Source organism: Actinomadura sp. KC216, from assembly GCF_004348535.1.
Taxonomy (GTDB): Bacteria; Actinomycetota; Actinomycetes; order Streptosporangiales; family Streptosporangiaceae; genus Spirillospora.
Window position 1 is genome coordinate 1 of record NZ_SMJX01000030.1, and the last position, 44,806, is coordinate 44,806.

The 44,806-nt window shown below is 71.8% G+C and carries 41 protein-coding genes and 1 pseudogene; 18 read left to right on the forward strand and 24 right to left on the reverse strand.

The window, feature by feature from the left end:
- Together E1264_RS07895 and E1264_RS07900 are read right to left on the reverse strand one after the other, a co-directional pair.
- Positions 1-333: pseudogene (locus tag E1264_RS07895) on the reverse strand (MerR family transcriptional regulator); the annotation flags it as partial.
- Positions 334-335: 2 nt separating this feature from the next.
- Complete coding sequence (locus E1264_RS07900; protein WP_132171127.1) at positions 336-731, reverse strand: STAS domain-containing protein; 396 nt, start codon at positions 729-731, stop codon at positions 336-338.
- A 197-nt stretch (positions 732-928) separates the two neighbouring features.
- Between E1264_RS07900 and E1264_RS45175 the strand changes: the two genes are divergently transcribed.
- Both E1264_RS45175 and E1264_RS43205 read left to right on the forward strand, forming a co-directional pair.
- Complete coding sequence (locus E1264_RS45175) at positions 929-1,087, forward strand: hypothetical protein (protein ID WP_243710814.1); 159 nt, start codon at positions 929-931, stop codon at positions 1,085-1,087.
- A 661-nt stretch (positions 1,088-1,748) separates the two neighbouring features.
- The gene (locus E1264_RS43205; RefSeq protein ID WP_165964064.1) at positions 1,749-1,901 is read left to right on the forward strand and encodes a hypothetical protein; all 153 of its coding nucleotides are present in this window, start codon (positions 1,749-1,751) and stop codon (positions 1,899-1,901) included.
- A 393-nt stretch (positions 1,902-2,294) separates the two neighbouring features.
- On the opposite strand, the gene E1264_RS07910 is transcribed toward E1264_RS43205, so the two are convergent.
- The 13 genes from E1264_RS07910 to E1264_RS07970 all read right to left on the reverse strand — a co-directional run bounded on the left by E1264_RS07910 (position 2,295) and on the right by E1264_RS07970 (position 15,818).
- Positions 2,295-3,638 (reverse strand): alpha/beta fold hydrolase, encoded by a 1,344-nt coding sequence (locus E1264_RS07910; RefSeq protein WP_132171129.1) that lies wholly within the window; start codon positions 3,636-3,638, stop codon positions 2,295-2,297.
- Between the two features lie 2 nt (positions 3,639-3,640).
- Entirely contained in the window at positions 3,641-3,994 is a 354-nt protein-coding gene (locus E1264_RS07915; RefSeq protein ID WP_207935783.1) for a metalloregulator ArsR/SmtB family transcription factor, read from the reverse strand.
- 561 nt (positions 3,995-4,555) lie between these two features.
- Entirely contained in the window at positions 4,556-6,088 is a 1,533-nt protein-coding gene (locus tag E1264_RS07920; RefSeq protein ID WP_132171133.1) for an ABC transporter substrate-binding protein, read from the reverse strand.
- The gene (locus tag E1264_RS07925; protein ID WP_132171135.1) at positions 6,085-6,900 is read right to left on the reverse strand and encodes an ATP-binding cassette domain-containing protein; all 816 of its coding nucleotides are present in this window, start codon (positions 6,898-6,900) and stop codon (positions 6,085-6,087) included. Before E1264_RS07925 ends, E1264_RS07920 begins: the two co-directional genes overlap by 4 nt.
- Before the next feature lie 3 nt (positions 6,901-6,903).
- On the reverse strand, positions 6,904-8,799 hold the full coding sequence (locus E1264_RS07930) for a dipeptide/oligopeptide/nickel ABC transporter permease/ATP-binding protein (protein WP_132171137.1): 1,896 nt from the start codon (positions 8,797-8,799) through the stop codon (positions 6,904-6,906).
- Complete coding sequence (locus tag E1264_RS07935) at positions 8,769-9,716, reverse strand: ABC transporter permease (protein WP_132171139.1); 948 nt, start codon at positions 9,714-9,716, stop codon at positions 8,769-8,771. Before E1264_RS07935 ends, E1264_RS07930 begins: the two co-directional genes overlap by 31 nt.
- A complete protein-coding gene (locus E1264_RS07940) occupies positions 9,716-11,209 on the reverse strand; it encodes a CocE/NonD family hydrolase (protein WP_132171141.1) in 1,494 nt (497 codons plus the stop codon). Before E1264_RS07940 ends, E1264_RS07935 begins: the two co-directional genes overlap by 1 nt.
- A 125-nt stretch (positions 11,210-11,334) precedes the next feature.
- Positions 11,335-11,868: a flavin reductase family protein gene (locus E1264_RS07945; protein WP_132171143.1), complete on the reverse strand. Its 534-nt coding sequence runs from the start codon at positions 11,866-11,868 to the stop codon at positions 11,335-11,337.
- A gap of 13 nt (positions 11,869-11,881) precedes the next feature.
- The gene (locus E1264_RS07950) at positions 11,882-12,226 is read right to left on the reverse strand and encodes a cupin domain-containing protein (RefSeq protein WP_132171145.1); all 345 of its coding nucleotides are present in this window, start codon (positions 12,224-12,226) and stop codon (positions 11,882-11,884) included.
- A 28-nt stretch (positions 12,227-12,254) separates the two neighbouring features.
- A complete protein-coding gene (locus tag E1264_RS07955; protein ID WP_132171197.1) occupies positions 12,255-13,703 on the reverse strand; it encodes a 4-hydroxyphenylacetate 3-hydroxylase N-terminal domain-containing protein in 1,449 nt (482 codons plus the stop codon).
- Complete coding sequence (locus E1264_RS07960) at positions 13,703-14,356, reverse strand: DUF2848 family protein (protein ID WP_207935784.1); 654 nt, start codon at positions 14,354-14,356, stop codon at positions 13,703-13,705. Before E1264_RS07960 ends, E1264_RS07955 begins: the two co-directional genes overlap by 1 nt.
- On the reverse strand, positions 14,353-15,156 hold the full coding sequence (locus E1264_RS07965; protein WP_132171147.1) for a nitrilase-related carbon-nitrogen hydrolase: 804 nt from the start codon (positions 15,154-15,156) through the stop codon (positions 14,353-14,355). The genes E1264_RS07960 and E1264_RS07965 overlap by 4 nt, the downstream gene beginning before the upstream one ends.
- Entirely contained in the window at positions 15,153-15,818 is a 666-nt protein-coding gene (locus E1264_RS07970; RefSeq protein WP_132171149.1) for a GntR family transcriptional regulator, read from the reverse strand. Before E1264_RS07970 ends, E1264_RS07965 begins: the two co-directional genes overlap by 4 nt.
- A 538-nt stretch (positions 15,819-16,356) precedes the next feature.
- Here E1264_RS07970 and uppS point away from each other — a divergent pair.
- Positions 16,357-17,352 carry a polyprenyl diphosphate synthase gene (uppS, locus tag E1264_RS07975; protein ID WP_132171151.1) on the forward strand — a complete coding sequence of 332 codons (996 nt, stop codon included), beginning with the start codon at positions 16,357-16,359 and terminating at the stop codon, positions 17,350-17,352.
- Entirely contained in the window at positions 17,331-18,356 is a 1,026-nt protein-coding gene (locus E1264_RS07980) for a squalene/phytoene synthase family protein (protein ID WP_132171153.1), read from the forward strand. The genes uppS and E1264_RS07980 overlap by 22 nt, the downstream gene beginning before the upstream one ends.
- A 499-nt stretch (positions 18,357-18,855) precedes the next feature.
- On the opposite strand, the gene E1264_RS07985 is transcribed toward E1264_RS07980, so the two are convergent.
- Positions 18,856-19,416 carry a hypothetical protein gene (locus E1264_RS07985; RefSeq protein WP_243710815.1) on the reverse strand — a complete coding sequence of 187 codons (561 nt, stop codon included), beginning with the start codon at positions 19,414-19,416 and terminating at the stop codon, positions 18,856-18,858.
- A 245-nt stretch (positions 19,417-19,661) separates the two neighbouring features.
- Here E1264_RS07985 and E1264_RS07990 point away from each other — a divergent pair, with 245 nt between their 5' ends.
- The 3 genes from E1264_RS07990 to E1264_RS08000 all read left to right on the forward strand — a co-directional run bounded on the left by E1264_RS07990 (position 19,662) and on the right by E1264_RS08000 (position 24,044).
- Entirely contained in the window at positions 19,662-20,564 is a 903-nt protein-coding gene (locus E1264_RS07990) for a DUF4232 domain-containing protein (protein WP_132171155.1), read from the forward strand.
- 505 nt (positions 20,565-21,069) lie between these two features.
- Entirely contained in the window at positions 21,070-21,711 is a 642-nt protein-coding gene (locus E1264_RS07995; RefSeq protein WP_132171157.1) for a DUF4360 domain-containing protein, read from the forward strand.
- Positions 21,712-21,896: 185 nt separating this feature from the next.
- Complete coding sequence (locus tag E1264_RS08000) at positions 21,897-24,044, forward strand: AAA family ATPase (protein WP_132171159.1); 2,148 nt, start codon at positions 21,897-21,899, stop codon at positions 24,042-24,044.
- Here E1264_RS08000 and E1264_RS08005 read toward each other — a convergent pair.
- Complete coding sequence (locus E1264_RS08005; RefSeq protein WP_132171161.1) at positions 24,017-25,111, reverse strand: isoaspartyl peptidase/L-asparaginase; 1,095 nt, start codon at positions 25,109-25,111, stop codon at positions 24,017-24,019. The genes E1264_RS08000 and E1264_RS08005 overlap by 28 nt on opposite strands.
- Before the next feature lie 164 nt (positions 25,112-25,275).
- Between E1264_RS08005 and E1264_RS08010 the strand changes: the two genes are divergently transcribed.
- Both E1264_RS08010 and E1264_RS08015 read left to right on the forward strand, forming a co-directional pair.
- Positions 25,276-25,932 (forward strand): TetR family transcriptional regulator, encoded by a 657-nt coding sequence (locus tag E1264_RS08010; RefSeq protein WP_132171163.1) that lies wholly within the window; start codon positions 25,276-25,278, stop codon positions 25,930-25,932.
- Complete coding sequence (locus E1264_RS08015) at positions 25,929-26,372, forward strand: phosphomannose isomerase type II C-terminal cupin domain (RefSeq protein ID WP_243710816.1); 444 nt, start codon at positions 25,929-25,931, stop codon at positions 26,370-26,372. The genes E1264_RS08010 and E1264_RS08015 overlap by 4 nt, the downstream gene beginning before the upstream one ends.
- 117 nt (positions 26,373-26,489) lie before the next feature.
- On the opposite strand, the gene E1264_RS08020 is transcribed toward E1264_RS08015, so the two are convergent.
- From E1264_RS08020 to E1264_RS08035, 4 genes are all read right to left on the reverse strand, one after another.
- Positions 26,490-29,288 carry a family 20 glycosylhydrolase gene (locus E1264_RS08020; protein ID WP_132171165.1) on the reverse strand — a complete coding sequence of 933 codons (2,799 nt, stop codon included), beginning with the start codon at positions 29,286-29,288 and terminating at the stop codon, positions 26,490-26,492.
- A 328-nt stretch (positions 29,289-29,616) separates the two neighbouring features.
- Positions 29,617-31,227 carry a sodium:solute symporter family protein gene (locus tag E1264_RS08025; protein ID WP_132171167.1) on the reverse strand — a complete coding sequence of 537 codons (1,611 nt, stop codon included), beginning with the start codon at positions 31,225-31,227 and terminating at the stop codon, positions 29,617-29,619.
- Positions 31,228-31,230: 3 nt separating this feature from the next.
- Positions 31,231-31,521: a DUF3311 domain-containing protein gene (locus E1264_RS08030; RefSeq protein WP_132171169.1), complete on the reverse strand. Its 291-nt coding sequence runs from the start codon at positions 31,519-31,521 to the stop codon at positions 31,231-31,233.
- A gap of 204 nt (positions 31,522-31,725) precedes the next feature.
- Positions 31,726-32,283, reverse strand: coding sequence for a VOC family protein (locus E1264_RS08035; protein ID WP_132171171.1), 558 nt, complete (start codon positions 32,281-32,283; stop codon positions 31,726-31,728).
- A 203-nt stretch (positions 32,284-32,486) separates the two neighbouring features.
- Here E1264_RS08035 and E1264_RS08040 point away from each other — a divergent pair, with 203 nt between their 5' ends.
- The 5 genes from E1264_RS08040 (at position 32,487) to E1264_RS08055 (ending at position 37,242) form a co-directional block, all read left to right on the forward strand.
- Positions 32,487-34,643, forward strand: coding sequence for an anthranilate synthase component I (locus E1264_RS08040; protein ID WP_132171173.1), 2,157 nt, complete (start codon positions 32,487-32,489; stop codon positions 34,641-34,643).
- 252 nt (positions 34,644-34,895) lie between these two features.
- Positions 34,896-35,042: a GPGG-motif small membrane protein gene (locus E1264_RS43210; protein WP_165964065.1), complete on the forward strand. Its 147-nt coding sequence runs from the start codon at positions 34,896-34,898 to the stop codon at positions 35,040-35,042.
- Between the two features lie 80 nt (positions 35,043-35,122).
- Positions 35,123-36,058: an SDR family oxidoreductase gene (locus tag E1264_RS08045; protein ID WP_132171175.1), complete on the forward strand. Its 936-nt coding sequence runs from the start codon at positions 35,123-35,125 to the stop codon at positions 36,056-36,058.
- A 69-nt stretch (positions 36,059-36,127) separates the two neighbouring features.
- The gene (locus tag E1264_RS08050; RefSeq protein WP_132171177.1) at positions 36,128-36,532 is read left to right on the forward strand and encodes a ChaB family protein; all 405 of its coding nucleotides are present in this window, start codon (positions 36,128-36,130) and stop codon (positions 36,530-36,532) included.
- A 29-nt stretch (positions 36,533-36,561) separates the two neighbouring features.
- Positions 36,562-37,242 carry a hypothetical protein gene (locus tag E1264_RS08055; RefSeq protein WP_132171179.1) on the forward strand — a complete coding sequence of 227 codons (681 nt, stop codon included), beginning with the start codon at positions 36,562-36,564 and terminating at the stop codon, positions 37,240-37,242.
- Between the two features lie 45 nt (positions 37,243-37,287).
- Here the strand turns inward: E1264_RS08055 and E1264_RS08060 are convergent, their stop codons facing one another.
- Positions 37,288-38,259, reverse strand: a complete 972-nt coding sequence (locus E1264_RS08060) for a YafY family protein (protein ID WP_132171181.1) — start codon at positions 38,257-38,259, stop codon at positions 37,288-37,290.
- Positions 38,260-38,367: 108 nt separating this feature from the next.
- Between E1264_RS08060 and add the strand changes: the two genes are divergently transcribed.
- On the forward strand, positions 38,368-39,402 hold the full coding sequence (add, locus tag E1264_RS08065; RefSeq protein ID WP_132171183.1) for an adenosine deaminase: 1,035 nt from the start codon (positions 38,368-38,370) through the stop codon (positions 39,400-39,402).
- Here the strand turns inward: add and E1264_RS08070 are convergent.
- Positions 39,399-40,634 (reverse strand): DUF1266 domain-containing protein, encoded by a 1,236-nt coding sequence (locus E1264_RS08070; protein ID WP_132171185.1) that lies wholly within the window; start codon positions 40,632-40,634, stop codon positions 39,399-39,401. The two genes, add and E1264_RS08070, sit on opposite strands and share 4 nt — an antisense overlap.
- Before the next feature lie 140 nt (positions 40,635-40,774).
- Between E1264_RS08070 and thyX the strand changes: the two genes are divergently transcribed.
- The 3 genes from thyX (at position 40,775) to E1264_RS08085 (ending at position 43,202) form a co-directional block, all read left to right on the forward strand.
- Positions 40,775-41,572, forward strand: coding sequence for an FAD-dependent thymidylate synthase (gene thyX / locus E1264_RS08075; protein WP_132171187.1), 798 nt, complete (start codon positions 40,775-40,777; stop codon positions 41,570-41,572).
- A gap of 34 nt (positions 41,573-41,606) precedes the next feature.
- On the forward strand, positions 41,607-42,329 hold the full coding sequence (locus E1264_RS08080; protein ID WP_132171189.1) for a dienelactone hydrolase family protein: 723 nt from the start codon (positions 41,607-41,609) through the stop codon (positions 42,327-42,329).
- 72 nt (positions 42,330-42,401) lie between these two features.
- The gene (locus E1264_RS08085; RefSeq protein ID WP_132171191.1) at positions 42,402-43,202 is read left to right on the forward strand and encodes a helix-turn-helix transcriptional regulator; all 801 of its coding nucleotides are present in this window, start codon (positions 42,402-42,404) and stop codon (positions 43,200-43,202) included.
- On the opposite strand, the gene E1264_RS08090 is transcribed toward E1264_RS08085, so the two are convergent.
- A complete protein-coding gene (locus tag E1264_RS08090; RefSeq protein ID WP_132171193.1) occupies positions 43,117-44,391 on the reverse strand; it encodes a globin domain-containing protein in 1,275 nt (424 codons plus the stop codon). The genes E1264_RS08085 and E1264_RS08090 overlap by 86 nt on opposite strands.
- Positions 44,392-44,806: the final 415 nt, after the last annotated feature.

Sequence of the window (44,806 nt, forward strand, 5' to 3'; positions counted from 1 at the left end):
GGTGGGTCGCGGGGCTGCTGGGGTTGGGCGTTGATGCGTTGCGCTCGGCGAGCTGGACTTCCAGGATGATGATGCGGCAGGCGGCATCCAGAGCGGTGCCTTGGTTGACCAGATCCCGGGCGCGTTGGGCCAGCGCAGCTGGTAGCGGGAGTAGCGGCGATGGCCGCCGGCCGAGCGTTGCGGGACGAACAGCCTGGCGGTGTCCAGGCTGCGCAGGAACGCGGGGTTGACGCCAAGGATGTCGGCGGCGCGGCCCATGCTGTATGCGGCGTAGTCCTCGTCGTCCAGCTTGTCGTTCAGGCTGTTGCCGAGCTTGTTGCCGTTGACGGCCATTTTCAGGGTCGGGTGTGGCTTGCTTGGTGGACTGTGATCGCCAGATCGGCCGTGGAGTAGATCGGCAGGACGCGCGTAAGCCCGGTGGTCCGCAGCGTCTCGCGGATGCGTGGGATGACCGCCGCCAGGACCAGGGTGCGGTTGGGCTGGCTGCCGGGATGGCCGTCGCCAGTGCCGTGTACAAGTCGGTGCGCTGCGGTCAGCACGCTCAGCCCGCTGGAATCGATGAAGCTCAGCCGGGCGAAGTCCAGCACCAGGTGGTCGGCGCCCTCGCCGAGCACGGCGGCCAGGCGTTCACGCAACTGCGGGGCGGTGGCGACGTCCAGCTCGCCGTTCAAGGTCACGATGGCCAGATCCATGTGGTCCGGATGGAACCGGCTTTCCACGATCAGAGCCATGACGGCGAACGAGGCTAATCGGGCCGCGTGAGGGCGTGTCTGAGGGTGGGGCTGAGGGCGATGTGCTGATCCAGGCCGGTGCGCTCCAAGATGCGACGGCACACTCCCGAAGGCCGGGAGACGACCAGGCTCCTGCGGCGAATGCGGACGGACCTCCAGACGGTGATCACGGCACCCAGACCGGAGGAGCCACAGAAGTGGACCTGGGCCAGATCCAGGATCACCCGGGAAGGGCAGGCCGGGTCGGCGATCAGGGCCTGGACGTGGTCGCGCAGCCGGTCGGCGCCGCGATGGTCGATCTCGCCGTCCAAGTAGACGATTACGGCGTGGCCGCGCTGTTCGGTCCGGATACCTAGCAGGTCGGCAGGAGCCGGGGCGGCAGCGGCCGCGGCCGACCGGGTCAGCCTGGGAGAACCAACCGTCAACACAATCTGTCACCTCCGCAGATGAGACGACGTGCTTACCCGCAGGAAGAGGTTCATAACTCGCTGGCCGGATACGGTCGAGTGTGACGGTAATGCACTGGGCACACTTCCGTCGTCCTGTTTCCGGCCACCTGCTGCTTGTTCGGGTCCGCTCACGCATTCACCGGAATGTGCGCGCTCGGACTTGGCGCAGTGGGGTCGTCGCCGCAGGTTGGCCGGGAAACTGGCGCCCGCGTTCAACGTCTCCGAAGGCGCGTCCATCGGTACGGCGTCAGGCATGTTCCAGCAGGTCAGCAGGGAGACATCCAAGGCTGCGGCTACTAGATATAGCCATCGAATCTCAGCGGTGGATTCCAAGAGTCATGTTTATCGCTCGCCGAACCGGGCATATGTGGGCAAAACTCTATTAGTATCCACTGCGTTCAAGGACCGTCAGTACCATCTGCGGTCAAGGCCAAGTTGCCGTTTTTTCAGCCTGCGGCAGGCTGGTATGTCATACCGCTGCGCATAGCCGCTGTCACACCTATCCTCGCCGCCCTGGCAGCGTTCTCCTAATACACACTGCAGGCGACGCTCAGTTCCGTTCACGACAATGGCCAAGCTGGCGGGAACATGGCCTTGCTCATGCGGCTGGGAGCGCCCGCTGCGGCTGACCTTGCTTGGCGGACTGGTGTCGCCGGCGATCGAGACGGCACGAGGTCTGCTGGTCACAGGCCGCGCCTTCGACATCGAGGATGTCGCCTGATCAGACGCAAACCTCTCGCCTGATCCGCGGAAGCAATTGATCCACCGGCGCTTGCGCTCATGATCTACGCGCTCCAGGGGTCGCGCGACGAAGTGCTCCATGCCGCCTCCAGCTTCGTGCCGGCCAGCCTCGCCTTCACCGGGGTGCCACGTGACCGCAACGAACGCGCGGCGCTGATGGCCCTGGCCCGCCAGCGACCTCTTCGACTGGGAACGTCCTTGGCCCCCATGCCACCCACGGCAATCCGCCAGGAACCGAGCGTCAACAGGCGGCGCCGAAGCTTTCACATCCCGCTCCACCGGTTCCGCGCCTAGGAGGAGGTCGATCGCCTCTTCGACGTCTGAGCCATCTCCGCCCCATGAGGTCGTGAGGGGGCAGGGATGGCAGTCGTCGTCAGCCGAGCAGGAAGGCGCGTGCTTGTTCGGCGACCGGTTCCGGTGCCATCCAGAACGCGGAGTGGTCTTGGTCGGGCAGGGTCAGCACGGTGGCGTTCGGTAGGAGTGTGGCCAGCGCGTTGGCGCTTTGGCGGATGAAGGCCTCGCCGTTGCCGCCGACGGCCACCGCGACCGGCGCGTCGATCGACCAGCGGTCGGTGGGCAGTGGTTTGCCGTCCTGGAGCCCGCGCATTATCCGGCCGTCGTAGGTGTAGGTGTGGGCGTATTTGGCCATGGCGTCCCAGGAAGGGTCCTGCTTCATCGCGGGAATGTACTCGGCGGGGACACCGATCATCTCGGTCATGAAGTACTCGACGGCCTCGCTGCGCTTGCCCGCCGCGATCAGCGCTTCCTGGTGTTCGAGGTAGTCGGCGGGCGCCGGAGCGCGGGAGTCATCAACGATGAAGGGCGGCTCGTACAGGTAGAGCCCGGTCACCTTGCCGCCCAGCGCGCTGGCGGCGTCGAGGGCGAGACCGCAGCCCCCCGATCCGCTGGTCAGGGCCGCGGAGCCGCCTGCGACGTCGATCAGTGCCGCGATGTCGTCGATCTCGCGTGCCGGGTCGTAGGGCTGGGGGTCGCCGCTGGCGCCGCGCCCGCGGCGGTCGAAGCTGATGACGGTGAAGTGTTCGGACAGCGCCCGCGCGACGCCCGAGACGCCGGTGTGGTCCTCGGCGACGTTGCTGATCACGATGATCGCGGGGCCCGAACCGGTCTTCTGGTAGGCGATGGTGGTGCCGTCGGCGGAGGTGACGGTGCGAAGGTCGGACATGATCGTCTCTCTTTCGGGTGAAGGTGTGTCGGTGTGCGGGGCGTCCAGCAGGTCGCCGAGCCGGTCGAGGGCTTCGGCGTAGCCTTCGGCCATCTGGAGCTCGACTGCCCGCTGTAGCGCCTGGCCGTCGGGGAATCCGGCCGTGACCTCGACGGTGCAGCCGGTGCCGGCCGGTGCGAAGGTGACCGCGGTGGGGAAGGTGCCCGTGCCGTCGGGTCGCCACGCCTGGTCGGCGAACTCGTCGTCGTAGCGCAGCTCGGTGCGGGCGACGACCGCCTTGTAGGTGGCGATGCTGCGGACCGGGGCGGCCGAGCCGTCCACCGGCGCGATCTGGAACCGCCAGCGTCCGCCTGGGCGCACGTCCATCTCGTACACGGTCGCGGCCCAGCCCTGCGGGCCCCACCAGCGGGTGATCGCCTTGGGATCGGTCCAGGCCCACCACGCGCGCTCGACGCCGGCGGCGTAGGTGCGGCTGATATGGATGGTGTTGCTCGACTTGTCGATCACAATGCCGTCCGCGGTGCCTTCGGGCATGTTCAACCTCCTTGCGGGTTCGCCGTGTCGGATGCGCAGGCGTCGTCGTCTTCGAGGAAGGCGCCGAGGCGGTCCATCCGCTCCGACCACAGGGCGGCGAATCCCTGCGTCCAGTCGCTCAGCTCGCGCATCGCTTCGGGGTGCAGCCGGTAGATCCGCTGCTGGGCCCGTTTGGTCACCTCGACGACGCCCGCCTGGGCGAGCAGCCGCAGATGCCGGGACACCTGCGGCTGGCCCAACCCCAGCGCGTCGACGATCGCGCCCACCGAATGCGGGCCGTTCCTGAGCAACTCGACGATCCGAAACCGGTTCGGCTCGGAGATCGCCGTCATTCGCTGTTGCACGCTGTTGACCACGCCTCGAAGATACATGAGCACATATATATGTGCAAGTGTATATAGCGAGGTTGTGGGCCCTGCCGTTGGACGCGGTCATGTGGGGTTCGCGCATGGTCCCGGCCTGCGTGGCGGGCGGGACGTGGCGGGCAGGGCGTTGCGGGGGCGCTGGCGCGCGTCGCTGATCTCGGGCCGGGGGACCCGGGCGTCCTGCTGTATGGGCGGGGCGGCCATCTGGAGACCTTCGCGCGCAACCTTCCTGCGCTTCCGTGGCCGGACGCCGAGCGACCGCGATCGGCCTGCTCGGCCATGGGCTCACCGGACGGTCGCCGTCCGATTCCTACACGGGTGCAGGCGTAGGACCGATCACGTCCTCGTCGTCCCGCCCGCGCTCGGCCTGGACGCCGCCGACCTCGTCGCGCCAGTCCCTGGGCGGCCGGGCCGCCGCGCTGGCGGCTTCGCGTGCGCAGGATCGGCGCGACCGCGCCCTAGGCGTCGCGGTCGCCGAAGCCATCGGCGACCGCAACGCACTCCTGCTGCACCGGCACAGCTTCGCTCACCAAACCCAGTTGGGTTGGTTGTTCAGGCGGCGGTGTCTGGTGGGGTCCAGGAGAGGACGTCTATGGCGCCGTTGGTGCCGTAGGAGCCGAGGCCGTTGATGTTCTTGGCGAAGATGTAGTTGTGGACGGTGGTGATGGGCACGAACCAGGCCTGGTCGAGGACGGTCTTGTTCAGGTTCTGGGCGGCGGTCTTCTGGTGGCCGGTGGGGGCGGTGGCGAGACCGGTGAAGGCGCGGGTTATCTCGGGGTTCCGGCTCTGGTAGGGGTTGAGGGGTGAGGCGGCGCCGGCGAAGTTGAACAGGGCGCTGGCGAACATCGGGTTGGCGAGGCGGAACGTGGTGGCCCCGTACTTGTGGGAACCGAGTTCCGCGACGTACTTGTTCAGGTCGTTGCCGACGTTGGTGATGGTGGCGCGGACGCCGACCTTGGCGAGCTGGGCGACGATGGCCTGGGAGACCACGTTGAGGCCGAAGGTCGAAAGGTCGACGATCTTCACTTCGAAGCCGTCCGGGTAGCCGGCGTCGGCGAGCATCTTCTTGGCCTTGGCGGGGTCGTGGGGGTAGGTCTTCTCGAGTGCGGGGTCGTGGCCGTCGGTGCCTTGCGGCGCGAGCTGGCCGGTCGGGTGGTAGCCGGTGCCGAGGGCCTTGGCGAGGGCGTTGCGGTCGATCGCGTGGTTGAGCGCTTGGCGGACCTTCTGCTCGCCGAGGGCGGGGACGGTCCTGCCGTTCCGGTCCAGGAGGTAGAGCGAGATGACGCCGGGGTCTCCGCTGAGGACGGTGGCGCCCATGCCCTTGGCCTGGGTGCTGAGGGTCGCGGTGGCGTTCAGGTCGACGTCGATCTGACCGCTGTTGAGGGCCTGGAGGGCGGAGTTCGGGTCGCTGATGACCTTGATGACGACCTTGTCCCAGCGCTGGGCGGACGGATCGTGGTAGTTCGGGTTCTTCACCAGGGTGTAGTGGTCGCCGGCGACGGTGGCGGAGGTGTCGAGGGTGTAGGGCCCGGCGCCGAACGTCCTGGTGGTGAGCTGCCCGGGGTTCTTCAGCCCGGCGGGGCTGATGACGTCGCCCCAGTTGACGAGCTGGCTGAACACGTAGGGGAGCATCGGGTTGGGGGAGGACAGGTCGACGCGGACGGTCCGCCCGCCGGTCGCCTTCGCGCCGGTGATGCCGGTGAGGAACGGGCTCATCGAGCCGGGGGTCTTCAGGTAGTAGTTGATGGTGGCGGCGACGGCGGCGGGGTCGACGGTCGTGCCGTCGGCGAACTTCACGCCGGGGCGGAGGGTCAGCTCGAACCTTGTGTTGCCCGTGCCGACGTACTTCCACGAGGTGGCGAGCGCCGGAGCGAAGGTCCCGTCGGACTTCGCGCGGATCAGGGGCTCGTACGTCAGCCAGTGCACGATGCCCTGGGCTCCGGAGCCGTTCTGGCCGGGGTTGAGGCTTTCGGGCGGTGCGGGCAGCGCGACGGTGAGGGTGCGGTCGGTGGGGGAGCCGCCGGCCGCTGAGCATGCGGTGAGGCCGAGGGCGGCGATGGTCAGTGCCGTGACAACGCGCTTCATGGCGCGGTCCTCTCAGGGGTCCGTAGTTCCCGCCGCAGCCTTCTGCGGCGGGCCTGTTCCTGCGGGTCGGCGACCGGTGCGGCGGCCAGCAGCGCCCGCGTGTAGGGGTGGGCGGGGTTCCCGCAGATCTCGGTGACCTCGCCGGTCTCGACCAGGCGTCCTCGGCGGAGCACGGCGACGCGGTCGGCGAGGTGGCGGACGACGGCGAGGTCGTGGGTGATGAACAGGTAGGCCAGGTCGTGGCCGGCCTTGAGGTCGGTGAGCAGGTTGAGCACCTGGGCCTGGACGGACAGGTCCAGGGCGCTGACCGCCTCGTCGCAGATGATGAGCCGGGGTTCGGGCATCAGCGCGCGTGCGATGGCGATGCGCTGGAGTTGCCCGCCGGAGAACTGGCCCGGGTAGCGGGCGGCGGCCGATCCGTCCAGGCCGACCGCTTCGAGCTTCTCCGTGACCCGGCCCGCGTCGTGCTTGCCGGGGAGCGTCTCGGCGACGGTCTGCCCGATCGTCCTGCCGGGGTTGAACGACAGGTACGGGTTCTGGAAGACGACCTGGACGTGCCGGGCGAGTTCGCGGCGCGACAGCAGGCCGATGTCGCGGCCGTCCAGCCGGATCGAGCCTTCGCTGACCGGTACCAGCCGCAGGATGGCCTTGCCGAGCGTCGTCTTGCCGGATCCGGACTCGCCGACCAGGCCGACGGTCTCGCCGGCGCGGATGTCGAGCGACACCTCCGTCAGCGCGGGTGCGGGACGCGGCCGCCGCCGTCCGGCGTAGCGGACGCTGACGTCGCTCACCTCGATGAGTGGTTCGGGCATCGGTCAGCCTCCGGGTGTGGGGTGCAGGCACCGGTAGGCGGCGGCGCCGTCCGGGGTGAGCGGCACCGGCGCCGCGGCGCAGTCGGCGCCGGCCCGGAGGCAGCGGGACGCGAAACGGCAGCCGTCCGGCCGGTGTCCCGGTGCGGGGACGGAGCCGGGCAGGACGGGCAGGTGCCGTCCGGGGGTCCCGGCGGTGGGGTCGGCGGACAGGAGCGCGCCGGTGTAGGGGTGGCGCGGGCCGGTGAAGATCCGGTCGACGGTGGTCTGCTCGACGACCTGGCCCGCGTACATGACCACGGCGCGGTCGCAGGAGTCGGCGACGACGCCCCAGTCGTGGGTCACCAGGACGAGCCCCATCGCGGTGTGCTCGCGCAGGTCGCGCAGCAGGTCGAGGATCTCGGCCTGGACGGTGACGTCCAGGGCCGTGGTCGGTTCGTCCGCGATGAGCAGGGCGGGTTCGCCCGCCAGCGCGCGGGCGATCGAGACGCGCTGCGCCATTCCGCCGGACAGTTCGTGCGGGTACTGGCGCATGACCGTGCCGGTGCGCGGCAGCCGTACCCGCTCCAGCAGTTCGGCGGCCTTCTGCCGGGCGGCGCGGCGGCTGAGGCCGGTGTGGTGCCGGACGACCTCGGTGAGCTGGGCACCGACGGTGAACAGGGGGTCGAGGCCGGCGACCGGATCCTGCCCGATATAGGCGATGGCGCTCCCGCGCAGCCGCGCCATCTCGCGCTCGGTCAGGGCGAGGAGGTCCCGTCCGTCGAAGCGCAGGGCGGAGGCGGTGACGGTCCCGCCCGCGGGCAGCAGCCGCATCAGCCCGGACACCGCCATGGTCTTGCCGCAGCCGGATTCGCCGACGAGCCCCACGGCCTCGCCCGGGTGGACGTCGAAGCTCACGTCGTCGACGATCGTCACGCTTCCGGCGGTGTCGCGGAGCCGCACCGACAGGTCCCGCACCGACAGCAGGGCGTTCCCGTCCGGCCGCGGGGTGTCCGCCTGTCCCGCCTGCCTTCCCGTGGAGACGCGGGTCCGCATCCGCCGCCACGACAGCGGTTCGGCGGACGCGCGGTCGTCGGCGGCGTCCCGGACGGCGTCGCCGAGGACGCCGAGCGCGAGCGCGGTCAGCACGATCACGCCGCCGGTCGGCACCAGCATCCAGGTCTGGCGGAAGATCGCCTGGGACGCTTCGGCGATGAGCCCGCCCCAGCTCGGCCGCGGCGGTTGTACGCCGAGGCCGAGGTAGCCGAGGGACGTCTCGATCAGCAGCGCGGCGCCGGCGATCAGCGAGGTGATCGAGATCGCGGGGCCGGAGACGCGGGGCAGCACGTGGCGCCACAGGATCCGCGGGGCGGACAGGCCGGCGACGCGCGCGGCGACGACGTACGGCTCGTCCCGGACGTCCCGGGTCCCGGCCCGGACGACGCGGGTGAGACCGGCCGAGGTGAGGAACCCCAGCGTCACCATCGCGGCCGACTCGTTGTGGCTGAAGATCGCCAGGATGGCCAGCAGGATCACCACGGACGGCACCGACAGCAGCAGGTCGCAGAACCGCATGACGACCCGGTCCGCGAGCCCCGGGCCGTACCCGGCGACGAGCCCGAACAGCACGCCGAGGACGGCGTACACGGCGACCGCCTCGGCCACCACGAGCAGGCTGACCCGGCCGCCGTGCAGGATGCGGCTGAGCAGGTCGCGTCCGAGCTGGTCGGTGCCGAGCCAGTGGTCCGGCGTGGGCCCGCTGTAGACGGCGGTCAGGTCCTGTTCCTGCGGGTCGTAAGGCGCGACCAGGCCGGCCAGGGCGCAGGCGAGGACGATCAGCACGAGCCACCCGGCGGACAGGTATCCGGCGGGACGGCGCAGCACGCGGGAGATCACGAGGCCACCGCCCTCGGCATCAGCCAACCGGACACGAGGTCGGTGAGCAGGTTCACCACCACGACCAGGACCGTGAAGTACAGGACGACCCCCTGAAGGACGGGAAGGTCGTGCTGCGCCGTCGCGGACACGGCGAGCGGGCCCAGGCCGGGCAGCGCGAACAGCTGCTCGACGACGATGGAGCCGCCGAGCATCCCGATCAGCACGACGCCGAAGACGTTGACGACGGGCAGCGCCGCGTTCTTCGCCGCGTGCCTGAAGATGATCGACCGGGCGGGCAGGCCGTTGGCGCGGAGGGCGCGGATGTAGGGGCGGCCGAGGACGTCCACCATCGCGCCCCGGACCTGCTTGGCGATCATCGCGATCCCGCCCACCGCCAGGCACACGGCCGGGAGGACCAGGGACCGCGCCCAGTCGGCCGGTGACTGGGCGAAGGGCACGTATCCGGTGACCGGGAACAGGCCGAGACTCACCGCGAACACGACCACGAGCACCAGGCCGAACCAGGGCTGCGGGACGCTCATCCCGATGACGGACGCGCCGTCCAGGATCCGCCCGGTGGCGCCGCCGCGCAGCGCGCCGGCCATGCCGACGGCGACGCCCGCGACGGCTATCACGAGGGCGGCCCCGGCGAGCAGGCAGAGGCTCACGCCCAGCCGCGCGTTCAGCGCGGACGCCACCGGCTCCCCGGTGAACAGCGAGTTCCCGAGGTCGCCGCGGACCGCGTGCGCCAGCCACGTCCAGTACTGCTCGGCGAGCGGCCGGTCGAGCCCGAGCTGCTCCCTGACCTGCCGGTAGGCGGCGGGGTCGGTGTTGGTGCCGAGGATCGTCCGGGCGGCGTCGCCCGGCGTCAGCCACGACAGCGTGAACGTCAGCGCCGACAGGACGAGCAGGAGCGGGACCGACCAGAGCAGCCGCCCGCCGATCATGCGCAGCACGGCCATCACTCGTCCGGTCCGGCGGGCAGCGAGACGGTCGTGCCCGGCAGCAGGACGGCCTGCGCCGGGGCCGCCGACTCGTCCGCCCGGACGAGGGTGAGCCCGACGCGGAGCCGGTCCCCTTCGGCGAGCCGCAGGTGCACCGGGTAGATCTCCACGTGCAGCGTGACGGGGACACCGGGTTCGACCGGGTCGGCGTGGGTGTGCGCGTGCCAGGGCACGACGATGCCGCCGGCCTCGTCGCGGGCGCTGCGATGGTCGTCGACGGCGCGGTGGGACGCGCGGAGCCGGCCCTCGGTGATCGGGAGGACCTGCCCGTCCGGGCGGACGACCGACAGCCGCGCGTGCGCGTCGAAGTCCTCGCAGCCGTCCGCGCGCACGACCGCCCGCAGCCCGACCGGGCCGAGAAGCCGCGCCGGCGCCTCCGCCGCGGGAAGCTCGAACACCGTGGTCTCGCCCCACATGCGCATCCCGGACTCGGTGACCAGGTCGACCATCGGATCGACGTTCGACGGCGGCGGCATCGGCGTCGCCGACAGCGCCGGCGCGATCGGGACGGGGTGTTCCGCATCGACGGGGCGCCACCGGAACCAGGGGATGTTACCGGCCTCCGGGAAGTCGCCGCGGGTCTCCCAGCCGTCGGTGCCGACGCACGACAGCCGCACGTTGGCGCCTTCGGCGGAGGGGTCGGGGCCTTCGCCCCGCAGCCAGTGGTTCAGCCACCCGGCGAGCTCGTCGCGCTGCTCGTCCGACAGGAACGGATCGTGGCTCCAGGGGCCGACGACGAGCCGTTTGGGGCAGGTGACCTGCTGGAACCCGCGGACGGTGCCGCGCAGGAAGTAGTCGTACCAGCCGCCGAGGAACAGCGCCGGCACCTCGATCGCGGACAGGTCCGGGTTGCTGCGGTGGAACAGTCCGGTGTCGAAGTCCTCGCCGAGGATCTCGCCGTAGAAGTTCTCCAGGCCGCGCCGCCGCGTCTCGGCGCGCTGCGACGCCAGGAACGCGCGGGCGCCCCATGCGGTGTGGGACGGGATGCCGCCGCGCTTCCACATGTCGCGGTAGAAGTCGATGGGCGCGATCCAGGGGGCGATGCAGCGCAGGCTCTCCGGGCGGCGCGCGGCGATGAGGAGCTGGTTGAGGCCCGAGTACGAGCCGCCGATCAGCGCGGTCCGGCCGTCGCAGAACGGCTGCCGGGCCGCCCAGGCGAGCAGCTCCACCCCGTCCTCCACCTCGCGGGGCGCGAGGATCCCGTGGTAGGGGCCGGACGAGCCGCCGATCCCGCGCACGTCCGCGATGAGCACCTCGTACCCCTCGCGGATCGGGACCTGGAGCAGTTCGGCGTGCATGAGGGCTTCCTTGCGGTACGGCGTCATGACGACGACCGCCGGGGCCGGACCGCCGCCGGGGGCCGCGTACCGCAGCACCGACAGGGTCGCCCCGTCGCTCATCGGCACGTCGACGTGCTCCGGGCTCGGTAGCGGGAAGGTGATCGAGGGCATGGTGAACTCCTCGCATGGCCCTGTAACGGGCAGGTGGGGATGGCGCCGGGACCCTTCAGGGCGGGTGGCGCAGGGAATGGTGTGAGGTCAGGTGTCGAGCGGAATGGGCGCGGGGCGGCGGCCGGTCAGAAGAACCAGGACTGCGGCTGGTGGCCGCGTCCGGTGAAATCGCCGAACCGGCCGCCGAGGAAGGCCAGCGGCGGGCCGTCCCGGTCGCACGTGCGCCGCACCGCACCGAACACCACGACGTGGTCGCCCGCCTCCACGCGGCGGTCCACGGTGCATTCGAGGTGCGCGAGCGCGTCCGGGACGACCGGGACGTCGTGCTCGCCGTAGGTCAGCGGCAGCCCGGCGAAGTGGTCCTCGCCGCGTCCGGCGAACCGCAGCGCGATGGGCTCCTGGCGGGCGGCGAGGATCGAGACGGCGAACCGTCCCGACTCGGCGACCGCGACGGCGGTGCGGGCGTGCGCGCCGAAGCAGACCAGCAGCAGCGGAGGCTCCAGCGAGACCGAGGTCAGCGAGTTGACGGTCATCCCGTGCGGGTCGCCGCGCCCGTCGAGCGCGGTGATGACGGCGACCCCGGTGGCGAAGCGCCCCATCACGCGGCGCATCGTCGCCGGATCTGCGGCACGGCCCATCGGACCGGCGAGAGCGGACATGGCGTTCCCCATCTCAGAGGCGGTAGCGGACTTCGAAGGTGAGGCAGCCGTCCTCACTGCGCCACGGCCCGTGCTCCATGCCGGGCGGGCGGCAGGCGTACATCCCCGCGGTGAACGTCTCCCCGAGCCGCAGGTCGGTGATCGATCCTTCGAGGATGTAGACCTCCTCCCAGAAATCGTGCGCCTGGACGCCGTTCGGCGTGGTGTCGGTGCCGGGCTCGAAGCGCAGCATCCGGGTCGCGACGCCGCACGCGGCGTCCGCCGCGAGGATCCGCTCGGTCAGCTGCGGGACGTCCCCCTCGCACGGCGCGAAGCCGATCGTGTCGGCGGGGAAGAACTCGTGTTCGGGCTTGGCCATGTCCTTCCTCCCTTCAGGCGTTGCCGGTTCAGGCGGCGGTGTCGGTGTAGGCGGCGAGGAAGGCGTCCACGTCGGCGATGGCCCTGTCGTAGCCGAAGTTGCGGTACGCGTAGCCCTTCGCGACGAACGGCGCGCCGGCGTAGAACATCTCGTACTGGTGGTGGCGGCCGGCGAACTCCGATCCGATCGCGTCCCAGACGAGCTTGAACAGCTTCACCCGCTCGACGGCCGGGACGCCGGGCGACTGGACGTACCGGTCGATGTCCGCACGCGCCGCCGGGTCGTGCAGGTCGGCGACGCTGGAGGGCAGCTGCAGCACCCCGCCGCCCGCCAGGTCGCGCAGTATGGCCAGCACGCGCGGGTACAGCTCGGCCTGCAACCCCATCGCGCCGTAGACGGCGCGGGCGTCCGGCCGCCACATCCCGTTCGCGTCCGACGCGGCCCGGTACTCGGCCGCGTACACCGCCGACTCGACCAGCGACGCCAGCCCCGCCAGCTCGCCGAGCTTCTCCTGCACGCCCGGGATCCGGCCGACCCCGTTGACGTCGGCGACCTTCCCGGCGAGCCCGGCGATGAAGCGCAGCTTCACCGTGAACCGGATCTGCGCCTGCCAGTTGCCCAGGACGTGCGCGCCTGTCGCGAAGAACTGGCGCCGCAGGCCGTCCACGTCACGGTCGACGAAGACCCGCTCCCAGGGGACGAACACGTCGTCCAGGACGACGAGGGCGTCGGTCTCGTCGTAGCGCGTGGACAGCGGGTAGTCGTAGGGCGCGCCGGCCGTCGCGTACGGGCGGCGGCAGTACAGCTTCAGGCCCTCGGCGGCGACGGGCACGGTGAACCCGACGGCGAAGTCCCGGTCGTCGGGGGTCAGCGGCTTGATGCACGAGATGAAGATCTCGTCGGCGACGGCCGCGCCGGTGGCGAGCATCTGCGCGCCGCGCACCACGATGCCGTCCGGCCGCTCCTCCACGACGCCCGCCTGGACGAACTCGCCCTCCCAGGCGTGCGCCGTCGTCGCCCGCGACACCTGCGGCGGGATGATCGCGTAGGAGACGTAGAGGCTCTCCTCCAGCAGCCGCCGGTGGTAGCCGGTCACGCTGCCCGACAGGTCGCGGCGGTCGGTGACGAACGACTCCGGCGACGAGGCGAACGCCGCCAGGAACGACCCGACGTGGTCCGGGCTGCGGCCGACCCAGCCGTGGGTGTGCCGCGCCCACGTCTCGATCGCGTGCCGCCGGGCGGCCAGGTCGTCGCGGCTGCGCGGGATCGTGAAGACCAGGTTCGCCTCCGCGCCCGTCTCCGGCGCGTGCGCGGTCATCTTGGCGGCCGGGTCGGCGGCCAGGTCGAACAGCTCCGCCATCGTCGCGGCGATCGGCGCGAACGCGGGGTGGGCGGTCACGTCGGCGACGCGCTCGCCGTCCAGGTGGATATGGCGCGCGTCCTTCAACGCGGTGAGGTAGTCGGCTCCCGTGCGCATCACTGCGCCCTCCGTTCGGTCTCGTAGTCACAGGTCAGGGTGGTATCTCCGGCGGTGAGCGAGAGCCGCCACCGGCGGCCGGGCACGAACCCGCCGTTCAGCAGCGGCAGCGTCCCGGCGAAGATCACCAGGTCGCCGTCCAGGTCGCCGAACGCGGCGGCGAGCCGCACCAGCAGATCGGTCGGCGTGCGCAGCTCGGTGAGGGAACCGGACTGGTAGGGGCGCCCGTCGACGCGGCACTCGACGCGGATGCCGTCCCAGGTGTCGTCCGCGGGCAGTTCCACGAACCGGTCGCCGACGGGTTTCGGGCAGGCGGCCTTCGCGGCCGCGACGTCGGTGCGCTCGATGTCGCGGTCGGTGTGGTCGGAGCCGACGCCGAGGTAGTGCCGCCCGGCGTGCCGGACCAGGACCGGCTCCACCTCGCCCGAGGTGTTCCCGCCGGCCACCGTGATCGTGGGGCGGCTGGTCAGCAGCCCCGGGTCGAGGGGGTAGAACGCGGGGACGGTCGCGGGCTCCGGGACGCCGATCGCGGCCAGCTCCTCGATGTGCGCGCGGGTCGCGGCCTCGTCGCGTCCGGTGTAGCCGGCGACGATCAGATGCTCGGGCGCGCAGCGCAGTTCGCCGTCGCCGACCCGCATGGTCAGCTCGCTCACCTCCGGGCCGCCTGCGCGACATGCACGGGACGCCGGTCGCGCAGGACGGGGAACTCCTCCCGGGTCCGCGCCACCACGCCCCGGTCGACCTCGCGGTACAGGATCTCCTCGGCGTCGCCCGCCTCCGCGAGGACCGTCCCCCACGGGTCGACCACACGCGACGCGCCGCCCAGAGCCACATCCCCTTGCACACCGGCCGCGTTGCAGGCCAGGACCAGCACCTGCTGCTCGACCGCGCGGGCCTCGGTGAACAGCCGCCAGTGCGCACGGCGCCGCGCTGGCCACGCGGCCGGGACCGCCACCGCCTCGGCGCCCGCGTCAGTCAGCGCCCGCCAGATCTCCGGGAAGCGCAGGTCGTAGCAGGTGGTGGCGCCCATCGGCCCGAGCGGGGACGCGACCGTGCCGACCGTCTCACCGGGCGTCAGCAGCTCCGCCTCCCGGGACCGGTACCCGAACACATGGATCTTCCGGTACGTGTGGACGACCGTCCCGGACGGGTCGATCAGCACGGCGGTGTTGTGCAGCCGCCCCTCGGCGGACCGTTCCAGAACGCTCCCCAGGTGCAGGAAGCAGCCCAGACCACGGGCCCACTCCCGGCCGGCCTCGACGGTGTCGCCGTCCAGCGGCTCGGCCAGCTCGGCGTACCGGTCGAACGCGAAGTACCCCGGAACCCACAGCTCCGGCAGCAGCACCAGATCGGCGCCGCGGGCGTCCGCGACCATCCGCCCGACCCGCTCCCTGCGCCGCGCGGGCGCTTCGGACCCGGGGCTCGCGACCTGGACGAGCGCGACGCGCGTCATCGCCCGTCCCAATTCGCCACCGAGGGAAGGCGCAGCACGCCGAGCGTCCCGTCCAGGTGCGCCGCGAGGGCCTGCGCCGCGCGCAGCGGGTCACCCGACCGGATCGCCTCGACGATCGCGCCGTGCTCGGCGAGCACGACCCGCGCCCGGTCCTCGGCCGCCGCGATCGCCCGCAGCCCCATCCGGACCTGCCGGTCGCGCAGCGACTCGTAGAACTCCGCCAGCACCGGGTTCCCCGCCGTCCGCACGATCGCGCGGTGGAACGCCCGGTCGTACTCGATGAACGCGACGGGATCGTCCAGCAGCCCCTCCTGGCGGCCGACCAGCTCGGCCAGCTCGGGCGCCAGCTCCTCCGCCAGCGGCGCCGCGCGGCGCACGCACCAGTCCTCGACCAGCTCGCGGGCCTGCATGACCGCCTCGATCTCGGCGTCCGACACCGGCGGGACGAACGCGCCCTTCTTCGGCATGATCTTCAGGAAGCCCTCGGTCTCCAGCCGGAGCAGCGCCTCCCGCACGGGGGTCCGCGACATCCCCGTCGCCTCGCACACCTCCGCCTCGGTGAGGAACGTCCCCTCCTGCCGCGGCAGCGACCCGATATGCCGCTTCAGCCACCTGTACGTGGTGTCCTGCGCACTCTCTCGACGCTCTTGTGTCCGACTCATGGACGTAATGTATACAACACGCCTACATCAAGACAAGAGCCTCTTTCCGCAGCACACACGGCCAAGCACGCCCCGGCGAGCGGTTCAAGTGCCTCGCCCCCGCAGCTCCCTGGCCACCGGCCGCGCCGCCGCGCCCGTAGCGGCGCTTCGGCGCGGACCCACCGCCGGCCGTCGTGTTCGATCTAGTGGAGCACCCTGATTCGCAATTCCGCATATCTCGCGCAGGGTTTCAGTTCCGTATTGTCTTCAATGTTCCTTTTATTAGCCTCCTATTGGTGAGTTTTCAGTAGTAGGCCGGCGAGGTTCACGTGCTCGTATCTATCGGACGTACCGGTCTTGCTGCATCACTGGCTGCAAGTGTCGCCTGCCGGTCGGACAGCGCCAGACGAACAGGGGGACCGAATGGGACGCGCCGCCAGGATGACCTCCGCGGCGCAGGGGACGCCGTGCTCCCGGAGACCGTTGGCGCGGTCACCAGCGGCGGACGGGCACACGCCTCGCATCTTCTCGGACATGACATGTGCAACATGGAGGACCCATGGCCTCATCGCCACCCGTCCGTCACGTCGCCTGCATTATGGACGGCAACGGCCGCTGGGCTCGGAATCGCGGGCTGGACCGGGTGCACGGGCACCTGGCGTCCAAGCCCGCGTTCGAAGCGATCATCAACACCGCCATCGCCGAGAACGTGCAGTGGTTGACGCTGTTCGCCTTTTCCACCGAGAACTGGTCGCGTCCGGCCGAAGAGGTCGCCTTCCTGGTCGACGTCCTGGCCCCTTGGGCGTTGGAAGTGTGGGTGCCGTTCTTGCGCGACAGCGGCGTCCGGGTGCGGGCGCTGGGCGCCACGAACCCCAAGATCAGCACCGGGATCATGGAAAGAATCCGCCGCGCCGAAGAGGCCACCCGCGCCAACGACCGGCTGAATCTGACGGTGGCGTTCGACTATGGCGGACGCGACGACATCGCCCAGGCCGCGCGATCGCTGGCCGCCGCGGACGTGCCGGCCGAGAACATCACCGCCGACCTGCTCGCCCGCAACCTGCAACTGCCGGAACTGCCCGACGTCGACCTGCTGATACGCACCGGAGGCGAGCAGCGGCTGTCCAATTTCCTGCTGTGGCAGTGCGCCTACGCCGAACTGGTGTTCCTGGACGTGCTGTGGCCGGACTTCCGCGCGGGCCATCTGCGCGACGCCCTGAGCCTCTACCAGCAGCGCCAACGCCGCTTCGGCCAGGTCCCCGACGAAGCCGACACCCTCGCCGACCTCTTCGGAGACCCCCGTGCCGTCGCTGACGCGGCGCTCACCGCCGCCGGGGCCGTCGGCGTGGAGGTGCCCACGTCCGCCCTGTCGCTGGCCGTCCCGCCGGGGGCCGTTCCGTTGCCGGGCCTGGCCAGGATGCTCAGCCTGCCCGGTGTGGTGGCCACTCACCTGACCACCGGGCTGCTGAGCAGCGCGTACAGGACGACCCAAGCCGCGGCGGCGCACCTGCGCCATACCCGGGGTGATTCTGCGTGGCCGGGACCGAGGCCATGAACGCCGCCGACCGCGTGCGACGGCCGCCAGGCGGCCCGGCGCCGCGCACGCTCCCGCCGGTTCCGGTCCCGACGCCCTGGCGCCTCACCTTGGCCCTCGCCGGAGTGCCCGGCAGGCTGCGCGCCGACTACACCGCCGCCGCCGGTCTGGTGGCCCGCCGGTTCCTGTTCGGCTACCCGTTCGCACGTCTGCTGACGCCCCCGGCCTGGCAGCCCCACCTCGTCACCGCGATCGCCTTCGGCGCCCTGGCCGACGATCTGGTCGATGCGGGAACGGGACAATACGCCGCGGAGGCGTTCTCCCGCTGGGCGGGACACGTACGCCAAGCCCTGGTCAGCGGGCAGGCAGATCAGCCCGAACTCCGCGCCTTCCTGCACACCGTCGCCGTGCGGAACGTCCCGCACTCGGCGATCCACGCCTACCTGGCCGGGCAGGCCGCCCGGCAACAGGTCGGCGACTACCTCACCGACCAGAACCACGACGACCACATCGACCAGGTCCTCATGCCCAGCGGCCGGATCGCCTACGCCCTGTGCCACCGCCCGGGTGAACGCTTCCCGGCCGAAACGCTGCGGCCCGTCGCCGACGCCACCCAGCGCGCGGACGACCTGTCAGACCTGGCCGTCGACCTGCGCCGCGGCCGTCTCACCATCCCGCGGACCACCTTGCTGCACTACGGCGTACAGCGCGCCGACCTGGCACGCCGCCGCGACACCCCGGCCGTTCGAGCCGTGCTGGCCCACGTCCGCGGCAGGGCCCGTACCGCACTCGCGACCGCCCGCACCGCCCTCGCCGACGCCGACCCAGCCACCCAGCTCCTCGGATGGCCTGCCCTGACCGGCTGTGAACTGGTCCTGGCCGCCGCCGAACGACGGGGCACCGCCGTCCTGAGCCGGCACGGCCTGCTGCGAGGAATCCGCCCATCCCCCCACGGCCTCATCGAGGGCACCCTCCGGACCCTGCACAGCAGCCTGCGCCTGGCCGAATCCGACCACGACCCTTGACCAGCGGCGTCAGGCGAAGGATCCGGGCAGATAAGCCGCTTCCTGACAGGTCCGCGCAACAGCCGCGCGGTGCCCCGGCTCTGGACATTCAACTAGAATCTAACCGAAATCCGGGTATAGCGTTGTCTCGACGGCGCATCTGACCAGGATCGACCGGCGGGCGGCCGTCCTGACGCGCTCAGTCGGGCACGCCCGCGGCGAGCACGGGCGCGAGGGTGAACCCGAGTGTTCGCGGTCGCTCTGGCAAACCGCAGGTGCCCTCACTGGGGTCCACGACACCGTCCTGAAGAGACCGACGCGGCCGCACCCATGCGCGCAGAGTTGCTCAACCGTCGTGTTCCCGCGTTACGACCCCGCCCTGAAAGCCGGGTGGCCAATCGCCACCGGCGTCATCGGAGGAGCAGTCCGCGGATCGTGGCCGACAGGCTCGACATCGGCGGCGCCAGATGGGGCCTGACGGGTACGACCCTGACGTAACGTGCGCGTGGTCCGTTGGTGGTCAGCGCACGGCCGTCCTCTGGGTCAGCGCGGCGGTGATCCGGTCGACGTCGCCGCGTTCCGCGGGCGGCAAGGGCGCGCCCACCGACTCTCTGAGCGCGGTGGCCTCAGCAAGGAGGGCTGTCGCGTCTTCGTAGGCGCCCTCGGCCGCCGCGACTCCGGCCAGCCCCTCTTTGGGCAGGGCGATGGCGCGCGAATCGTCGGCCTCACGCGCCGCTGCAAGCCCCTCCAGGTGCAGTGTCCTGGCTGTGGGGAGGTCGCCGCGCAGTTCGGCGATGAAGCCGAGCTCGGCCAGCAGCAGTGTCACACCGTAGAAGGGGACGCCGTAGTCGGCTTCGAGGCGGCGGTTCCATGCCAGCGACTGCTCGAAATGCCGCGCCGCCGTGTCCAGGTCGCCGGCGCGTCGGGCCACGAGGCCGAGGCCGACCCGGGCGAACTCCTCCGCGAAGCTGTTGGACTGCTCGGTGGCCTGGCGCATCCCCCGCTCATGGAGCTCCCGTGATCCGTCCAGGTCCCGGGTCAGCAGGGCGAGCCGGCCGAGGCTGGAGAGCCGGTAGGACACGTCGGTCCACAGTCCCAGGTCCTCGGCGAAGCGCAGGCCTTCGCGGTGCAGGCGACCGGCGACCGGTCAAGAACCGGTCGCTGACCGCCTCGGGCGCCGCGTCGAGGTCTCCGGCGAGCACCAGGCAGTACCCGGCAACCATGTGGAAACGCCAACCGTTGAGGGCGGGAAAGCGGGCGTGGACCTAAGCCGGTGTTCCAAGCACCGCGGTGCTCGCATCCTCGCGCTTGTGGTGGGATGGCCGGATGCGCGCCGCTACGTTCCCCGCACTGTCCACCGTCCTCGCCTGTGCAGTGTTCATGACGGCGTGCGGCACGAAGGGCGAGCCGGCGGCCGGCGGCGTGAACGCGGCCGCATCCGGCAGCCCGGCTCTTCCCGGTGCCCCTGATGATCTGGCGCAGGACGGGGTGAGGATCACCGGCATGAGCGGCTGGTCCCACCAGGAGACGCCGCCGGTGATCTCCGCCGAGTTCGAGGTCACCAACCACGAGAGCGAACCGTTCACCTACACCATCACCTTTGACGCCCTTTCCACCTCTGGCGCGGTGCTGGAGAACACCAAGCAGACGGTGCCCGCCGTGGGGCCCGGCCAGACCGTCAGGCGCACCGTCCGCCTGAACGGCTCCTCGCCGGACCTGCGCGGCGACAAGGGGCGTGTGCGCATCGCCGAAGTCCGGCGCGTCCCCGCCGCCGAGGCTCCAGCAGAGACCGGCCCTTGCCCGTCTTCCGGAATGCGACTGACGACCGACGCCGGAAACGCCGCCATGGGGCTACGCGTAATAGGACTACGTCTGACCAACTGCGGGACCCGCGCCTACCACCTCAACGGCTTCCCGCTCCTTCAACTTCTGGACGAGGACAGAAAACCCGAACCCACCGTCAAGATCGTCAAGGGTAGCGGCGGCATCGCCACCATGTCCGACTTCGATGCCCCGGCCCGGCCGGTGGTCCTGGCGCCGGGCCAGACGGCCAACAGCGGCCTGATGTGGCGCAACACCACCGACGCGGGCGAGGCGGCGGTCGAGGTCCCCTACGTCAGGGTCAGGGCCAAGCCCGGAGCCCGGCCCGTCATGGTCACTCCGGGACTCGATCTGGGAACCACCGGAAGACTCGCGGTCAGCCCCTGGAAGAAGGGCCCGGCACGCTGACCTGGGCGCCGTCCACCCTCCGGCTGTCCGCTCTCGGCCGTCCATCTCCGGCGTCCATACCGGGTCGTCCAGTCACGCCCGCGACGGGGGCGCCGTCGGCCTCCTCGAACGTGTCCGGGCGGTGCGGCGTTCGGAGGCCGTTGAGCCGGCTCGGCCCGATGGAACGTTCCCGAGTGGAAATTTACTGCGTGTTCGATCGCCGTTGATGAAATGGAACGCTTCAGGCCCGAGTCTCCAATTCTATTCAAGTATAGCGAAGTTAAAGACTGGTGATTGAGATTCGGGGATGCCGTGGCTAAGCTCAAACCGGTTCCTGGCTCCACGCCTATTCGGCGAGTTCAGGGGCGCAAAGAATTGCCGGGCGGTCGCCGGCTTGGCACCCCCGAGAGCATCGAATTCCGGTGAAAAGGAATCGTATGTGCGAGGGCCTCGCGGGTTTTGTTGCGGCCGCCGGTGCGCGTGTCCCTTTAACCCCGTGTCACCCCCACTCAGAAGGAGAACGACCATGCGCAAAGGTCTGACCGCCTCGGCAGCCTGCCTGTCCGCGCTCGCGCTGTCGGTGGCCGCGGCCCCTGCGGCGTCGGCGACGGCGGACGACCCGCCGCCCCCCGGCAAGATCACCATGGAGGTCCTCACGGTGAACGGCTCCGGCTGCCCCGCCGGCACCGCCGCCGTCGCCCCGTCGAGCGACAACACCGCGTTCACCGTCACCTACAGCGACTACACCGCGCAGCGCGGCGGGGACTCCAAGCCCACCGACTTCCGCAAGAACTGCCAGCTCAGCCTGGCCGTGCACGTCCCGCAGGGCTTCACCTACGCGATCGCCAGCGCCGACTACCGCGGCTTCGCGCACCTGGCCGCCGGCGTGACCGGGACCGAGCGCGCGAACTACTACCACCAGGGCATGGCCCAGTCGGCGTCCATCAGCCACACCGTCAAGGGCAAGACCTCCGGCAACTGGCAGTTCACCGACCGGACCCCGGTCGCCGAGCTCGTCTACAAGCCGTGCGGTGAGAACCGCAACTTCAACATCAACACCGAGCTGCGCGTCGAGGGCGGCGACGGCAAGGAGACCAGCTTCATGTCGTTCGACTCCGCCGACGGAAGCGTGCGGACGATCTACCAGTTCGCCTGGAAGAAGTGCTGACCCCAGACGACCGAACCGCGCCCGCGTCCCCCAGGGACGCGGGCGCGGCCCTTTTCACCGCCTCCACCGGGGCGCGCGGCCACCGGCGATCGCGCGTTCGCGGTTGCTCTGTGTGGTGATGCGAATACAATCCAGGATGTCGTTGGTAGCCGGGCTTCCGGCGGGAGCGGACTCGGGAGGCGGCCGTGGCGTCGAACGCGATCCTGGAACGGCAGACGGGGCGGCTTCCCGCGGAGCTCACCAGCTTCATCGGCCGGGACGCGGAGCTGACCCGGCTCCGGCGGCTCATCGACGAGCACCGGCTCGTCACGCTGAGCGGGCCCGCCGGCGTCGGCAAGACCAGGCTCGCGGTCCGCGCCGCGGCCCAGGTGCGGGACGCCTTCGGCGACGGGGTGTACTTCGTCGGGCTCTCGGGCCTCACCGAGCCGTCGCTGCTGGCGCAGGCGATCTGCGACGCGCTCGGCCTGACCGAGCAGGACGGCGACGCGGCCGCCCGGCTCGCCGAGCACCTCGCCGACCGCCGCGTCCTGCTCGTCCTGGACACCTGCGAGCACCTGCTCGACGAGTGCGCCATCCTGGCCGAGGAGCTGCTGCGGACCGCCGCCGGGCTGCACGTCCTCGCGACCAGCCGCCAAGCGCTGGACGTGACGGGCGAGCACACCGTCGTCGTCACGCCGCTCGGCCGTCCTGACCCGGCCGCGGACACCTCTCCGGACGGCGCCGACTGCGATGCGGTCAGGCTGTTCGCCGAGCGCGCCGCCGCGGCCGTCCAGGGCTGGACGCTCACGCACGGCAACCGCGACGCCGCCACCCGGCTGTGCGACCGGCTCGACGGCATCCCGCTGGCGATCGAGCTCGCCGCCGTCCAGCTGCGGGCGTTCTCGCTGGAGCAGGTCCTCGGGCGGCTCGGCACCCACCTCTTCCAGGTCCGCGGCAGGCGCACCACCGTGCGGCGGCACCAGACGCTGCGCGCCGCGGTCGACTGGAGCCACGAGCTCTGCTCGGCCGAGGAGCGGCTGCTGTGGGCGCGGCTCTCGGTGTTCGCCGACGGCTTCGACCTCGACGCCGCCGAGAACGTGTGCGCCGGCGACGGCCTGCCGCCCGAGGCGGTCGTCGGGGCCCTGACGGGCCTGGTCGAGAAGTCGATCGCGCACCGCGCCGACCGCGGCGGCCAGGCCCGCTACCGGATGCTCGACACCCTGCGCGAGTACGGCGCGGAGCGCCTCACCGAGCTGGGCGGGGCCGACCGGCTCCGCCGCCGCTGCTTCGCCTGGTACACCGAGGTGCTCCGCCGCGCCCGCCGGGAACTGGCGGGCGCGTCCCAGGCCCGCTGGCTCGAATGGTTCGACGGCGAGCGCGGCAACATCCGCGCGCTGCTGGGCGAGGGCGTCGCGGCGGCCGAGCCCGGGCAGCTCCGCGACGCGGTGGAGGCACTCGGCCGCCTGTGGGCGCTGCGCGGGACGCTGGGCGAGGGCCGGCAGTGGGTGGACCGGGTCCTGGAGACCCGCGACACCACGGGCCCGGGCTGGTCGGGCTGCCTCGCGGCGGCCGGCCTGGTGATGACCCTCCAGAACGACCTGGACCGGGCCGATGAGCTGCTGGACCGGGCGCTGGCCCAGGGCCGGGCCGACGACGACCGGGCCGGCATCGCGCTCGCCTGCGCGGGCCAGGGCATCAAGGCCCTGTTCACGGGCGATTTCGATCTCGCGCTGCAGCTGCTCACGACGGCCGACGGCCGGTACCGCGGCTCCGGCGCCGACGACGTGCTCCTCCTGCTCGTCGACGTCTTCCGCGGCGTGGCGCACCTGTTCAAGGGCGACTTCGCCGCGTCCGCCGAGCACGCCGACCGCGCGGTCCGCGCCGGCGAGGAGCGCGGCGAGCTGTGGGTCCGCTCGTACGGCATGCTCGTCGGCGGCCTCGCGCTCTGGCTCGCCGGCGACCTCGACGCCTCGATGGAGCGGCTCCGCGCGTCCCTGCGGATCAAACGCGACCTGGACGACGGGCTCGGCATGACGCTGGCGCTGGAGTCGATCGCCGCATGCATGTCGAGCCAGGGCGAGCCCGACCGCGCCGTCAGGCTGCTGGGGGCCGCCGACCGGCTGCGCGAGCGCACGCAGACGTCGTGGTTCGGCCCCCATCACGCGCTGCTTCGGGAGATCCACACCGGCAGGGCCCTGGAGGCCCTCGGCGAGGAGCGGTACCGCGCCGCCCTCGAGGAGGGCGGGCGGCTGCCGCTCGCGGACGCGATCGAGGACGCGCTGGACGAGACCCCGTCCGGCGCCGAGGGCCGGCCCTTCCAGGCGGACTACTCCGGCGGGGTCTCGTCGTCGTAGAGCCTCGTCGTGATCTCGCCGTCCCTGGTCACGTAGCCGTTGATGATGCCCTTGGTGCTGTGGGGCGCGGCGAGGGTGCCGCGGGCGTCCAGCGCGATCGCGCCGCCGGTCGCGCCGAGCGCCGGGATCTTCTGGTTGACGACCGTCGCCGCCGCCTTCGTCACGGGCATGCGCGCGTACTCCATGAGGGCGGAGATGTCGTGCGCGGCGACACCGCGGATGAAGACCTCGCCGGTGCCGGTGCACGAGACCGCGACGGTGCGGTTGTCGGCGTAGGTCCCGGCGCCGATGACGGGGGAGTCGCCCACGCGCCCGACCTGCTTGTTGGTCAGGCCGCCGGTGGACGTCGCCGCCGCGATGTCGCGGTCGCCGTCCAGGGCGATCGCCCCGACCGTCCCGCCCGCCTCGGACCGCCCGGCCTTCGCGCCCGCGGCGGACGCCGGCGGGTTGCCCTTGGCGGCCATGAGCTGGTCCCAGCGGCGCTGCGTCCAGAAGTAGTCCTGGGGGGTGAACGGCACGCCGTTGCGGAGCGCGAAGTCGTCCGCGCCCTTGCCCGCCATGAAGACGTGCGGCGACTTCTCCATCACCATCCGGGCGAGGGAGATCGGGTTCTTGGTGTGATGGACGCCCGCCACCGCGCCCGACCTGCGGTCCTTGCCGTTCATGATGGACGCGTCCAGCTCGTGCTCGGCGTCGGTGTTGAACACCGCGCCCTTGCCCGCGTTGAAGTTCGGGTCGTCCTCCAGGACGTTGACGGCCTTCTCGACGGCGTCGAGCGCAGGCCTCCCGTCCTTGATCAGCTCGTAGCCGGTGCGCAGGGCCCGGGTGAGTCCGTCGCGGTAGGCCTTCTCCTGCTCGGGCGTCAGGCTGCCGCGCGGCAGCGAGCCCGCGCCGCCGTGCACGGCGAGGACGACGCCGCGCACGCCGGGACCCGGCGCCGCGGCCTCGGCGGGAACGGTCGCGGTGGGAACGGCCGCGGCGCCCGCCGCGAGCTGGGAGCCGGACAGTCCCGCCACCAGCGCGGCGACGCCGGCGGAGATCAGGAGGGAACGCTTGGGGGACGGCATGGGAACCTCCTCGGTGATGACCTTGGTCGTCCCCGGGCGCGCCCCCGGCACACTCGCAAATCATGCCAAGCGGGCGCCGGTGGCCGGAGGCGGTCACGCGGGCGCGTCTTCCGCGCAGGCCAGGCCGTGTTGTCACCGGGTAACACCGCCGATACCGTGCTTCCATGACGAGACCGGGGGACGGGACGGCGCCGGGGACCGGACGCGATCCCGGACGCCGGCGCGCCCTCCTGGAGGCCGCCGACCGGGTCATCCAGCGGGAGGGCCCGGAGGCGTCCATGGCCGCGATCGCCGCCGAGGCGGGGATCAGCAAGCCGATCCTCTACCGCCACTTCGGTGACAAGAGCGGCCTGTACCAGGCGCTGGCCGAGCGGCACACCCGCAAGCTGATCGACGGCATCCGGGAGGAGTTCTCCGGCGACGGCCCGATCCGCGCGCGCACCCGCTCCACCATCGACACCTACCTCGCGACGATCTCCAAGAACCTCAACCTCTACCGTTTCCTCATGCACCGGGCCAGCGCCGAGGACACGGCGACGCACAGCGCGATGAGCACGATGATCCGCGACGTCAGCCGGGAGCTGGCCGAGGTGATGATCGCCGAGGGCGAGATGGCGGACCGGACCCGCGCCTACGTGTGGGGCCACGCGATCGTCGGCATGGTGCAGACGGCCGGCGACTGGTGGCTCGACCACGGCGCGGACGTGCCGCGGGAGGCCGTCGTGGACGGCCTCGCCGACCTCGTCCTCGGCGGGCTGCCGGCCGCCGCGTCCGGCGCCCGCGGCCCGCAGCCGTCCGACAAGACACGATCCCCGAGGTGACTGTGAAGACCGACGCCCGCTCGCAGACCGACGCCGGCCCCGAGCCGGCCGCGCGCCCCCAGCCCGACGTGCGACCGGAGGCCGGCGTGCGGCCGGAGCCCGCCGTGGAGACCGAGCGGCGGCCCTGGGGGAGCTTCGAGCGCTTCACGCTCAACGAGCCGTCCACCGTGAAGATCATCCATGTGGCGGCGGGGCAGCGGCTCAGCCTGCAGCGGCACCGCGACCGCGACGAGATGTGGGTGGCGCTCGACCCCGGCGCGGTGTTCGAGGTCGCCGGGCGCCGCATCCTGCCCGAGGTGGGGGAGCGGGTCCTGATCCGCGCCGGCGACACGCACCGGCTCGGCTCGGACGGCCCGCCGGTGCGCGTCATGGAGATCGCGTTCGGGCACTTCGACGAGGACGACATCGAGCGCCTCGAAGACGAGTACGGGCGCGCCTGACCCGGGCGCGCCGCCATCCTTCAGATGACACGCGGGCCTGAGAGCGGGCCCAAGTGAACGGCCCGGCCGTCCGGAGTGCGGACGACCGGGCCTCTGCCTTGCGGGGAATCGAGCGGGCTACCGGAGCAGCGTCCAGTAGTGCTGGGTGCGGCCGGGCTCCTTGCCGCTGCGCGCCCGGGTCGCCCGGTACAGCTCGCCCTGGTGCCGGACGAGGTCGCCGGGCCGGTAGGACTCGCCGCCCTGCCAGTTCTGGACGCCGACCGGCGAGATGCGGCTGGCGCGCCCGTCCGCGCTGCGGGTCCGGGTCAGCGCGGAGTCGCCGACCTTCACCGGCCCGGTGTAGGGCCGCCAGGTCTTGCCGTCCGTCGAGTACTCGATCGCCAGGCCCGGGTTGCGGACGTTCGCCGTCAGCGTCCCGTCGGAGATCTTCGCCCCCGGCAGCGGGATGCGGTAGTTCACGCCGCGGTCAGCGTAGGTCCCGACCGGCTTGTAGAACGACAGCAGCGGGAACGTCTTCTGCCCGAGCGTGTTGTTGAAGACGTTCCACGCCTGGCCCATCTTCTCCGGCGACGGCGTGTTCCGGTTCCAGGCCCGCTCGGCCACGCCGAGGAGCTTGGGGAACGCCTGGTACTCGCGGATCCCGGGGGTCTTGCCGTTCTCGGCCCACAGCTGGGCTTCGAGGCCGAGGATGTTCTTCTTGCCCTCGGGGGTCAGCTTCGTCCACTTCGGGTTCGGTGTGACGGGGTTGCCCCAGCGGTCCGCGGTCGCGTTCGCGTACACGTTGAACGGCTGGTAGGTGAACGTGCTCTCCTCGTCGACCAGGGCGGCCCAGTAGTAGCCGGGCTCGTCCGGGTCCTTGTTGTAGGCGAGGTCCATGTACAGGTTCGTCGCGTGCGCGAGGATCACCGGGCTGCCCTCGTTGGCGAACCGGTACGCCCAGTCCTCACGTCCCCAGCCCCAGACGTTCTGCCACGGCAGCGGGGCGAAGCCCTTGAGGCGGAACTCCTGGGTCGGGTCGGTGACGTCCTCCCACCCGGCGGTGGTCTTGGCGTGCTTCTGCGCGATCTCGTTGTAGCGGCTGAAGAACAGGTGCTTCAGCTCTTCACCGGACTTGCCCGTGGTGTCGGGGTTCTTCTTGCACGCGGGCGATCCGGACCACCATCCCTCCGGCGGGCCCGGTGGCTCGTCGCCGCCGAGGTTCAGCCGGTTGAACGGCACGCCCGCCCGGCCGTACATCTTCGCCACCTCGGACACGACCTTGCTCAGGAACGTGTACGTGCTGGCCAGACAGGGGTTCGCCAGGTTGTCGGTGTAGTACTGGACGCTGACGTGCTTGCTGGTGTCGTCCGGGTCGAGCAGCCGGTAGGAGTCGTCGTTCGTCTGCTGGTAGCGGCGCTCCATCGACTGGACGGCCGCGCGCGCGTGCGCGGGGAAGTTCAGCTCGGGGATGACCTCGATGTGCCGGTCGGCCGCGTACCGCAGGATCTCCTCGAAGTCCTTGACGGTGTAGTACCCGCTGCCCTTGCCGACGAAGTTCAGGGTGCCGTCCTCGTAGCCCTGGTACGTCGGCCGCTGCCCGAGGTTGGCCTCGGTCTCGTTGCGGGCCTTGCCGGTGACGCCGTCACCGCCGCCGAGGTCGTTCACCGACCCCATGCCCTGGTGCAGCCCGTCCTTCTCCTGCAGGTCGTGCACCCGCTTGGAGCCGAAGTCGGTCAGCTCGGGCAGGCCGGGGATCTCCAGCCGCCAGCCCTCGTCGTTGGTGACCCCGAGGTGCAGCCTGTTGAGCTTGGTGAAGCTCATCAGGTCGAGGAACTTCAGGATGGTCTGCTTGGACTCGAAGTGGCGGCCCGTGTCGATGTGCAGGCCGCGGTACCCGAACAGCGGCGCGTCGGCGATCTCGGCGTGCGGCACGCTCACCGTCCACGCGCGGTGCCCGCGCGCGGCGGTCTTGTAGCCGTCGGTCGGGATGAGCTGGCGCAGCGTCTGGATGCCGTACAGCACCCCGGCCGGGTCGGTGCCCACGATCTGGACGCCCTTGTCGGACGCGGTGAGCGTGTAGCCCTCGGCGTCGGCCTTGCCGTCACCGTCGACGTCGAGCTTCGGGTCGACGCTCAGCGCGATCGGCGCGCCCTGCCCGCGGGTGACGTCGCTCAGCGCGGAGCGCAGGTAGCCGGCCTCGCGGCTCAGCTCGCGCGGGGCCGTGACCGGCGACTTGCCGCCGATCGCGACCGCGCCGCCGGACGACTTCGCCGACAGCGGCTGCGGGACGAGGCTCTGCTGGAGCGTGAGGTCGAGCTTCGGCGCGGTGTTCTCGGCGTACCGGGTCGCCGCCGTCTCCACGGGGCGGTTGTCGCCGGAGAAGGCCTTCGTCTGCTTGGGGTCGGTCGGGTCGAGGAGCGACTTGGCCGGCACCCACGCGGGCTTGCCGCCGTCGTAGGCGATCGTCCAGCCGCTGGGGGCGTCGGACTTGTGGACGGCCCACACCTCGAAGTAGATGTCGATCTCGCGGCGCTCGCCGGGGGCGATCGCCTTGAAGCCGTCCGCGGGTTTGAGCGCGTAGAAGTCGCCGCTCTGCGCGGCGTCGGCGCGGGCCACGGCGAGGCCCTGGGATGCGAGCTGCTTGCGGCCGATGTCGCCGACCTCGCCGGCGAGGACGGCGGTCGGCTGCCGCACGCCGTTGAAGTACAGCGCCCATCCGGCGCTGCCCAGGGCGCAGCTGTTGTCGTTGTTGTCGATGGTCAGCCGCGCGAGGTGGTACTGCGCGTCGGCGACGGTGTGGTCGACCGGCTGGTAGGTGACCATGAGTTCGCGGGGGTCCGGGTTGCAGGCCGCCGACGCCGCGCTCGACGGGGCGGCCCCAAGTAGGGCCGCGGTGAGCGCGGCGGCCGTCAGCACGGCCGCTGGTCTTTTCGGCATAAATAGGAAACTATCCTAATAATTTGCCAAGATCCCGGCCTCTGACCAGGCCTTTTGTGAAGCCGCAGGCAGTGCCGGTGGCCGCCTCCGGTCAAGCACCGGATCTTGACGGGGACGATCTCCGCAGTGTTCGATCACCGGTCAGCCTTCGCCGAAATCCCAGCTGACGGACGCGATCACGCCGCCGGGTGCCCGAAACGGCTTTTCGGGCACCCGGAAGGGAAACACGCCGCCGGTGCGAAATGCGCCGGTGCGGAAATACGCAGACCCCGCGTGGAAACGTGCGGTTCCGTCACCTGCCGGCGGCTCGGCTGCTAGCGGCGGCGGCTCAGGTGCTGGAGGTCAGGTCCAGCTCCTTGACCTTCGGGTCGCCCTCGTCCGCGAAGTAGTCGGACGTGCGGGTCGCGTCCAGGCCGTCCGCCAGCCGCGCGGCCCTGCAGACCACGGTGCCGATCACCGCGACCGCGACGTTGACGGCGAGCGCCAGCATCCCGGCGTACATCGTCATGTCGGTGTCGAAGCCGAGGTCGCTCAGCGGGTAGGCCGAGCCGCCGAAGTGCTCCTTGCCCTTCGCCGGGTTCGGGATCTGGTACAGCATCCACAGGCCCGCGGCCATGCCGCCGACCCATCCGGCGATGAGCGCGCCCCGGTGGAACCAGCGCGTCATCAGGCCGAGCGCCACCGACGGCAGCGTCTGCAGGATGATCACGCCGCCGATCAGCTGGAGGTCGATGGAGAACTCCGGGTCCAGCGCGAGGATGCACGCCACCGCGCCCGCCTTGACGATCAGCGACACCAGCTTGCTGACCGTGGCCTCCTGCTTCTCGGTCGCGTCCCGCCTGATGTACTCCCGGTAGATGTTGCGGGTGAACAGGTTGGCCGCGGCGATCGACATGATCGCCGCCGGGACCAGCGCGCCGATGCCGACGGCGGCGAACGCCACCCCCGCGAACCAGTCGGGGAACATCTGGTCGAACAGCACCGGGACGGCCGTGTTCGCGTCGGGCTTGCCGTCGGTGGTGACCGGCTTCACGTCCGCGGCGATCGCCATGTAGCCGAGCAGCGCGATCAGCCCGAGCACCAGGCTGTAGGCGGGCAGCGCCGCCATGTTCCGCTTGATCGTGTCGCGGTTGCGGGCGGCGAGCACGCCGGTGACGCTGTGCGGGTACAGGAACAGCGCCATCGCCGAGCCGAGCGCCAGCATCGCGTAGTTGAGCTGGCCGCTCCCGGCGATCGTGATCCCGTCCCCGGGCGCGGGCGTCGCCTCGAACTTGGCCTTCGCCGCCCCGAAGACCTCGCCCCAGCCGCCGAGCTTCGCCGGGATGTACAGCACCGCCACGATGATCACCAGGTAGATCAGCGCGTCCTTGACGAAGGCGATCAGCGCCGGTGCCCGCAGCCCCGACTGGTAGGTGTAGGCCGCGAGGATCACGAACGCGATGATGATCGGCCAGTGGCCGTGCACGCCCATCGCCTTCAGCACCGCCTCGATGCCGACCAGCTGCAGCGCGATGTAGGGCATCGTCGCGACGATGCCGGTGATCGCGACCAGCAGCGCGAGGGTCGGCGACCCGAACCGCGCCCGGACGAAGTCGGCCGGCGTGACGAACCCGTGCACGTGCGACACCGACCAGAGCCGGATGAGGAACAGGAACACCAGCGGATACACGACGACCGTGTACGGGACGGCGAAGAACCCCGCCGCGCCCGCGCCGAACACCAGCGCCGGGACGGCCACGAACGTGTACGCGGTGTAGAGGTCGCCGCCGATCAGGAACCAGGTGACCCAGCTGCCGAAGCTGCGGCCGCCGAGGCCCCACTCGTCCAGGTTGTCGAGGGTCTCGGCCCGGCGCCACCGCGCCGCGACGAACCCCATCCCGCTGACCGCGAGGAAGAACAGGGAGAAGACGACGATCTCGGTGACGTGGTCGCTCGCCATGCCTCAGCCCCGCTTCCTGGTCATCCGGTACACGACGACCGTGCTGCTCACGCCGAGCAGGATGAAGGCGAGCTGGATCCAGTAGAAGGCGGGGAACCCGGCCAGGCGGGGCTCGTCGCTGTTGTAGAGGAACGTCATCAGCGGCACCGCGACCGGAAGGAGCAGCAGCCAGTTCCAGGGGCTCCGGTCGGAGCGCCCACCGGACGGCGGAGCCGGAGGCGGGGGCGAGGGCCGGGACGGCGGGGGCGGATCGGTGTCCTTGGAGACCGGGACTTTCGGGTTCTCGGGAGCCAACGGGAGTCCTCCTCGTCGTGCGTCGCGGGCGCGGCCGTCCGGATCGCGTGACCGTGCCGTGCCGGAGAGTGCGGCCGGGCGAGAGTACACGCCACATGATCACGTTGTGATCTCGCTCACGGCACGACTGAGTGGATCGTTCCACCAGGAAGAGGGGGGTGTGTGGCCGGTCGGGCGCCGATCGGGCGGGGCGGTCGGGCCCGTTCAGACCGTGCGGTCGGCGGCGGTCCGCGGCTCGTGCCGGACGTCGGTGGGCCGGTCGAGCTCCCGGGTCCACGCGGCGAACTCCAGCAGGATCCCGTCGGGGTCCTTGAAGTAGATGGAGCGGACGAACACGCCCTCGTGGTTCTCCGGCGCGACGCCGAACTCGCTGTCGTCGTGGTTGAGCAGCACCCCGACGTCGACGCCCTTGGCGATCAGCCGGTCGCGGTACTCCTCGATCCGCTCCGGCGGGACGTCGAACGCGACGTGGTTCATCGACCCCACGGCCGACAGCAGCTCGCCCCGGTCGGGCAGGGTCTTCGGCGCGGACACGCCGGGGACGGGCTCGGGCGCGTCCGGGAACCAGAAGAAGGCGAGCGCGTTCCCGCCGCCGCAGTCGAAGAAGAAGTGCTGCCCCCAGCCCATCGGCAGCTCGATCGTCTTGATCAGCGGCATGCCGAGCACGCCCTGGTAGAAGTCCACGGTCCGCTCCATGTCGCTGCAGACCAGTGCGAGATGGTTGACGCCGCGCAGTTCGAACTCGGTGTTCTTGCTGGTCATGGGAGCCCGCCCGGTGAAGTAAGTGATCCCTTTCAGCTGTGCCCATGGTAACCTCGCCGCATGCGAACCGCAGCCTCCCAGTGGTGGTGGCGCCGCTAGAGGCGGTGCCGGTTCGTGCGTGTTCAGATCAGGCGACCGCCCTCACCGGCGGTCGTTTTGCGTGTTACCCGCCTGGTGAGGGCCCGACATGAGGGGCCACCGCGGTGGAGACCGTCTCACAGCAGCCGCTGACCAGCGAGTTCGTCACGACCGGGGGCGTACGGGTGAGCCGTACGGCCACCCCGGTCGACCCCGAGCGCAAGTCCGACGTGCTGAACGCCCTCGTCGCCGCCGTGGGGGAGCGGCGCGGCGGCGTCCTCAGCTCCGGGATGGAGTATCCGGGCCGCTACAGCCGCTGGCACATGGCCTACACCGACCCCTGCGCGGAGATCGTCGCCCGCGGCCGGACGGTCGCCGTCCGGGCCCTCAACGAGCGGGGACGCGTCGTCCTGCCCGCCATGGCCGCCGTCCTCCGCGGCGTCGGCGAGGTCCGGGCCGACGAGCCCGGCCTCTTCGAGGTGTTCGTCCCCCCGGCGGAGGAGTTCTTCACCGAGGAGGAGCGCAGCCGCCAGCCGACCGTGTTCACCGCCCTGCGCGCCGTCGTCGGCCTGTTCGGCTGCGACGACCCGCACCTCGGCCTCTACGGGGCGTTCGGGTACGACCTGTCGCTGCAGTTCGAGCCGCTGCGGACCCGCCTGGAGCGCCCGGACGACCAGCGCGACCTCGTCCTGCACCTGCCCGACGAGCTCGTCGTCGTGGACCGCAAGCGCGAGACCTCGCACCGCCTCTCCTACGAGTTCGAGATCGGCGGCACGAGCACGGCGGGACTGCCGCGCGCCACCGAGCCGACGCCCGTCCCGGAGGCGCGGGCGGAGCTTCCGCCGCAGCCGGTGCCCGGCGTGTACGCGCAGACGGTGCGGGACGCGAAGGTGAAGTTCATCCGCGGCGACCTGTTCGAGGTGACGCCGGGGCACGCCATGTACGGCCGGTGCGACGCGCCCGCCGCGTTCTTCGAGCGCCTCCGTGAGACCAACCCGGCCCCGTACGAGTTCATGTTCAACCTGGGGGAGGGCGAGTACCTGGTCGGCGCGTCGCCGGAGATGTTCGTCCGGGTCGCCGGCGACCGGGTCGAGACGTGCCCGATCGCCGGGACGATCAAGCGCGGCGCCGACGCGCTGGAGGACGCCGAGCAGATCCGCGCGATCCTGTCGTCCGCCAAGGACGAGTCGGAGCTGACCATGTGCACCGACGTGGACCGCAACGACAAGTCGCGGATCTGCGTGCCCGGCAGCGTGCGCGTCCTCGGCCGCCGGCAGATCGAGATCTACTCGCGGCTGATCCACACCGTCGACCACATCGAGGGACGGCTGCGCCCCGGGTTCGACGCGCTCGACGCGTTCCTCACCCACATGTGGGCGGTCACCGTCACCGGCGCGCCGAAGACGTGGGCGATGCAGTTCATCGAGGACCACGAGGAGTCGCCGCGCCGCTGGTACGGCGGCGCGGTCGGGTGCATCGGCTTCGACGGGTCGATGAACACGGGACTGACGCTGCGGACGGCGCAGATCCGCGACGGGATCGCGACGGTCCGGGCCGGGGCGACGCTGCTGTACGACTCCGACCCCGACGAGGAGGAGCGCGAGACGCACCTCAAGGCCAGCGCGCTGCTCGGCGCGCTCGCCGAGTCCCAGGAGGGCGGCGCCGACGCCGGGCCGCGTGAGGAGCCGGAGCGGCAGGGGGACGGGCTGAAGGTGCTGCTCGTCGACCACGAGGACTCGTTCGTCAACACCCTCGCCGACTACTTCCGCCAGCAGGGCGCCGACGTCGTGACCCTCCGGCACGGGTTCCCGGCGCGGATGCTGGACGAGCACGCGCCCGACCTGGTCGTCCTGTCTCCGGGGCCGGGCCGTCCCGAGGACTTCGCCGCCCACGCCCTCCTGGACGCCCTGGACGAGCGGAACCTCCCGGTCTTCGGCGTCTGCCTCGGCCTGCAGGCGATGGTGGAGCACGCGGGCGGCGAGCTGACGCTGCTGCCCGAGCCGTCCCACGGAAAGCCCGGCCAGGTCAAGGTCGCCGGCGGAGCGCTGTTCGACGGCCTCCCGGACGAGTTCACCGCGGCCCGCTACCACTCGCTGCACGCCACGCCCGACCGGGTGAAGGGGTTCCAGGTGACGGCGCTGACCGGCGACGTCGTGATGGCGATCGAGGCCCCGGAGCGGCGGCGCTGGGCGGTGCAGTTCCACCCGGAGTCCATCCTCACCGCGGCGGGCGGCGCCGGGCACCGGATCGTGGCCAACGTCCTGAGGCTGAGCCGTCCCTAGTCCCAAAGCAGGAGGGACGGCAGGGCGAAATGGTCCTCTGGGTCCTATCGCGACCCAGCGCGCAAGGGAAGACTGGGTGACCGGCCACGGCGCCGCCCTTCCGCGACGCAGTGATCGCCGTTATCCCAGCGGAGAGGGGAGTAATCCCCTCTCCGCACCCGGGGTCCGTGCTGTGGGGTACATAACAGCCTTTTCGGACATCCGAAACGCGATGCCCGTTTCCGGGCCCTCTCCGGGGGGATCCCGGCCGCCATGATGACGATTCTGTGGCTCATCGCCGTGATCCTGGTCATCGCCGGGGTCTATGTGATCCTCGCCCGCCGCGAACTGATCTTCGGCATCGTGCTGATCGTGGTCGGGCTGCTCGTCGGCCCGGGAGGGGTGAGCATCTTCAACTGACCCCGCCCCCGCCCTCGTGGCGGCACGCCGGGACGGAACGCTGACATGGGTTGTCAGGTTTCGGTGCCAGCATCGTCCCCATGAGCAGTGCCACCACACAGAACACCCCGCTGGCAGGAAAGATCGCCCTGGTCGCGGGCGGGACGCGCGGCGCGGGACGCGGCATCGCCGTGGAGTTCGGCGCCGCCGGCGCGACCGTGTACGTGACCGGACGCTCCACCCGGGCGGACCGCTCGGAGATGGACCGTCCCGAGACCATAGAGGAGACCGCTGAGCTGGTGACGGCCGCGGGCGGCGAGGGAATCGCCGTCCGGGTCGACCACCTCGACCCGGAGCAGGTCGCCGCGCTCGTCGCGCGCATCGACGCCGAGCAGGGCCGGCTGGACGTCCTCGTCAACGACGTCTGGGGCTCGGACCGCTACTTCGAGTTCGGCAAGCCGCTGTGGGAGCAGTCCCTCGACGGCGGGCTGCGGATGCTGCGGCTCGGCATCGACACCCACGCCATCACCAGCCACCGCGCCCTGCCGCTGCTGATCCGCGAGCCCGGCGGCCTCGTGATCGAGATGACCGACGGGACCGCCGAGTACAACGCGGCGTACCGCAAGGACGTCGGCTACTTCTACGACCTCGTCAAGAGCGCCGTGATCAGGATGGCGCTCGCCCAGTCCGAGGAGATCGCGCAGTACGGGGCGACGGCACTGGCGCTGACGCCCGGGTGGCTGCGCTCGGAGGCGATGCTCGACAACTTCGGCGTCACCGAGGCGAACTGGCGCGACGCGACCAAGGTCGTCCCGCACTTCGCGATCTCGGAGTCCCCGGCGTACGTGGGACGGGCCGTCGCGGCGCTCGCCGCCGACCCGGACCGGGCCCGCTGGAACGGCGCGTCGCTGTCCAGCGGCGGGCTCGCGAAGGAGTACGGCTTCACCGACGCCGACGGCAGCCGCCCCGACGCCTGGCGCTACCTCGTCGAGGTGCAGGACAAGGGGCTGCCCGCCGACGTCACCGGCTACCGCTGACGCTGGGATTTGCTCCTGTTTCAGATGGTTTGAGGCGGTTATGGCTCCAGTGACCTGGAAGGAGGAGCCATGCCGATGATGACCAAGAGCGGCAAGCTGCGGATGCAGGAGCTCCCCAGCACGCTCCAGCGCTCCCCGAAGGAGGCCCAGGAGACCTTCGCCAAGGCCCACGACTCCGCGGTCGAGACCTACGGGGAGGGGGAGCGGGCGCACCGCACCGCCTATTCGGCGCTCAAGCACAAGTTCGAGAAGCGCGGCGACCGCTGGCTCCCGAAGGGCCGCAAGGGCCCGTCCGACCCGCGGGCCAAGGACCCCCAGGCCCGCCGCGGGCGCGGGAAGAGCTTCGGCGGCGTGGACGTCGAGGGCAGCAGCAAGAAGGAGCTGTACGACCGCGCGGCCGGCCTCGACGTGCAGGGCCGCTCGAAGATGACCAAGGAAGAACTCGCCGAGGCGATCGCGCGCAAGCAGGGCTAGCCGCGGCCGGGACGAGGAGGCGAACGGCCATGCCCATGGACGAACGCACCAAGGCCACCGTCCGGACCCTGCTGGACCGGCACCCGGACGGCTACGTCGCCGAGGCCACCGGCTTCACGGTGACCAACACGGCGGCGGGGCTGTTCCGGCTGCTGGTCCTGGCGATCCTCGCCGACGACGGCGCGCCGTCGCGGGCCGCCGTCGACGCGACCCGCGCCCTGCTGGACCGGCACTGGGACAGCGCGCCCGAGATGGCGAAGTCGGACGAGGGCGAACGGTCCGAGGTCATCGACCGCGCGGGCTACGACGGTGCCGAGCAGGCGTCCCGGCGGCTGGGCGAGGCCACCCGCCTCGTCATGGACCGCTACGGCGGCGACCTGCAGCGGCTCCGGGCGGCGGCGGACGGCGACGCCGGGCGGCTGCGCGACCTCCTCCGGGAGATCCCCGGGATGGACGACGCCGGCCTGACGGTGTTCCTGCGCGAGGCGCAGATGTTCTGGCCGGAGGCCGGGCCCTTCGTCGACGAGCGCGCGGCCGCCGCCGCCGAGCGGCTCGGCCTGCCGTCCGACCCCGGCGAGCTGCTGGAGGACGTGGCCAGGGGCGGCGGCGAGGAGAAGCTGTCCTGGCTGGTGGGCGCCCTCGCGCTCGCCGACGTGCACGACGAGTACGACGGCATCCGCCGCACGGCCGAGGCCGCCGCCCGCGCCTGACGCCGGCGCGCCGGGCTCCCCGCGCCATTCGCCGCCGCGCCCGGATCAGCGGGACGCGTACAGCTCCGCGAGCCGGGCGGCGGCGCCCGCCATCCGCTCCCGCAGCTCCGGCGGCGCGAGGACCTCGACCTCCGGCCCGAACCGCATCAGCTCCGACGCCGCGACCACCATCGACTCGATGGGAAGCGTCGTCACCACCCATCCCTCCGCGTCGGGCTCACCGGCGTCCTCCTGCGCCCGCCGCGCCGCGTACGGCTCGACGGCGTAGCGCAGCATCCGCATCCCGGCCGGCGACAGCCGGACGGTGATCTCCTCCCGCAGCATCGACCGCACGAACGACGCGGCCTGCTCCCGCCAGTGCGCGGCGAGGTCGAAGTCCTCGTCGCGGTCGAAGCGGGCCCCGGTCGGCCGGACGCCGGCGACCCGGTCGACCCGGTAGGTGCGCGGCCTGCCGCCGACCCGCGCGACGAGGTACCAGGTGCCGTTCTTCAGCACCAGCCCGTAGGGCTCGACCGTCCGCGTGACCTCGGCGTCCTTGCGGCGGTAGCGCAGCTCGACCGGCTCGTCCTCCCAGACGGCGCGGGCGAGGTCGCGCAGCAGCGGCGGCGGGCCGGACTCGCCGAACCAGCCCGGCGCGTCCAGGTGGAACCGCTGGCCCGCCCGCGACGGCGCGTCCCGCAGCGAGGCGGGCAGCGCCGCGAGGACCTTCAGCTCCGCCGCGGCCACCGCGTCGCCGCGCCCCATGTCGTCGGCCGGGCCCGGCAGCCCGGACAGGAACAGCGCCTCCGCCTCCTCGCGGGTGAGCCCGGTCAGCCGCGTCCGGTACCCGCCGACGAGCCGGTACCCGCCGGCGCGGCCCTGCTCGGCGTACACCGGGACCCCGGCCGCCGACAGCGCCTCCATGTCCCGGTAGACGGTGCGCTCGGACACCTCCAGCTCCCGCGCCAGCTCGCCCGCCGTCATCGTCTCCCGCGACTGCAGGAGCAGCACCATCGAGATCAACCGAGCCGCCCGCACGCCCCCTGTCTACCAGGAACGCCACCCTTGGACCGTTCCTGACAATTTCGTGGCAGCTTCGCCCGGATCGCCTTCCGGACCGCGCGGTCGGGCTGTTAGCTTCGCGGCGTGCTCACCGGAACAACCTCCATCGAAGCGTTCATCGACGCCCTGCCGAAGGTCGAGCTGCACGTCCACCTCGTGGGCTCCGCCTCCGTCCCGACCGTGCTCGAACTCGCCCGCCGCCACCCCGACGGACCCGTCCCGGTGGACGAGCGCGAGCTGCGCGCCTTCTACGAGTTCCGCGACTTCCCGCACTTCGCCGAGGTGTACGAGGCGGTGTCCGGCCTCGTCCGGACGCCGGAGGACGTCGGGACGCTCGTGTCCGGCACCGCCCGCGACCTCGCCGCCCAGAACGTCCGGTACGTCGAGCTGACCGTCACCCCGTACACCCACCAGCGCGCCGGGATGCCGATGCCCGCGATCACCGAGGCGCTCGACCACGCGGTCCGCGAGGCCCGCGAGCGGCTCGGCGTCCGCGTCGCCTACATCTTCGACATCCCCGGCGAGTTCGGCGCCGAGGGCGCCCGCGGCACCCTCGACCACGCGCTCCGGCACCCGCCGGAGGCGCTCGTCGGGTTCGGCCTCGGCGGCATCGAGCAGATGCGCCCGCCGCACCGGGACGCGTTCCGCGACGCGTTCGCCGCCGCCCGCGCCGCCGGGCTGCGCAGCCTCCCGCACGCCGGCGAGATGACCGGTCCCGAGACGATCTGGGAGGCCGTCGAGGGCCTGCGCGCCGAGCGGATCGGCCACGGCACCAGCTGCCTGGACGATCCGCGCCTCGTCGCGCACCTGCGCGAGACGCGGATCCCGCTCGAAGTGTGCCCGACGTCCAACGTGTGCACCGGGCAGGTCGCCTCCCTCGCCGAGCACCCGCTGCCGCGGATGCTGGACGAGGGCCTGTTCCTCACGCTGAACAGCGACGACCCGCCGATGTTCGACACGACCCTCACCGGCGAGTACCGCATCGCCGCCGAGGTGTTCGGGCTCGGCCGCGACGGCCTGGCGTCCCTGGCCCGCAACGCCGTGACCGCCTCGTCGCTGGACGAGGAGTCCCGCCGTGCGATCCTCGCCGACATCGACGCCGTGACAGGGCCCGCCTAGCCCCAGGCCATGCGCCGCCAGGGGCTGTCGGGGTCTTCGGCCAGGACACGGTGCCCGGCGACGGAGCGCTCGTACCACTCGCCGAACTCGCCGTCGTCGAACCGCAGCATCCGCCCGAGGATGTACCCGGCGGAGAACGCGCCCCACGACGAGTAGACCTGGTTGGCGCGCTGCCCGGCGGTGAGGACGCACTTCTCGGCCTCCTCCGCGTCGCAGTACCCGGCGTTCAGGCCCCACCGGGCCATGTTCACCGCGCGGCCGAAGTCGTAGCCGTAGACGCTCTCGACCCGGCCGTCCGCCCGCAGGAGGCCGTCGGCGCGGAAGCGCGACTCGTACCGCAGGATCCGCCCGGACAGCTCGACGACCTCGTGGACGGTCTGCTCCGCGATGTCCCGCTCCCGGCACCAGGCCACGATCGCCGCGCGCCACGCCCCCTGGTCGGCGCCGCGGCCGCGCCGGTCGAGCACCATCTGGATGGCGGGGTCGCTGTTGCGGGCCTCGAGCAGCCCGTCCATCTGCTCGCGCCAGGTCGCGTGGTCGGTGACGCCCCAGTCGCGTTCCAGCAGGTCCCGGTCGCCGCCGGGATCGTCGCCGAGGGTGTTCCACGGCACCCCGTTGCCGACCGCGAGGTGCGCCCCCACGGCGAGCGCCGCGGCGAGACGCCCCCAGGCGGCGCCGTCGGGGTCGGTGATCAGGACGTCGTGGTCGCGGTCGGGCCGCCGCTCGGCGTCGGCGAGCAGCTTGGCGACCTGCCGGTGCCCGTCCCCGCCGGGCGGCATCTGCGCCATCAGCTCCCGCAGCGGCCGCAGCGCCTCCCGCGGCCCGGCGTCCTTGACGATGAGCCGCGCCGCGTGGACCCCGGCGGCGTCGGCGCGCTTGGCGTCGTGCAGCGCCCAGAACCCGCTCATCGCCGCCCACGCCCGCCGCGCCGCCTCGCCGGTACGGCCCGCGGCGGCCATGACGTGCGCCGCCTGCGCGTCCAGCCCGGCACGGACCTCGGCGGGCATCGACGCGGCGCCCCGGTCGAGCGTGTCGAGCAGCCGCTGCGCCTCGCCCGTCTTGCCCGCCGCGGCGAGCGCCCGTGCGCACCGCGCCCGCGCCGCGACGGCGGGCGCCCAGTCGCCCCGAGCCTCCATGGCCTCGGCGGCCTCCGCGAACGCGGCCGCGGCCTCCCCGGCCCGCCCCTGCCGCTCGAACTTCCTGGCCCGGTCGAGAATGCCCTGATACGTCATGGTCCCCTCCGCGGGCAACGGTACCGGTCCCGGTGATCTCCGTGGTCGGGCTTGGAGGAGACCGGCCGTGCCCAGGTCGCGGGCGTCTCGCCCGGGGTGGTTTCCTAGGGACGACGGAAACGAGCGAGGGGGATACGAGAGTGAAGAGCGTCGAACCGGAGGTGTTCCTCGTCGCGCGGCCCGAGCTGGACTACGACGAGGTGGCCCGTTACCTGCGGGACGTCGGCGGCGAGAGCTGGCTGGAGCGCCTCGACCGGGGCGACCTCGACGACGAGCTGAACGACCCGCAGAACCTCGCCGAGTTCGCGGGACGGCTCTGCTACCGCTCCTGGGAGCCGGCCCTGAACCCCAACGTGGTCAAGATCCGGACCGACTCGGGCCAGTACCTGGAGAACATCCTGCGCAGCCTGCACGGCTCGGTGCTGGAGCACGTCAGCTTCAGCTTCGTCCTGCACAACGTGAGCCGCGTCCTCACCCACGAGCTGGTGCGGCACCGCCCGGGGGTGGCGATCTCGCAGGAGTCGATGCGGTTCGTCCGGCTCCAGGACATCCCCTTCTGGTTCCCCGAGTGGGCCCGCGAGGACGCCGAGCTGATGAAGCGCGCCACCGCCATGCTGGAGCAGATGGAGGAGTTCCAGGCGTGGATGGCCGGGCACTTCGGGCTGGACGACGAGGGCGTGCCGTTCAAGGAGAAGAAGCACAAGACGTCGTTCATGCGCAGGTTCGCGCCCGAGGGCGTCGGCACGGGCCTGGTCTGGACGGCCAACGTCCGCACGCTGCGCCACACCCTGGAGAACCGCACCGCGCCGGGCGCGGAGGAGGAGATCCGGCTGCTGTTCGGCAAGATCGGCGAAGTGGTGCGCAAGGAGGCCCCGGACCTGTTCGGCGACTACGTCGTCGAGGACGGGACCTGGATCCCCAAGTGGCGGAAGGTCTAGGCGGGCGCGCACCGATCCGGAATTATTGGACGGTATGTCTGACATAACCATTCCCGCGGGTGCGCGGGAGCTGCCCGGCTACCTCGCCGTCCCCGAGGGGGAGGGGCCGTGGCCGGGCGTGGTCGTCGTGTTCGAGGCGATGGGCGCGAACGCGGACATGCGCGCCCAGGCCGACCGGTTCGCCGCGAACGGGTACCTCGCCGTCGTGCCCGACCTGTACGGCGGGGCGCCGTGGGTGCGCTGCGTCACCAAGGCGCTGCGGGACATGCGCGCCCGCCGCGGGTCCACCTACGACCACATCGAGGCGACCCGGGCATGGCTCGCCGCCAGGGACGACTGCACGGGCGACGTGGGCGTGTGCGGGTTCTGCATGGGCGGCGGGTTCGCGCTGGTCGCGGCGGCGAAGTACGACTTCCAGGCCGCGGCCGTCAACTACGGCATCCTGCCGCGCCGGCCGGAGGAGGCGCTGCGCGGCGCGTGCCCGATCGTCGCGAGCTACGGCGGCGCCGACCCGACGCTGCGCCGGGCGGCGGCCAAACTGGAGCGGGCCCTCGCGATCGCGGACGTGACGCACGACGTGAAGGAGTACCCGGGTGCCGGGCACGGCTTCCTCACCGGGTTCGCGCCGCCGCCCCCGCTCGGCCCCGTCGCGAAGATCGTCTTCGGGCTCGGCCGGGGCCGCGAGCACGCGCCCGACGGCTGGGACCGGATCTTCGCCTTCTTCGGCGCGCACCTTAATAAAAAATCTACACCGTAAAGGCAGCGGGCTCGTCGCCCGTTACCCGGGGTGTAATCGCCGCCATTACCTGGCGCAGGTAACGTCGGGGCCATGACGGCGGCCTTGAGCGATGTCAGACCGGTGGGGGATCTGCTGCGCGCGTGGCGGCAGCGGCGCAGGCTGAGCCAGCTGGAGCTGGCGTCGGCGGCTGAGGTGTCGACACGGCACCTCAGCTTCGTGGAGACCGGGCGCTCGGCGCCGAGCCGGGACATGGTCCTGCGGCTCGCCGAGCACCTGGACGTCCCGCTGCGCGACCGGAACCTGCTGCTCGTGGCGGGCGGGTACGCGCCGGTGTTCGGCGAGACGCCGTTCGAGGAGCCGCGGATGGACTCGGTCCGCGCGGCGCTGAAGCAGGTCCTGGACGGGCACGAGCCGTTCCCTGCGGTCGTCGTGGACCGGTTCTGGAACCTGATCGACGCCAACGGCGCGGCCGGGCTCTTCATGGAGAACGTCGCGCCGGAGCTGCTGGAGCCGCCGCTGAACGTGCTGCGCCTCAGCATGCATCCCGACGGGATGGCGAAGCACATCCTGAACCTGCCCGAGTGGCGCGCGCACATGATCGACCGGGTGCGGCGGCACGTGGCGCTGACCGCGGACGCGGGCCTCGCGCAGCTCTACCGGGAGCTGCGCGGCTTCCCCGGGGACGTGGGGGAGGCGTTCGCGCCGCCCGCGGGCGACGAGGTGGTCGTCCCGCTCCGGCTGCGGGTGGACGGGCGGGAGCTGTCGTTCTTCACCACCATCGCGACGTTCGGCACGCCGGTCGACATCACGGTCGCGGAACTGGCGATCGAGTCGTTCTATCCGGCGGACGAGCCGACGACCAGGTTCCTGCGCGAACGCGCGGGGTGGTGACGGCCGCCCCGGCGACCGCGCTCGCGCTGGGCCCTTCGTCCTCCGCGTCGAGCAGGTCGTGGTGGATCCGGGCGAGGGGCATCCCGTGCCGCTGCAGCGCGGTGGCGGTGCTCCGGACGAAGGGGGCGGGCCCGGCGACGTAGGCGTCGAGGTCCTCCCAGTGGGGCAGGCGGTCCAGGAGGCCGGGCAGGACGTCGGGCAGCCGGCCCCGCAGGGAATCCGGCCCCTCGGCGGGCGCGTCGCCGGGCTCGGGCGGTCGCGACAGGACCGTGGTCCGGCGCAGCCGCGGGTAGGCGGACTCCAGCACGCGCAGGCCGTCGAGGTCGTAGAGGTCCTGCTCGCCGCGGGCCCCGACGACCAGGTGGACGCCCCGTCCCGGGCCGGACGAGAGGGCCTGCTCGGCGAGCGCCTTCATCGGGGCGAGGCCGGTGCCGCCGCCGATCAGCAGGAGCCCGCGGCCGGAGTCCCGGTCGAGCGTCATCGCGCCCGCGGCCGGGCCGAGCAGCACGGTGTCGCCGGGCCCGGTGTGCCGCACCAGCGCGCCGCTCACCCATCCGGCGGGGCGGGCGCGGACGTGCAGGCGCAGCGTCCCGTCGGAGCGGGGCGCGTTCGCGATCCAGTACGGCCGCCAGACGCGGGGCCAGCGGGGCGTCTGCACGCTGACGCGCTGGCCCGGCAGGAATGGCAGCGGGCGTTCGGGCCGCAGCGTGAGGACCGCGAGGTCGCCGGAGCGGCGGTCGTGCGCGGCGACCTCGGCGACCCACCAGGGCGGGGCGTCCGCCGCGTCGCGCTCCGCGGCCTCGATCATCGTCGCGGCGGCGGACCGGTAGGCGGAGGTCCAGGCGTGCTCGGCCTCGGCGGTCCACACGTCGGCGGCGAACGAGCGGAGCGTCGCGATGAGCGCGGCCTCGACGGCGGGGTAGTGCTCGCGCAGCACCCCGTGCTTGCGGTGGCCGCGGCCGAGCCGGGCGAGGTGGCGGGCGAGGTCCTCCGGGTTGTCCTGGCTCCAGACGAGCCGGGTGAGCGCGTGGAAGAAGCGGTCGTGCTGGGCGCCCATCGCGGGTGGGAAGAGCGCCCGCAGCCGCGGTTCCGCCGCGAAAAGGCGGCCGTAGAAATAGCTCATCGCGCCCGCGGGGTGGGATTCCAGGCGGGTGAAGGTCTCTTTGACGATTCTGGGTTCCGGTGCCATTCGCCAGCTCGCCCCCTGGGGCTTTTCAGAGGCCTGATCCGGGATGTCCGCGGTGATCGGACCGCATTCGATGCCCGGCTGGGTGAGATTCTCGCAGCCGAATCCGCAGGTGTTCAAGCGGGACGCCGGGACGCCGGCGTGATCAGAGCGGTGCGTGATCGTCCGTTAATTCTCCGTAGCCGGATAATCGGAAGGAAGCGGACGCATACTGATCAGTACCGCCATGCCCCGGGGTGACGTCCTTGTGGCCGGGCCGGAAGGAGGGTGATGGAGGATGATCCTCCTCCCTGGTGGAAGATTTCCGGATTTGCTGGTTTTCTCGGCCGGGGGTCCGCCGGGCGGCGGCGGCCCGGAAGCCCGGCCCGCATTGACGTTCTCGCCGTTTGGGACTGCGTCGGTCGGTCCCGTGCGGCAA

Excerpts from the sequence above, each read along its gene's own strand:
- E1264_RS43205 (WP_165964064.1), top strand. The coding sequence starts at position 1,749 with ATGGCCAAGCTGGCGGGAACATGGCCTTGCTCATGCGGCTGGGAGCGC.
- E1264_RS07935 (WP_132171139.1), bottom strand. The coding sequence starts at position 9,716 with ATGGCCGTGCTGCGCATGATCGGCGGGCGGCTGCTCTGGTCGGTCCCG.
- E1264_RS08070 (WP_132171185.1), bottom strand. The coding sequence starts at position 40,634 with ATGACGTATCAGGGCATTCTCGACCGGGCCAGGAAGTTCGAGCGGCAG.
- E1264_RS08080 (WP_132171189.1), top strand. The coding sequence starts at position 41,607 with ATGTCTGACATAACCATTCCCGCGGGTGCGCGGGAGCTGCCCGGCTAC.
- E1264_RS08005 (WP_132171161.1), bottom strand. The coding sequence starts at position 25,111 with ATGCCGTCCCCCAAGCGTTCCCTCCTGATCTCCGCCGGCGTCGCCGCG.
- E1264_RS08085 (WP_132171191.1), top strand. The coding sequence starts at position 42,402 with ATGACGGCGGCCTTGAGCGATGTCAGACCGGTGGGGGATCTGCTGCGC.
- uppS (WP_132171151.1), top strand. The coding sequence starts at position 16,357 with ATGGCCTCATCGCCACCCGTCCGTCACGTCGCCTGCATTATGGACGGC.
- E1264_RS08050 (WP_132171177.1), top strand. The coding sequence starts at position 36,128 with ATGCCGATGATGACCAAGAGCGGCAAGCTGCGGATGCAGGAGCTCCCC.
- E1264_RS08090 (WP_132171193.1), bottom strand. The coding sequence starts at position 44,391 with ATGGCACCGGAACCCAGAATCGTCAAAGAGACCTTCACCCGCCTGGAA.
- E1264_RS07990 (WP_132171155.1), top strand. The coding sequence starts at position 19,662 with ATGCGCGCCGCTACGTTCCCCGCACTGTCCACCGTCCTCGCCTGTGCA.
- E1264_RS07965 (WP_132171147.1), bottom strand. The coding sequence starts at position 15,156 with ATGACGCGCGTCGCGCTCGTCCAGGTCGCGAGCCCCGGGTCCGAAGCG.
- E1264_RS07945 (WP_132171143.1), bottom strand. The coding sequence starts at position 11,868 with ATGTCCGCTCTCGCCGGTCCGATGGGCCGTGCCGCAGATCCGGCGACG.
- E1264_RS08010 (WP_132171163.1), top strand. The coding sequence starts at position 25,276 with ATGACGAGACCGGGGGACGGGACGGCGCCGGGGACCGGACGCGATCCC.
- E1264_RS43210 (WP_165964065.1), top strand. The coding sequence starts at position 34,896 with ATGATGACGATTCTGTGGCTCATCGCCGTGATCCTGGTCATCGCCGGG.
- E1264_RS07920 (WP_132171133.1), bottom strand. The coding sequence starts at position 6,088 with ATGAAGCGCGTTGTCACGGCACTGACCATCGCCGCCCTCGGCCTCACC.
- E1264_RS07910 (WP_132171129.1), bottom strand. The coding sequence starts at position 3,638 with ATGCCCGAAGGCACCGCGGACGGCATTGTGATCGACAAGTCGAGCAAC.
- E1264_RS07940 (WP_132171141.1), bottom strand. The coding sequence starts at position 11,209 with ATGCCCTCGATCACCTTCCCGCTACCGAGCCCGGAGCACGTCGACGTG.
- E1264_RS08020 (WP_132171165.1), bottom strand. The coding sequence starts at position 29,288 with ATGCCGAAAAGACCAGCGGCCGTGCTGACGGCCGCCGCGCTCACCGCG.
- E1264_RS08045 (WP_132171175.1), top strand. The coding sequence starts at position 35,123 with ATGAGCAGTGCCACCACACAGAACACCCCGCTGGCAGGAAAGATCGCC.
- E1264_RS08025 (WP_132171167.1), bottom strand. The coding sequence starts at position 31,227 with ATGGCGAGCGACCACGTCACCGAGATCGTCGTCTTCTCCCTGTTCTTC.
- E1264_RS07925 (WP_132171135.1), bottom strand. The coding sequence starts at position 6,900 with ATGCCCGAACCACTCATCGAGGTGAGCGACGTCAGCGTCCGCTACGCC.
- E1264_RS08035 (WP_132171171.1), bottom strand. The coding sequence starts at position 32,283 with ATGACCAGCAAGAACACCGAGTTCGAACTGCGCGGCGTCAACCATCTC.
- E1264_RS08055 (WP_132171179.1), top strand. The coding sequence starts at position 36,562 with ATGCCCATGGACGAACGCACCAAGGCCACCGTCCGGACCCTGCTGGAC.
- E1264_RS07970 (WP_132171149.1), bottom strand. The coding sequence starts at position 15,818 with ATGAGTCGGACACAAGAGCGTCGAGAGAGTGCGCAGGACACCACGTAC.
- E1264_RS07900 (WP_132171127.1), bottom strand. The coding sequence starts at position 731 with ATGGCTCTGATCGTGGAAAGCCGGTTCCATCCGGACCACATGGATCTG.
- E1264_RS07995 (WP_132171157.1), top strand. The coding sequence starts at position 21,070 with ATGCGCAAAGGTCTGACCGCCTCGGCAGCCTGCCTGTCCGCGCTCGCG.
- E1264_RS07950 (WP_132171145.1), bottom strand. The coding sequence starts at position 12,226 with ATGGCCAAGCCCGAACACGAGTTCTTCCCCGCCGACACGATCGGCTTC.
- E1264_RS07955 (WP_132171197.1), bottom strand. The coding sequence starts at position 13,703 with ATGCGCACGGGAGCCGACTACCTCACCGCGTTGAAGGACGCGCGCCAT.